Origin of the sequence: Microtetraspora sp. AC03309 (assembly GCF_020826795.1) — a bacterium.
Taxonomy (GTDB): domain Bacteria; phylum Actinomycetota; class Actinomycetes; order Streptosporangiales; family Streptosporangiaceae; genus Microtetraspora; species Microtetraspora glauca.
Genome location: NZ_JADDIL010000020.1, coordinates 1 through 55,668, shown reverse-complemented (window position 1 = coordinate 55,668; position 55,668 = coordinate 1). Strand labels below are relative to the sequence as shown.

The following is a 55,668-nucleotide window of genomic DNA, read 5'->3' as shown; positions in this document are numbered from 1 at the left end:
TTCGAACAGGGTCAGCAGCCGCTGGGTGTTGGTGTCGTCCAGGGCCGCCTCGACCTCGTCCATCACATAGAACGGCGACGGACGGGCCTTGAAGATCGCGACGAGGAACGCGACCGCGGTGAGCGACCGCTCTCCACCGGAGAGCAGCGACAGCCGCTTCACCTTCTTGCCGGGCGGCCTGGCTTCGACCTCGACGCCCGTGGTCAGCATGTCGCCGGGGTCCGTGAGCAGCAGGCGGCCCTCACCGCCGGGGAAGACCCGCCCGAAGATCTCTGAGAACTCTCGGGCCACGTCCTCGTACGCCGCGGCGAACACCTGCTCGACCCGGTCGTCGACCTCCTTGACGACGAGGAGGAGATCCCTGCGGGTCTTCTTGAGGTCTTCCAGCTGGGAGGTCAGGAACGCGTGCCGCTCCTCGAGCGCGGCGAACTCCTCCAGGGCGAGCGGGTTGACCTTGCCGAGCTGGGTCATCTGGCGTTCCGCCGTCCTGGCCCGCTTCTCCTGCTCCTCGCGTACGAAGGGGACCGGCGGCTCGCCGGGCACCGGAACCTCCGGGCCGTATTCGGCGATCAGGGCGTCCGGCTCGACGCCGTACTCGTCGAAGGCCCGCTGCTCCAGCTGTTCGAGCCGCAGCCGCTGCTCGGTGCGGGCCATCTCGCTGCCGTGTACCCGGTTGACCAGTTTGTCCAGCTCTCCGCCGAGTTCGCGGACGCGGAGCCGTACCGTCCTGAGCTCCGTCTCGATCTCGCCGCGCGCCCGCTCGGCCTCGTCCCGCTCGGCCGCGGCCTGTTCGAGCGACCCCACCAGCGCCGTGAGCGCGGCCTGGGCGCCGCGGGCGACCGCGGCGGCGGTCTGGGCCTGCCTGCGCCGCCGCTCGCGCTGCGCCGCCGCCCTCGCCCGATCCTCGCGCTCGCGCTGGGCGGCGCGCAGCAGCCCCTCGGCACGACCGGCGATGCCCCTGACGCGTTCCTCGGCGGTGCGGACGGCGAGCCGCGCCTCCATCTCCGTCTGTCTGCTCACGCCGCAGGCGGCGGCCAGCTCGTCCCGCGTGTCGGTGGTCGGCTCGGCCTCCAGCTCCTGGGCGTACTCCGCCTCGGCCAGCCGCTCCTCCATCTCGGCCGCGTCCGCCTGGGCCGCCTCCCTGGCCTCCTCCGCGTCCTGTACGGCCTTCGCCAACCGGGCGCCCTCATCCTGGGCCGCCTTGACGGCGGCCTCCAGCCGGGCGAACTGCTTGGCCGCGTCGGCGGCCTTCCGGTCGGCGTCCCGCTGCCTGGTCCTGACCCTGTCCAGTACGGCCTGGGCCGCGTTGAGCCCGTTCTGCGCGCTGTTGACGGTGTTCTGCGCGGCACTGACCCCGGTCTGGGCCTCGTTCACCCGCGCCTGGGCGGCCTCCAGCGCGAGCTGGGCCTCCCCTTCGGCGGCGACGGCCTCGTCGAGGACCTGAGCGTTCTCCTCGGCGGCGGCGCGGGCCGCCTCCAGGTCGGCGGCCGCCTCGTCGAGCGCGGCCCGCATCTGAAGGGCCGAACCGCCGGTGCCCGAGCCGCCCCGCGCCTCGTACGCGCCGAGCAGGTCGCCGGAACGGGTGACGGCCCGGACGCCCGGGTGGCCCTCCACCACCTTGCGCGCGGCGGCGAGGTCGTCGACGACGAGCACGCCGGACAGGACGCCGTCCACGGCGGCGCGCAGTTCGCCGGGAACGGTGACGAGGTCCGCCGCCCATGCGGCACCGTCGATCGGCACGGGCGGTGTCCCACCGTGCCGTGCCGGCGTCGGAGACGCGATCAGCAGCCCCGCCCTGCCGCCGTCGCCGTCCCGCAGGTGTTCGAGCGCCTCGACGGCGCTGTTGAGGGAGTCGACGGCGACCGCGTCGGCCGCCAGTACGGCGGCGACGGCGGATTCGGCTCCCGGCTGGACGGTCAGCAGGGTCGCGATCGGGCCGAGCACGCCGGGGATCCCCGCACCGAGCAGCCCGGCCGCGCCGTCGACGCCCTGGGCGAGGCTCATCTCCAGTGCTTCACGGCGGGCCTCAAGCGCGGCGACGGCGCGCTGGGACTCCTGGTCGGCGGCGCGAGCCGTACCGACCGCCGACGTGGCGGCCGTGAGCGCGGACCTGGGGGCCGCGACGGCCTCCTTGGCCTCGTCGACCGCTTCCTTGGCCTGGTCCACCACAGCCCTGGCCGACTCGATGGCGGCGCGAGCGAGATCCACGCCCTCCTGGGCGGTGTCGAGCTCGGCGACCAGCGCCGGGTCGGCCGCCGGCTCGTCGAGCTCGTGCGCGTCGCAGTCGGCCTGCGCCCGCTCCGCACGCTGCCGGGCCTCCTCCAGCGCCCGGGCGAGCCTGCCGATCTCGTCACCGGCGGCCCTGGCCCTGCTCCTGGCGGACTCGACCTGGCCGCGCAGCCTGGCGAGGCTCTCCCTCCGGTCCGCGGCGGCCCTGGCGGCGACGGCCAGCCTGCGCTCCTCCTGGCTCAGCGCCTCCTCGGCCTCGGCGCGGATCTCCACCGCGGCGGACAACCGCTCGCGTGCCTCGTCGAGCTCCTCCGAGAGGATGCGCTCCTTCTCGCGGACCTCGGCGGCCTCCCGTTCGAACTCCTCGGGGTCGCGGCCGCGCCGCTCGATCGACGCCGCGTCGGCGGCGTGCCGCTCCCGCTCGACGGCGAGGCTCTCGACTCCGCGCAACCGCTCGCGGATCGCCGAGAGCCGGTAAAACGTCTCCTGGGCGGCGGTGAGGCGCGGCTGGGCCTCCCCCGCCGCCGCCTCCAGCTCGGCCTCCCGCCGCTGGTCCCGCGCGAGGTCGCTCTCGACCTGGGCACGCCGCGTCTGGACGGCCGCCTCGTCCGCGGCCTCGCGTTCCAGGGTCTCGCGGAGGGTGACCACGTCGTCGGCGAGCAGCCGCAGGCGGGCGTCACGCAGGTCGGCCTGGATGACCGCGGCCTTGCGCGCGATCTCCGCCTGGCGGCCCAGCGGCTTGAGCTGGCGGCGCAGCTCGGTCGCGAGGTCCTGCACGCGGGTGAGGTTGGCCTGCATCGCGTCGAGCTTCCGCAGCGCCTTCTCCTTGCGCTTGCGGTGCTTGAGGACGCCCGCGGCCTCCTCGATGAACGCCCTGCGGTCCTCAGGGCCGGCGTGCAGCACCTGGTCGAGCTGGCCCTGCCCGACGATCACGTGCATCTCGCGGCCGATGCCGGAGTCGGAGAGGAGCTCCTGGATGTCGAGGAGGCGGCAGGTGTCGCCGTTGATGGCGTATTCGCTCTGACCCGACCTGAACATCAGGCGGCTGATCGTCACCTCGGTGTAGTCGATCGGCAGCGCGCCGTCGGTGTTGTCGATCGTGAGCGTGACCTCGGCCCGGCCGAGCGGCGGCCGGCTGGAGGTCCCGGCGAAGATGACGTCCTCCATCTTGCCGCCGCGCAGCGATTTCGCGCTGTGCTCGCCCATCACCCAGGCGAGCGCGTCGACGACGTTGGACTTGCCCGAGCCGTTGGGGCCGACCACGCAGGTGATGCCGGGCTCGAAGCGCAGGGTGGTCGCGGAGGCGAAGGACTTGAAGCCGCGCAGGGTCAAGGTCTTCAGGTACAACGACCGGCCCCCTCCCTGCCCAACTTTCCGGGAAGACTACCGGCACCCGCAGACGAGAGGCATCGGATATCACCCGAACGCGACACTAAGTCCCGTCATGGAATACCCGTGGGGACAACTTTATGCGGCGGCGAGATTATCGGACCGACACCGGGAAGACATAACGGCACAAATGCGTTTCAACCGGCCGCGATAAGAATTATGGTACGCAAATGACAAGGGACGCCTTTGGCAGGCGCCCCTGACGGTGTTTCCGCTCCCGGCCTCAGGTGAGGGCCGGTTCGCGATCCTGTAGCCGGACCAGTGCCTCATCCCGAGACTGCGCCGCCAGCGCATCGTTCTGTGCCTGGAGCCGGGTTAGTTCTGCCTCCAGGTCCCGGATGCGCTGCTGGAGACGGCGCATTTCGGAGACCATTCGAGGGTCAGGACCGCCGACGTGACCGAGTAGAGCCTTCGCCATAGTAAAGGGTCCTCCACGCTGAGTGACCAGACTGGTTCGCGCACTTCATGCCGCGGGAGGGGTGCGCGTGGTTCCTCTCAAGAGTCGCACCGGCATTGGAGGCGGTCAAGTTGAACGCTTCACACAGACGCACCGATGGGCACTCCCGGCATGCAAATATACCGCATTTGCGCCGCCTGAAGGAAGGGCTATCGCTCGACAAAACCCACCAAACCACCCTTAGCGTCACTCCAACGCTCCGTAACGCCATCCACTCGCCCGGGCGTGTCGCCGCCTCTCAGCAGGCCAAGAAGCGATTCACATGATTCCCGTGGACCTTCGGCCACGACCTCAACCCTGCCGTCGGACAGGTTCGTCGCCCAGCCGGCGAGCCCGAGCTCCAGCGCCCTGGCCCGGGTCCACCAGCGGAACCCCACACCCTGCACCCGTCCGCGCACCCACGCCGTCAACCGGATCATGACTCCCAGTATCCAAGAGCCCGCCCGGCCCTCGGAAATCGCGGCGGTGCGGATCGCGGTCAGGGGCGGGCGTCCCTGGGACGCGGCTGGCACCGGGGGCAGCTGTAGGAGGACCGGTTCATGAACGCCTCACGCCTGATCGGGGTGCCGCAGCGGCGGCAGGGCTCGTCCCGCCTGCCGTACACCGCCAGGGACCGGTCGAAGTAGCCGCTCTCGCCGTTGACGTTCACGTACAGACTGTCGAAGGAGGTCCCGCCCTCTCCGAGCGCCTCGGACATCACGTCGCGGGCGGCGGCGAGGAGTTCGGCGATCTTCTCGGTGGTCAGCGTCTCGGTGGGGCGGGCCCAGTGCAGCCGTGCCCGCCACAGCGCCTCGTCGGCGTAGATGTTGCCGACCCCGCTGATCAGCGACTGGTCGAGCAGAGCCCGCTTGATCCCGGTACGCCGACGGCGCACCCTGATCGCGAACTCCGTGTCGTCGAAGACGTCCTCGAACGGATCCGGCGCGATGTGCGCGACCGGTTCCGGCACCGGACGGTACGGCCCGGCATGCGACGGCCGTACGGGAACGGTCAGCGGCGCGACGAGGACATGACCGAACGTGCGCTGGTCGACGAAGCGCAGGTCGGGACCGCCGTCGGCGAAGCCGATCCGGACCCGGAGGTGCTTCTCCAGCGGAGCGTCCGGATCGACCACCAGGAGTTGGCCGCTCATGCCCAGATGGGCGAGCAACGCCTCTCCCGCCACGTGGTGGGAAGATTCCGGCCCGGAGGGGTGTTCGGCCGTCCGGTCGGCCGCCGGTTCCGCGGCCGCGTGCTCCCCCTCGTCGCCGAGTGGGAGCCAGAGATATTTGCCGCGTCGCTCGGCGGAGCGGATCTCGCGGCCCTTCAACTGGTCGGCGAGCTCTCCCGCGTTCCTGCGGACCGCGCGCGGGTGCAGCACGTCGGCCGACGCGATCGTCCGGCCGGACACCCATCGTTCGAGCCCGCGTCTGACGACCTCGACCTCAGGCAGCTCAGGCATCTCGCCCCCTCAGTCCGTCTCGGAGACTGGCTCAGCCCTGGCCGAGTCCCGCGCCCTCACGGGCCTCTCGGATGGCGCGAATCGCCGTCCACGCCGCTTCGGCGGCCTGCTGCTCCGCCTCTTTCTTGCTCCGGCCCGCGCCCGTGCCGTACTCCGTGCCGCCGACGCGGACGGTCGCCACGAAGGACTTCGCGTGATCGGGGCCGCTCTCCTCGACGTGGTACTCCGGGACGCCGAGCATCTCGGCGGCGGTCAGCTCCTGCAGCGAGGTCTTCCAGTCGAGACCGGCGCCCAACGACGCGGACCGCGTGATCAGCGGGTCGAAGAGCAGGTGCACGACCCGGAACGCCTCGTCCAGGCCCTTGTCCACGTAGACCGTGCCGATCAGCGCCTCAAGGGTGTCGGCGAGGATCGAGGACTTGTCGCGCCCGCCGGTGCCCTCCTCGCCCCGGCCGAGGCGGAGGTACTTTCCGAGGTTCAGGCCGCGGGCCACGTCCGCGAGCGCCCGCATGTTGACCACCGCGGCACGCAGCTTGGCGAGCTGGCCCTCGGGAAGGTCCGGGTGCCCCCGGAACAGCGTGTCGGTGACCACCAGCCCGAGCACCGAGTCGCCCAGGAACTCCAGGCGCTCGTTCGTGGGCAGGCCACCGTTCTCGTACGCGTAGGAGCGGTGCGTGAGGGCCCGTTCCAGGATGTCCGTGCTGAGCCGCACGTCGATCACTCGCGCCAGTTCGTCTCTGGCGATCTCCACTGCCACCGGCTTCATCGCTGCGCCCACCGCTCCTCCTCATCACCCATGCACGGCAGCACCACACAGTGACATGGCCGGTGAGAAGCCCGAAGACGTGGTGGGCGCCGGTTCCCCAGAGACTGGAGCCTCCCGGCGTCCACCACGGCCGCGGGCACGTCTTGCCTGTCGCTCATGCTCCGCCCGCCACCGTACGCGCTGAAAGCAAGGTAACGCCGACCGGGGCGTCTTGACGACCCGGCCGGCGTCCCTATCCGCTTATCGCGCGATCAGGCCGACGGCTCGATGACCTGACGGCGGTTGTAGGTGCCACAGCTCGGGCACGCCACGTGCGGGCGCTTCGGCGAGCGGCACTGGGGGCAGCTCACGAGCGCGACCGCGGCGGCCTTCCACTGGGACCTGCGGGCGCGGGTGTTGCTCCGCGACATCTTCCGCTTGGGGACGGCCACGTCAACCCTCCTGATCGTCTTTGTTGTCCACAACCAAACCCTGCAGCGACGCCCAGCGCACGTCGATGCGCTCGTGCCCGTGGTCCGAGCCGGCTTCCGCCAGCTTGACCCCGCATTCCGTGCAGAGACCGGGGCAGTCCTCACTGCACACCGGGCTCAGCGGCAGTGAGAGCACCACCGCGTCACGGAATATCGGCTCGAGATCGAGCAGTTCGCCGTCGAGGAGCAAATCGTCCTCTCCGGCGTCCTCCGCCGAGTAGAAGAAAAGCTCCTGGAAACCGACCTCGATCTCCGAGGTCAGCGGATCCAGGCAGCGCGAGCACTCTCCACTGAGAGGAGTCCGCGCCGTGCCCGTCACGAGCACGCCTTCCATCACCGCCTCGAGCCGGATGTCCAGCTCGACGTCGGCGTCCTTGGGAACGCCGATCATTCCGACCGCGAGGTCCGCCGGTGCCGGAAGAACCGGGCTGATCCTGCGCATCGACCCCGGTCGCCGTCCCAGATCGTGAGTGGAAATCACCCAAGGGGCTCGGGGGTCGAGGCTGCGCAGAGTCATCCTGCTCTCGTTAGGCATGACGAATCACCGCCGTCGTGCAAGGCCGAATAGAAAGGATACCAGCCGGTGGTCAGCCCCTGAGCCGCTCGACGAGCAGCCGCTGGACGAGGTCCGGGACCAGGCCGGATACGTCCCCACCATACCGTGCGATCTCCTTCAGCCTGCTCGAGGAGAGGAAGGAGTACTCCGGATTGGTGGACATGAACAGCGTCTCCACTCCGGACATGCGGTAGTTCAGCTGTGCCATCTGGAGCTCGTAGTCGAAGTCGCTGACCGCGCGGAGGCCCTTCACGATCGCCGGGATGTCGTTCTGCCGGCAGTAGTCGACCAGCAGCCCGTGGAACTTCTCCACCCGGACGTTGCCGTACTCCTTGGTCACCGCCTCGAGCATCTCTATCCGCTCGTCGACGGTGAACAACCCGGTCTTCTCCATGTTGATCAACACGGCGACGACGACCTCGTCGTACAACCGCGAGGTCCGGCCGATGATGTCCAGATGTCCGTTGGTCACGGGGTCGAAGGACCCCGGGCATACGACGCGACGCAAGGCGCACCCCCAGGTTTACGGGTTCCCGGCTGCGTGACCGTACCAAACGGCCGCTTCCCCGTATCGGCGGACCCTCTCCTCTTCGAAACCCGGCGGCCAGACCAGGTCTTTCCCCCTGGACTCCCGTTCGACCGCGACCAGCGCGCCGTCGACGAGCCACCCTTCCGAGCGGAGCGTCTCCAGGACCCTGGTGACCGTCTCGTCGGTGACCGTGTAGGGCGGATCGGCGAACACGAAGTCGTACGGCTCCGCGCAGCCCTGGGACAGGACCCGCTCGACCTTCTCCGGCCTGAGCACGGCTCCGGGCAGCCCCAGCGCGGCGATGTTCTCCCTGATCGTCCGAGCGGCCCTCGCGTCGGACTCGACGAGCAGCGCGTGGGCGGCGCCTCTGCTCAGCGCCTCCAGGCCGACCGCTCCCGAGCCGGCGTAGAGATCGAGGACCCGGGCCCCGTCAAGCGAGCCCAAAAGCGAGCCCACGGTCGAGAACAACCCCTCCCTGGCCCGGTCGCTCGTCGGCCTGGTGCCCCTGCCCGGTGGCACTGCCAGCCTGCGTCCCCCGGCGCTGCCTGCGATGACCCGCGTCATTCGTTCATTGTCCCGCTCCCGGCGAGGGGCCGGGAACACCGGTGCGCCCACCGCGATCGGATCCCGTGCGGTCAAGAGTGGGCAAGGGGGGGCGACGAATGGGTAAGACCGGTATCGCGGGGTCGCCGCGTTCCGCATGATGAGTTCTGCGGCCTTCGAGATGACCCAGGGGGAGGCCGGCCGGCGTGATCGTGAGCCCTTCCGCACGCCGGCGCCCTCGGCACCTGACCCGAGGGTGGGCCCAGCCGGGGACGGCATTCGGGGGGAGGCCGTCCCAAGGCTGGGCCCTGGGTCATTCTCATGCGCGAGGCTGCCGCAGCGGCAGTACCTCGCGGGTTTTGCGGCCTTTCTGAGATCTAGGTCGACCTTTCCGAGATCTTCTCCGCCGTCCTCCGAGATCTTCTCCACCGCCCGGTGCCCGGCCCGCGTGTCCGGGCGGTACACCCGGGTACGAGCTCAGCGGCCCCGCGCCCAGCCTTGTACGCCTGGGGACGCGCCGAGGACCGCCCGCAGCGGGCCCTGTATGCCCGGGACGAGCTCAGGAGCCCGCGAGTGGCCCTGTTGCGGCCTCGGCCCGACCCCAGGAGCCGCGCGACCGGCTCTGTAGAGCCGGAGACCAGCCCGGAGCCCGCGCCCACCACCCGGAACGTCGGAAAGCCGGCGTGAGGGCACTCAGGACCGCTCAGGCCTTCTCCAGGTAATCGGCGCGCTCGTCCACGATCAGGGCGTCGAGCTCGGCCCGCAGAGCGGGATGATCCGCCAGTTCGGGATCGGCCGTCAGCACCGTGATCGCCTCTTCCCTGGCGGCCTCGATGACGTCCTCGTCGCGGAGCAGCTGCAACATCTTCAGGGACGACTTGCGGCCCGACTGCGCGGCGCCGAGGACGTCGCCCTCCCGGCGCTGCTCCAGGTCCACCCGGGACAGCTCGAAGCCGTCCAGCGTCGCGGCCACCGCGTCCAGCCGCGTACGCGCCGGAGTGCCCATGGGCGCCTCGCTCACCAGCAGGCACAACCCGGGCAGGCCGCCGCGCCCGACCCTGCCGCGCAACTGGTGGAGCTGCGAGACGCCGAACCGGTCGGCGTCCATGATGATCATGACCGAGGCGTTCCTGACGTCGACGCCCACCTCGATGACCGTGGTCGCGACCAGGACGTCGATCTCCCCCTTGGTGAAGGCACGCATGATCGCGTCCTTCTCCTCCGGCGGGAGCTTGCCGTGCAGGACTCCCACCCGCATGCCGTGCAACGGGCCTTCGGCGAGCATCTCCGCCACGTCGAGGACCGCCAGCGGCGGCCTGCGCTCCTCCTCGCCCTTGTCGAGATCGCCCTCGTCGCCCTCTTGCTCACCGATGCGGGGGCATACGATGTACGCCTGGCGGCCGAGCCCGACCTCCTCGCGCACCCGTTCCCAGGTGCGGTCGAGGAAGTGCGGCTTCTCCGCGGCCGGCACGACGTGCGTGGTGATCGGCGCGCGGCCGGACGGCAGTTGGGACAGCGTGGAGACCTCCAGGTCGCCGAACACGGTCATCGCGACCGTCCTCGGGATGGGTGTGGCCGTCATGACCAGCACGTGCGGCCTGCCGCCGCCGCCCTTCTCGCGGAGCGCGTCGCGCTGCTCCACACCGAAGCGGTGCTGCTCGTCCACCACGAGCAGGCCGAGGTCGGCGAACTGGACGTGCTCCTGGATCAGGGCATGGGTGCCGACCACGATCCCCGCCGCGCCCGAGGCGGCGTCGAGCAGGGCTCTCCTCCGCGCGGCCGTGCCCATGGAGCCCGTCAGCAGGGCCACGGCCGTGCCGCCGAACATGCCGCCGGTCGCGAGGTCGCCGAGCATGCCCGTGATCGACCTGTGGTGCTGCTGGGCCAGGACCTCCGTCGGGGCGAGCAGCACCGCCTGACCGCCGGAGTCGACCACCTGGAGCATGGCGCGCAGCGCGACCACCGTCTTGCCCGCGCCCACCTCTCCCTGCAGCAGCCGGTGCATGGGATGCTCGCGGGCCAGGTCCGCCGCGATCTCCTCGCCGACCTGGCGCTGGCCCTCGGTCAACTCGAAGGGCAGCCTCTCCTCGAAACCGTGCAGCAGGCCGTCGGGCCGCCCCGGGCGCGGCCGGGCGGGCCACGCGGACGCCGCCAGCCTGCGCCGGACCAGCACGGACTGGAGCAGGAACGCCTCGTCGAACTTGAGCCGCCTGCGGGCCAGGGTGATGTCGGCGTGGCTCCTCGGCCGGTGGACGTGGCGGAGCGCCACCTCCAGTTCCGGGAGGTCGTGCCTTCGCCTGATGTCGGGCGGGAGCGGGTCGTCGAGCGTCAGCACGTCGAGCACGGTCCGTACGGCGCGGCGGATCGTCCACGTCGCCAGGCCCTGCGCCGAGGGGTAGATGGGCACCGGCGCGGCGGCGAACTCCGCCGCGTCCTCGGTCTCCTCGGTCTCGTATTCAGGATGGGTCAGGGACACCCGGCGCCGGCCGCTCGGCAGGGGGAAGACGTTGACCTTGCCCGAGAACATCGCCTCGGTGCCCGGGGCCAGCCGTTGCTCCGCCACGTATCCGCCCTTGCCGAAGAAGGCCAGGTGCAGCCGCTCCTCACCGTCGGTCACCTCGACGTCCAGCCAGGTGCCCTGCCGGTTCTTCATCGGCCGGCGTTGCAGCGCCGCCACCCTGGCCACGACGGTGACATGCTCGTCGTGCTCCAGGGACGAGATCGGGGTCAGCTCTCCTCGGTCCGCGTACCGCCGCGGGTAGTGCCGGAGCAACTCCCCCACCGTGGCGATGCCGAGCGCGCGCTCCAGCGGGCCGGCGGTCCTGCCGAGCGCCCGCTTGAGCGGCTCGTCGAACCTCGTCATGCGCCCCCCTCACGTGACGGGACCGGGCCCCGCCCGGCGACTGAACACGGCACGGCGACCGCACGCTCGCGGAACTCCGCACGGTGACCGGGAAGCGCGCGGTCATGGAGATAAGTTCTACCGCCGGTCACCGACAGAAATCACCTCGCGCGGCGGTCCTGCTCAGCGACTCTGACAGGACTCTGCCAGTCGCTCCGCCGATCCGCCTGCGATCGGCTGCCCGCTCCTACGGCTCATTCGACGCCGATGAGAAGCGGGTAGCCGCCCTGTCCCCCCTCGTAGACGACCACCTCGATGTCCGGGCGGACCCGCGCCAGATGGTCCCGTACGGCTCCCGCCGGAGTCCCGGAGGGGTCGGCGCCGGTCACCAGCGTCACCATCTCACTGCTCGACGACATCATGCGGTCGGCCACCTGGACCGCCACATCGGTGACGGCGCCGCCGATGAGGGCCACGTCGCCGTCGACGACGCCGAGCACGTCACCGGGACGGCACAGCCCCGCGCTGGTCACGGCCTCACGGTCGGCCACCCACACGTGCCCGTGCCGGGTGTGGCCCGCCGCGTCGGTCATGGCCACCACGTCGTCGTCGAAGCGGCGCAGCGGATCGTGCACGGCCAGAGCGGCGAGGCCCTGGACCGACGCCTTCGTCGGCAGCACGCTGACCGTGAGCCCCTCCTCACGGGCGATCTCGGCGGCGGCCGCGGCCACCGCCTGGGCGCCGGTGTCGTTCGGCAGCACCGCGACCTCGCTTCCGGCCTCCCTGATCGCCGCGAGCACGGCGGCGAGCGGCGGGTTCGCTCCGGGCTCACGCCGTACGACGACGGCGCCGGACCGGCGGAAGAGAGCGGCGAGACCGTCCCCCGCCGCGACGGCGACCACCCCGCGCGCCCGGGCCGGTTCGTGGATGCGGCCGCCGAGGTACGTCACGCGGACGCGGTGCGGGCGACCGGCCGCGAGGCCCGCCTCGATCACGGCGCCGGCGTCGTCCGCGTGGATGTGGACGTTCCACAGATCGTCACCTCCCACGATCACGAGCGAGTCGCCGAGCGCGTCGAGTTCGGTCCTGAGCCGGCCGATCGCCGACTCTGGCGCGTCCAGGAGGTACATCACCTCGTATCCGGGCGCGGACGCGTGAACGTCCTCCCGCGCCTCGTCGACGGGCACCCGGCCGGTAGGGGCCGGGATCTCGTGCCGCTCGCTGAACGCCTCCGCGACCACCTCGGCCAGGGTCTCCAGGATGATCACGAGCCCGGCGCCGCCCGCGTCGACCACGTGGTTCCTGGCCAGCACGTCGAGCTGGCCCGTGGTCCGCCGCAGCGCGCCGCGCGCCTCCTCCGCGGCGACCCGTGCCACCTCGCCGAGGTCGTCCGAAGCATGCCGTACGGCCTCCGCCGCGGCGGCCAGGACGGTGAGCACGGTCCCCTCGACCGGCCGGACCACGGCGGCCCTGGCCATCTCGGCGGCCCGCAGCAACGCCCGGCGCAGGTCGGCTCCCCGCCCCTCCGCCATCCCGAGCACCTCGGCCAGGCCGCGTATCGCCTGGCTGACGATCACCCCCGAGTTTCCGCGGGCACCGAGCAACGCGCCGTGGGCGAGCGTCTGCCACGTCCTGTCGCGGCCCGCGTCACCGGGCAGGCCGTCCACCGCCTCGGCCGCGGAGAGGACGGTGAGGTGCAGGTTGGTGCCGGTGTCCCCGTCAGGGACGGGAAAGACGTTGAGCGCGTCTATCTCCGCCCTCGCGCGGCCGAGAGCGTCCGCGCACCGGCGCGACCAGCGGCGTACGGCGGGCGGGTCGAGCACCTCAAGCATGAACGCCGCCCCTTCGATGACATGGCCCGCACACGTGGCGCCGTCCCGATGCGCTACCGTTGGTCGCTACGAGATTATCCCCGTTCGCCGGGATCCCGTTTGGCGTGCAACGGCCGACATCGGATATCCTCGTGTGGCCAGCCGGTTGCCCCGGCACGCTCGGATGAGCCGCTCTTGGCGGACCGGGCCGATTCGACTGATCTGAAGGAGCGATGACCGTGGCTTCCGTCTGCGACGTCTGCGCTAAGAAGCCGACTTTCGGCAACAACGTCTCCCACTCGCACCGCCGCACCCGCCGCCGCTGGAACCCGAACATCCAGACCGTGCGCGCGACGGTCAACGGGACGCCGAAGCGGATGAACGTGTGCACTTCCTGCATCAAGGCGGGCAAGGTCACCCGCTGACCCAGCTCTTCCGGAGCCCGTCACCGATCCGGTGACGGGCTTTCGTGTTGTCCGGGCCGGACGTTTCGTGTTGTCCGGGGCCGGACCCGGGCCCGCTTTGCGTGGCGGGCCCGGGTCCGGTCATCCGCCGGTCCGCCAGCGCCAGGCGTGGTCCACGGGGCCGATGCCCGCGCCCAGGGGGAAGCCGTGCGCGATCGCCCCCGTGACGTACTCCTTGGCCTGCCGTACGGCCTCCGGCAGGTCGTCGCCGAGGGCCAGGCGGGAGGCGATGGCCGAGGCGAGCGTGCATCCGGTTCCGTGCGTGTGGCGGTTGTCGTGGCGCTCGGCGGCGAAGCGATATCGCCGATCGCCGTCGGTCAGCAGATCCACCGGCTCGCCGGGGAGGTGACCGCCCTTGATCAGGGCCCAGGTGGGCCCGAGCGCGAGCACGGCCTCCGCCGCGCGTGGCAGGTCGTCCTCATCCTCGACCTTGACCGAGGTGAGCTGCTCGACCTCCCAGAGGTTCGGCGTGACCACCGTCGCCACCGGAAGCAGCAGCTCCTTCATGGTCTCGACGGCCTCGGGGGCGAGAAGCGAGTCCCCGTGCTTGGAGACCCCGACCGGATCGACCACGACGGGGGCCGCAACGCTCGCGAGTGCTCCGGCGACCGTCTCCACCAGCGTCGGAGAGGCCAGCATCCCCGTCTTGACCGCTTGGACCCCGATGTCTCCGAGCACGGAGTCGAGCTGGGCCCGGACCGCCTCCGCCGGCAGTTCCCAGTAGCCCTGGACGCCGAGCGAGTTCTGCGCGGTCACGGCGGCGATGACGCTCATGCCGTGCACTCCGAGGGCCAGCATCGTCTTGAGGTCGGCCTGGATTCCGGCGCCGCCGCCGGAATCGGAACCGGCGACGGTGAGCACGCGTGGAGGAGTGGAGGTCATGGCCCTATCAAACCAGGCGACGTCTCCAACCCGGCCGGGCGGTGAACCGGCCGGTCCGCCGGAGAGGCCGTCCCCCGGACGGTGAACCGGCCGGTCCTCCGGAGAAGCCCCCCGCTCTCGCGGACGCTCATGTCATCGGAAGTGATCCCAGCCGCCGGCGGTGCCGGACCGGCCGGTGACGTGGACCCCCTTGCCCTCGATGACCCGGCCCACCACCAGCCAGGGGGACGGAAGCCGTACATCACCGGGGAAGGCGGCGGCGAAGGCGTGGTCCTCGCCTCCCGTGAGGACCCACTCCAGCGGGTCGGCTCCAAGGTCGCGGGCGGCCTCGGCGAGTGCGGGGGCGACCGGGAGCGCGGCCGGATCCAGCTCGATCCCGGTGCCGCTCGCCTCCGCGATGTGGCCGAGATCCTGCAGGAGGCCGTCGCTCACGTCGAGCATCGCGGTGGCGCCGAGCCGGGCCGCGCCGGGACCGCAGGCGTACAACGGCCGCGGCCGGCGGTGGGCGTCCACCAGGTCTCCGCCGTCCGCCCGGCCGGCCTGGAGCAGCGCGAGTCCCGCCGCGGCGTGGCCGAGGCGGCCCGCGATGGCGACGACGTGGCCGGGGCGGGCCCCAGCCCTGGTCACCGGCTGTCTTCCGCCGAGGTCGCCGAGCGCGGTGACGCCGAGCACCACCGTGTCGGACCCGGAGATGTCACCTCCCGCCACGCTGGCGCCGACGAGCGCGCACTCGTCGCGGAAGCCGTCGGTCAGAGCGTCCAGCCAGTCCGTCGTGACGTCGGCGGGCAACCCGAGACCGACGAAGATCGCCGTCGGATCGGCCCCCATGGCGGCGATATCGGAAAGATTCTGAGCTGCGGCTTTACGGCCAATGTCATAGCCACTGGACCAATTACGACGGAAGTGCCTACCCTCGATTAGGAGATCCGTACTCACGACGACCCGGCCGTCCGGAGCGCTCAGGATGGCGGCGTCGTCTCCAGGTCCGAGCAGTACGGCCGCACCCTGCGGCAATCGCCCAGCGATACGTCCGATTACACCGAATTCGCCAAGATCTCCGATTGTGATGGCACACCCCTAGTGCATTCGAGGTACGGTACGCTCCGGCACTGATCTCTATCCGGAGGGCGTTATGGTGCAGGCCTACATCCTTATCCAGACCGAGGTCGGCAAGGCCGCCAATGTGGCCGGCCAGATAGCCGGGATCAGCGGTGTCACCCAGGCAGAGGATGTCACCGGCCCTTATGACGTCATCGTGCGGGCCGAGGCCCGCAACGTCGACGAGCTGGGCAAGCTGGTCGTCGCCCAGATTCAGGCGGTCGAGGGCATCACGCGTACTCTTACATGTCCGATCGTGCACATCTGACCTGGGAAGAGATGCGAAGACTGATCCCCGCGGCCGGAGCCCTGGCCGTACTGTCCCTCGCGGCATGCTCCGGCGCGGTGCGGGTGGACCCGCCCACGCCCGCCGGAGCCGCCGCGTCGGCGTGCCAGAAACTCGCCACCGCGCTGCCCTCACGGCTCGACGGCGCGGAGCGGGTGGAGAGCGAGCCCCGCTCGCCGTACGTGGCGGTGTGGGGGGCGGGTGAGATCGCCCTGCGCTGCGGAGTGGACCGGCCCGCCTCGATGGCCGCGACCGACCAGGTCTCCGACCTCGACGGCGTCGCGTGGTACGCCGACCCCAAACTCTCGACGCTGTTCACGGCGATCAACCGGGAGGCGTACGTCGAGGTGACCGTCTCCGGGAAGCATGTCCCCGGAGAGGTCCTGGTGGATCTGGCGGGCCCGATCAAGTCGTCCGTCCCGGAGTGACGGGACGGCTCAGCGCAGCCCGGCCGGGCGGTCGAGCGCGAGCTGGAGCAACCGGTCGACGAGCTCGGCGTACGACAGTCCGGTCGCGGCCCAGAGCTGCGGCGCGACCGAGAGCGACGTGAAGCCCGGCATCGTGTTGATCTCGTTGAGGACGAGCTCCCCCGAGGACGTGTAGAAGAAGTCCACCCGCGACAGGCCCTCGCAGGAGAGCGCCTCGAACGCCTGGACGGCCATCGCCCGCACCGCCTCGGCGGCCTCCGCCGGGATGTCGGCGGGGGCGTCGAGCGCCATCTGGTCGGGGTAGTACTTCGCCTCGAAGTCGAAGAACTCGCGCTCGCCCCGGACCAGCACCTCGCCGGGGACGCTCGCCTCCGGGGGCGCGTCTCCGAGGGACTCGAGCACGGCGCACTCGATCTCCCTGCCGACGATCGCGGCCTCGACCAGCACCTTGGGGTCGTGCTCGCGGGCCAGCTCGATCGCGGTCTCCAGCGACTCCGGGTCGTACGCCTTCGAGATGCCCTGGGACGAGCCGGCGCGGGCGGGCTTGACGAACACCGGCCAGCCGAGCTCCTCGACCTCCTTGAGCACCCTCCCGCGGTCGGTGCGCCAGTCGCGGTCGCGGACGACGACGAACGGCCCCACCGGGAGCCCCGCCGCCTTGAGCACGAGCTTCATGTACGCCTTGTCCATGCCGACCGCGCTCGCCAGAACGCCGGAGCCGACGTAGCGCACCCCGGCCATCTCCAGGAGTCCCTGGATGGTGCCGTCCTCGCCGAACGGCCCGTGCAGCATCGGGAAGACCACGTCCACCTCGCCGAGGGACCGCGGGATCTGCCCGGGGTCCAGCGCGACGAGCGATCCGGAGTCGGACGGCAGGGCGAGGGCCGTGCCGGACTCGGTCACGACCGGCAGCTCACCCTCCTCGATGGCGTAGCTCTGCCCATCGGACACCAGGACCCAGCGCCCGTCCTGTGCGATGCCGACCGGAATGACCTCGTACCGGGATCGGTCGATCACGCTGAGCACGCTGCCCGCGCCCATCAGCGACACCGCGTGCTCGGAATTGCGACCGCCGAAGACGACGGCGACTCGAATCGGCCGGGAAGGCACCTCGCGCTGCTCGTTCATGATGCTCGAATGTACCGCTTCCGGACGTGGAACCTGCTTGTCAGGCCCGCGTGTGGCTGCCGTCGCGTACGGCGTCGAGTGCCTGGGTCACGTCCACGATGAGATCCTCCGCGTCCTCCAGCCCGATCGAGAACCGTACGGCTCCCGCGTCCACACCGGAGAGCGCCTCGTCAGGACGGGCGGCCGAGGCGAGATGCACGGCCGTGGTGCGGGTCCCGCCGAGGGACCCGGCGAGCCGGGTGAGCCGCAGGGCGTCGGCGAGCGCGGCGCCCGCGTCGTACCCGCCATGAACGGTCACGGTGACGCAGCCGCCGAACCGGGTGCCCTCCGGGCCGGAGTCGAACAGGTGCCGGGCGAGCTGGTGGCCGGGATGGGCGGGCAGCCCGGGATAGTCCACCCAGCGCACCGCCGGATGCTTGGCCAGCGAGGCGGCGAACACCATCGCGGTCGAGCACATCCGGCGCACCCGCAGCGTCATCGTCTCCATGCCCCGGCGCAGCAGGAAGGCGTCGTCCGGGGACAACGACCCCCCGGTGTCGACCCGGATCTCGCGGATCAGGTTGATCAGGTCGGGCCGTCCGACGACCACGCCGCCGGCGCAGTCGTCGTGGCCGCCGACGTACCTGGTGGCCGAGTGGACGACCAGGTCGGCTCCGTGCTCCAGCGGCCGGCACACGACCGGTGTGGCGAGGGTCGAGTCGACCACGAGCAGCGCTCCGGCGTCCCTGGCGAGCCGGTAGAGGCCCCGGATGTCGGCCACCGCCATCGTCGGGTTGGCCAGCGTCTCGGCATAAATGATCTTCGTGGTGGATCGAATCACCCGGTGGACGCGGCGCAGGTCCGAATAGTCCACGAAATCGGTGGCGATCCCGAACCGGGACAGCACGTTCGTGAGCAGGGAGTGGGTGCCGCCGTGGACGGGCGCGGGCGCGAGGACGTGCGTCCCCGCGCGCAGGAAGGTCAGGAACACCGCGGTCGTCGCGGCCATGCCCGAGGGGAACGCCTGGCCGGCGACGTCCTCGGGCGCGGCGGCGCCCTCCATCGCGGCCATGGCCGCGGCGAACGCGGCGACCGTCGGGTTGTCGGCCCGATCCGAGGCGAGACCCGATGACCGGGCGGCCGCCGACTCGGCGTATCCGGGGGAACCGGGGAGGTTCCAGCCGGAGGTCCGCCACACGGGCTGGCCCGTCGGGGCCTCGCGCGGAAGCGGAGGCGCCGGCAGGTGGACCGCCCGGGAGTTCTCCCCGAGCCTCCTGCGCCCGCGCCTCATGGGCCTACACGCCGTAACGCTCCGGCTTCGGGGTTCGCGACATCAGCAGCATCGCGGCCTCGTCCGGGGCCATCCCGTCGTGCACCACACCGACCACGACTTCGGTGATCGGCATCTCCACGTCGTGTTTCCTTGCCAGCTCGAGAACCGACTCGCACGATTTGACTCCCTCGGCGGTCTGCTTCGTCACCGCGACGACCTCGGCCAGGGTCATCCCGCGTCCCAGATTCTCACCGAAGGTGCGGTTCCGGGACAACGGGGAACTACAGGTCGCCACCAGATCACCCATTCCGGCCAGACCCGCGAACGTGTGCTGATCGGCGCCGAGAGCCGCGCCGAGCCGGGCGATCTCCGCGAGGCCGCGGGTCATGAGCGTCGCCGCCACGTTGTCGCCCAATCCCATGCCGACGGCGACACCGACAGCGAGCGCGATGACGTTCTTCACCGCGCCGCCGAGCTCGACGCCCACGACGTCCGGATTGGTGTAGGTACGGAACCACGGCAGGTGGCAGGCGTCCTGGAGCCGCCGCGCGACCTCCTCGTCCGGGCAGGCCACCACGGCGGCCGCGGGCTGCCGCCGGGCCAGTTCGGGGACGAGGTTCGGGCCGGACACCACCGCCACCCGCTCCAGCGGAACGCCCGCGACCTCGCTGATGACCTCGCTCATCCGCTCGCAGGTGCCCCGCTCGACGCCCTTCATGAGACTGACCAGCACGGCGTCCCGCGGGATGTACGGCTTCCAGACGGCCAGGTTGTCGCGGAGCGTCTGGGCCGGCACCGCGAGGACCACGAAGTCGGCGCCCTCCATCGCCTCGGCCGGATCGGTCGTCGCGCGGAGGGTCTCGGGCAGCCGCAGTCCAGGGAGGTACTCGGGGTTCTCGTGCCTGTCGTTGATCGCGTCGACGACCGAGGCGCGTCTCCCCCACAGCGTCGTCCTGGTGCCCGCCTCCGCGAGGATCATCGCGAACGTGGTCCCCCACGAGCCAGTACCGAAAACGACAGCCCTGCTCACCGGTCGCTCACCACTCCTCGTCGTCCGACGGAACGGCCTCGTCTCTCGGCCGGCCGTTCCGCTCGCCGCGCCGGGCCCGCTCACCGCTCACCGGTAGCTCCCTGTTTCCCGCGCGTCGTCCCCTTCACCGTACGCGCTCATCCTGTGTGAGCCGTGTTTTTCGGGTCATACGGGGATTCGGGGGCGTTCTCATCACGGATCTCCGCGAGTTGGCCGGTGATGGCGGCCATGATGTCGGCGGTGGCCTCGCGCAACACGGTGCCCCGCATCGGCTGGCCCTCGAACCGGGACAGGTCGACCGGCGGCCCGGCCAGCACCTTGAACGTCTTGCGCGGGAACAGCCGCGGCTTCTTCTCGCCGTACGGCAGGAGCTCGTGGGCGCCCCAGTGTGCGATCGGGATCACCGGCGCGCCGGTCGTCAGCGCCAGCCGGGCGACGCCCGTCTTGCCCGCCATCGGCCACAGCTCGGGGTCACGGGTGATCGTGCCCTCGGGGTAGAAGATGACGCACCCGCCGTCCCTGAGCCGCTGCTCGGCGATCTTCAGCGACTGGGTGGCCTCGGTGCTGCCCCGGTGCACCGGGATGGCGAGCAGCTTGGCGACGACGTGGCCGAGTACCGGCACCTTGAAGATCCCGGACTTGGCGAGGATCACCGGCCAGCGCCCGTTGTTGTAGAGGTAGTGGGAGAGCAGGACCGGGTCCGACCACGACATGTGGTTGGCCGCGATGATGACACCGCCCATGCGCGGGATGCACTCGCCTCCGCGCCAGGCGCGCCTGATCAGCAGGATCGACAACGGCTTCACGATCAGGACGGCCAGGGACTCCCAGAACCGGGAGGGACGGCCACGGCGCTTCATCTCGACTCCTCGCGTGCCGGCCGGACGGGGAACCGCGAATCGCCGCGCCGGCTCGGCGCGCCCGTCTCGGCGGGTACCCGGGCGCGCGTCATCGCGCTTCGTTGTCCGCTCACTTGCTCCTCCACGTGCAGATCCGCCGCCCCCGGCGGCGTGGTGACCCCAAGTCTCCCGGTTGGCTCCCAGCACTGTCGAGGCGGGATGCTTAACGTTATGCAGCTCACGCGATGGACCCTCGTGGTGCCGGTCAAGACCATCATCAGGGCGAAGACCCGCCTCGCGGGTGCGGCGGGGCCGTACCGCGCCGAGCTGGCGGTCGCCATCGCGTGCGACACGGTGTCCGCGGCGCTGAGCTGCCCGCGGGTCGGCCGCGTGATCGTCGTCACCGCGGACCCGGTGCCCGCGGAGAGGCTGGCCGCCCTGGGCGCCCATGTGGTGACCGACCCCGACAGGGGTCTCAACACCGCGCTCCGCTTCGGGGCCGCCGAGGCGGTACGGCTCGCGCCCGACGGGGCCGTCGGGGCGCTCCAGGCGGATCTGCCCGCGTTGCGCCCGGCGGAGCTGGACCTGGTCCTCGCCGCCGCCGCGGAGTTCGACCAGGCGTTCGTCCCCGACGCGGCGGACGTCGGCACCACCTTCTACGGCGTACGGCCCGGCGTGTCCTTCGAACCGCGTTTCGGCGGCGAGTCGAAGGCCAGGCACCTGTCGGGCGGCGCGAAGGAACTGACCCTGGACGGCATCGCGTCGGTCCGCAGGGACGTCGACACGGTCGAGGACCTCCGGGACGCGCTCGCCCTGGGCCTTCCCCCCACCACCCTGAGCGTGGTCGCGCGAATCCGGCCCCCGATCGCCCCCGGCCTCGTGGGGTGAAGCGGGCGGTCCGCCGTACGGCCCGGCCGGGAAACGGGCGTGGCCACATGATCGGTCAGAGCGATCATGTGGCCACGCGGTCGAGCGGTGCGGTCGTGGGGCGCGCATCTCAGGTCAGGTGCTCGCGGGCACGACCTCCTTGAGCGCGTCTCCCTCGGGAGCGTCCTCCTCGCGGGCGTACTTCGGCAGGAGGAAGGCGACGAGGAAGGTCAGCAGCAGCATGCCCGCCACGACCCACAGCGTGATCTTCATGGCGTGCTCGAAGGTCGTGCCGGTGGGAACCGGGCCGAGCAGGTCGAAGAAGATCGTGCCGAGCAGGGCCACACCGAACGCGTTGCCGAGCTGCTGCACGGCCGTGAGCGTGCCGGAGGCCGATCCGGTCTCGTGCTGCTCGACACCGGCCAGCACGATGTCGAAGAACGGTCCCATGAGCAGGCCCATGCCGATGCCGGTGACGATCAGGGCGGGCGCGAGCTGCCACGGCGTGACCCCGATCCCGGCCATGTCGATCGTCAGATAGACACCGAGCGCGCCCAGGGCCATGATGAGCGCTCCGCCGTGCAGGACCTTGCGGCCGAACCGCTTGACCGCCTGCATGATGCCCATGCCGAGGATCATGCCGACCGACCAGGGCACCCCGGCGAGACCGGCCTTGATCGGCGAGTAGCCCAGGCCGATCTGCGTGTAGAGGTTGAAGACCAGCATGAACCCGGCCATGCCGGAGAAGAAGACGATGCCGGTCAGCAGGCCGCCGGTGAAGGCGCGCTTGCGGAACAGGCTCGGCACGATCAGCGGGTCGCCTCCTGTGCGGCTCTTGCGCGCCTCGAACCATCCGAAGAGCGCGAAGGTGACGACGGACGCGCCGATCATGATGAACGACCAGACCGGCCAGTCGTTCTCGCGTCCCTGGACCAGCGGGAAGACGATCAGGACCGCCGCCAGCGACGCGATGACGACACCGGGGAGGTCCAGCTTCAGCGCGTGCGGCGAGCGCGACTCGGGCAGGAAGCGCAGCGCGCCGAGAATCGCGGCCAGGCCGAACGGCAGGTTGATGATGAAGATCATGCGCCAGCCGGTGCCGAAGAAGTCCGCGTCGACCAGCCAGCCGGCCAGGATCGGGCCGCCGACCGATGCCAGACCCATGACCGGGCCGAACAACATGAAGGCCGACTGCATCTCCTTGGGCGGGAACATCTCCTTGATCATCCCCAGGCCCTGCGGCAGCATGACGGCTCCGAACAGGCCCTGAACCACGCGGGCCGCGATCAGGGTCTCCGGCGACTGGGCGACGGCGCACAGCAGCGAGCCCACGACGAAGCCGGCCGCTCCGATGACGAACATCCTCTTGCGGCCGAAGATGTCGCCCAGACGGCCGCCGGTGAGCAGGCCGGTCGTCATGGCCAGCGTGTACGCGGCGCCGAGCCACTGCAGGGTGCTCGCGCTGCCGCCGATATCGGTCCGGATGGTCGGACCGGCGATGTTGGTGACCATCGCGTCGAGGAGGTCCATGACCTCCGCGGCGAGGATCACGAAGAGCGCGGCCCAGCGCCACCGGTACGGCGTGGACTCGCCCGCGGGCGGCGTGGACGTCGCCACCTCGGCATGAGTGGACATCGATCCTCCAACGAGGGGGTAAGAACAGTGTTCACCTTAACTGATCACTGTTCTATCATTGAATGGTGTTCACTAGGAACGTGCGGTGTTCTCAAGATATATCGCCTTTGGCCGGTGCACAAGATATATCTCGTTGACGATCGTCGTTCGTTCCGCCGAGCGGCGTTCACTAGCATGTGCGCGGGAGGTCCCGATGATTCAGCCGGACATGCCGACGCCGCCGTGGGAGCGAACGCGGAGGCGAGCCGCTCCCTCTCGCATCCCCCTCACGCGGGGGCGCATCGTCGACGCGGCCTTCGTCGTGCTCGACCGCGAGGGGTTCGACCGGCTGAGCATGCGACGGGTCGCCGCCGAGCTCGGCGTCGCGGTCTCGGCCCTCTACGCGCACGTGGACAACAAGGACGAACTGTTCGAGCTCATGTACGAGCGGTTCTTCGACGGCTTCGACCTGCCGGAACCCGATCCCGAACGCTGGCAGGAGCAGGTCAAGGACTTCGCGCGCGAGAGCCGCGCCCGGCTGCTGGCGCACCGCGACATGGCCCGGATCTCCATGGGGCAGATGCCGTTCGGTCCCGAACTGCTGCCGTACGTGGAGAAGATGCTCGCGCTGCTGCGCGTGGGCGGGCTGCCCGACCACGTCGCGGCGATCGCGGGCGACCTGCTTTCGACGTACGTCGACGGCTTCGTCGCCGAGGAGGGCGTCTGGAAGGAGCGATCCCAGGGCGAGGGCGTCAAGTCGTGGGACGAGATGCGCGACGAGATGAAGGAATACTTCGCGTCGCTCCCGCCCGACCGGTTCCCCAACATGGTCGCCATCGCCGACCTCATGGTGGACGAGTCCAACGACTACCGCTTCGAGCTCGGCCTCGACATCATCGTGCGCGGCCTCGCGTCGTACGTCGAGCCGCGTCCCGGCGAGAGCTGACTCAGTGCCACCACCTCCCGGAGGCGGCCGAGTACGCTGATCAGGTGCAGGCCACGGTGAAGACCTTCGACGACGCGACCCGCTCCGGGTCGGTGTTCCTGGACGACGGCGCGGAGCTCGCCTTCGACGCCGACGCCTTCGACGCGGGCCCGCTGCGGCTGCTGCGCACCGGCCAGCGGGTGAACATCGTGGTCGACGGCGGCCGCATCACCTACGTGACCCTCTCGACGTTCCCGCTGCCGTAGAGCGGCGCTTGTCGCCTCGCCCCGCTCATGGCCTCGCTCCGCTCGGCGGGGCGCCGACCTGGGGATGCGCTGCCGGGAGCGGCGAAATGTGCGCACTGAACAGGTGGCCCGTGTAGGCCGTCTCCGTGTACGTGCGTGTCCGGACGGCCAGGCATAGCCGCCTGCGCGGTCGGGTTCCACGGATGTCCACGGATGTCCACGGATGGACCGGCAGGTGTCTGTCCGCCCCTCCCGATCTCGTCATCACCATGCCAGGCACGACCGCGACCTGGACGATCATGAGATGAGGAGGACCAGGTGGGCACGATCAGCGTCTTCGAGAGCGTCTGTGTGGACGGCGTCATGCAGGGGCCCGGCCGGACGGACGAGGACACCAGGGGCGGATTCCATCACAGCGGTTGGGGCATCGGGTACACCGACGAGGTGATCGGGAAGTTCGTCGGGTCGGGGATGGGCAGAGCCACAGCGATGCTCTTCGGGCGTCGGACGTACGACGACCTACTGGGCCACTGGACAACGGTGACCGACCCCAACCCGTTCACCGAGGTGCTGGTGAACTCCCGTAAGTACGTCGCCTCACGCGAGGCGGGCAGCGAACTCGCCTACCCCAACTCCACGCTGCTGGTGGGGGAAGCGGCCGACACCGTCGCACGGCTGAAGGACGAGGTCGACGGCGTGATCAGGGTGATCGGCAGTGGTGAGCTGGTGCGCTCACTCCATGCGGCGGGCCTGATCGAGGAGTACGTCCTGCTGATCCACCCGATCGTGCTCGGTTCGGGCACGCGGCTGTTCGGCGAGGGAGAACGCACCGACCTGACGCTCCAGGAGGCGATCATCGCCACGACCGGTGTGGTGATCGCACGCTATCGGGTCAAGTGACGAGGGAGGATCGGGACATGCGGTACATGCTGATGTTCCACTACGGCGAGGTGAGCGAGGAGTCGATCGGGGCCGAGGCGATGGCCGCAGGGCTGCGAGCCATGGCCAGTTACGCCGCGACGCTGGAGCAGGCCGGGATTCTGGTGAGCGGCCAGGTGTTGCAGCCGTCGGCCAGCTCGACCACACTCACACTGGTCGACGGGGAGCCGCGCATCCAGGACGGGCCGTTCGCCGACACCAAGGAGCAGCTCGGGGGCGTGATCGTCATCGACGTGCCGGATCTGGACGCCGCCCTGGAGTGGGCCCGGCAGGCGCCGCCGCTGGCGTGGGGCACCGTCGAGGTCCGGCCCGGTGCCGTGCACATCGAGGCCGGCACATGGGTTCCATCATCGTGACCGGCGAGGCGGCCGCGCACGTCGCCGAGCGCACCGCTCGGGCGTCCCACGGTCGGCTGGTCGCCCTGCTGGCCGCTCCGACCGGCGACCTCGAACTCGCCGAAGACACCCTGGCGCAGGCCTTCGAGCAGGCTCTGACCACGTGGCCGCGCGACGGCGTACCGGACAACCCCGAGGGCTGGCTGTTCACGGTCGCCCGCAACCGTCAGCGAGATCTGTGGAAGTCCGCCGCCCACCGCCGCAACCAGCCGCTGGAGGCGGCCACCGACATCGCTGCCGACGCCGTCTCGCCGCTGAACCATCTCGATCCAGACCAGATCCCCGACCCCCGGCTGGCCCTGCTGTTCGTCTGCGCGCACCCGGCCATCGCCGCCAACGTCCGTACCCCGCTGATGCTCCAGGCCGTGCTCGGGTTCGACTCCGCCCAGATCGCGCGGGCCTTCGCCCTACCCGCCGGGGCGATGTCGCAACGCCTGGTGCGGGCCAAGCGCCGGATCCGGGACGCCAAGATCCCCTTCGTCGTTCCCGGGCGGCAGGCCATGCCCCAGCGGCTGCCACCGGTGCTCGAGGCGGTGTACGGATGCTACGCACTGACCTTTCCGGAGCGGGGCGACGAAGCGTCACTCGCGGGCGAGGCCCGGTACCTGGCCGTCACCACCGCGACGCTGCTCGGCGACGAGCCCGAGGCGTGGGCGCTCGCGGCGCTGCTCACCCTTGCCTCGGCACGCGCCACGACTCCCGGCGATCGCTATCTACCGCTGCAGGACCAGGCCCCAGACGATTGGGACCACCGCCTCATCGCCGAGGGCGAAGCCTATCTCCGGCGCGCCGAACGGCCCGGCCAGGCGCCCGGGCGCTTCCAGCTCGAGGCGGCGATCCAGGCGGTCCACTGCGATCGGGCCCGCAGCGGTGCCACCGACTGGAACGCACTGTGCATCCTCTACACGGCTCTGGTCGCGATCGCGCCGAGTCTGGGCAGCCGGGTCGCCCACGCCGCCGTCGTCGGCCGAACCCAGTCACCACAGACGGGGCTGTCGCTGCTGGAGGCATTGCCCGTCGAGCGGGAGCGGTTCCAGCCCTATCACGCGGCACGCGGCGATCTACTCGTCCAGCTCGACCGACACCAGGACGCGGTCGCGGCCTACGCCCAAGCGGCCACGCTCAGCGCGGATCCCGCTCTCCGGGCCTTTCTCGAGCGGCGGGCCAAGGAAGTACCGCGATGACCGACGTCCCCTGCCGATCACGAACCCGGCAGGCGGGTCTGGACCTCGACCGGCCTTGAGGCGACTCGTGCCCCTCTGTGCTTGAGCGCCGCGCCTCCGGCACGACGGGCCGGGAAAAGCAGGACGGCGCCCGGATGATCCGGACGCCGTCCTCGGTCGAGACCGCCGCTACTTCTTGGAAGACTTCTTGCCGCCGGCGTTGACGAGCTCCTTGAAGTCGTTTCCGGGGCGGAACTTGGGCCCCCAGCTCTCCTCAACCTTGATCGGTGCACCGGTCGAAGGGTTCCGAGCCGTGCGGGCAGGCTTGTGGACCATCTCAAAGGCGCCGAACCCGGTGATAGAGACCTTGTCCCCACTCGCGACGGCATGCTGGATGGCGTCGAGAATCGCATTGACCGCCTCGGTGGCCGTCTTCTTGTCACCGACGCGGTCCGTGATCGCGTCGACGAGTTCCTTCTTGTTCATTGGTTCCTCCCCCTTACGCGCTTGAAATTAGGGGACGCGTGCATGGGACTCAATCACCAGGCGCTGTGTTTCGCCCACTCCGTGTGTCGGATGTGCCGTCCAGATAGGCGATGAAGGCATCAAGCCGGGCGGTTGCATGCTCTATGTCCTGCTTTGCCACGTTACAGATAGCAAGCAGTCTGTGCGTAAGGCGGGTCCGCTCTTCGAGAGACACGTCCAGCGCCCTGACGCGGCGGTGCGCATCGCGCAACCCCCGCGCCAGGCGATCGTCTTCTAGCTGAAACTCGTTCAGACAGTGGTCGGCAGCCATGGCTGCCGTCCATTCTCGTACACCGCGATGTCGTCGGCGTGACGCAGGGTCAGCCCGATGTCGTCCAGGCCCTCCATCAGCCGCCAGCGCGTGTAGTCGTCGATCTCGAACGACCAGGCGTCGGATCCCATCCTGACCTCGCGCTCGGCCAGGTCGACCGTGATCTCGACGGCCGGGTCCGCCTCGGCCGCCGCCTGCAGCCCCTCGACGACGTCGGCGGGGAGGATGACCGGGAGCAGGCCCATCTTCGTGGAGTTGTTGCGGAAGATGTCGCCGAAACGGGCCGCGATCACGACGCGGAAGCCGTACTGCTGCAGGGCCCATACGGCGTGCTCGCGCGAGGAGCCGGTGCCGAAGTCCGGACCCGAGAGCAGGATCGAGGCGCCCTCGTAGGCCGGGTTGTTCAGGATGAAGGACGGGTCCTCACGCCATGCGGAGAACAACCCGTTCTCGAAGCCGGTACGGCTGACCTGCTTGAGCCAGACGGCCGGGATGATCTGGTCGGTGTCGACGTTGCTGCGGCGCAGGGGGACGGCCCTGCCGGTGTGCGTGGTGAAGGCATCCATCGGTGTTCTTCCTTGAACAGGGCCTAGGCCAGGTCTGCGGGAGCGGTCAGCTTGCCGGTGACGGCGGTCGCGGCGGCGACCTGCGGGGACACCAGGTGGGTGCGGCCCCCCTTGCCCTGACGGCCCTCGAAGTTGCGGTTGGAGGTGGAGGCGCTGCGCTCGCCCGGCTTCAGCGTGTCGGGGTTCATGCCGAGGCACATGGAACAGCCCGCCTCGCGCCACTCGGCCCCGGCGTCCTTGAACACCTGGTCCAGGCCCTCCTCCTCGGCGGCCTTCTTGACCAGCATCGAGCCGGGCACGATCAGCGTGCGGGTGACGACCTTGCGGCCGCGCAGGATGCCGGCGGCGGCGCGCAGGTCCTCCAGCCGGCCGTTGGTGCAGGACCCGACGAAGACGGTGTCCACCTGGATCTCGTTCAGCGGGGTTCCGGCGCTCAGGCCCATGTACTCCAGGGCGCGCTCGGCGGCCGACCGGTCGATCGGGTCGGTGAACTGCTCCGGCGCGGGTACGGCGGAGCCAAGCGGAGCGCCCTGGCCCGGGTTCGTGCCCCAGGTGACGAACGGCGTCAGCGTCGCGGCGTCGATCTCCACGACCCGGTCGAACTCGGCGTCGTCGTCGGTGCGCAGGCTCTTCCAGTACTCGACGGCCTCGTCCCAGGCGGTGCCGGACGGCGCGTGGGGACGGCCCTTGAGGTAGGCGAACGTGGTCTCGTCCGGCGCGATCATGCCGGCGCGGGCGCCCGCCTCGATCGACATGTTGCACACGGTCATCCGGCCCTCCATGGAGAGGTTGCGGATGGCCTCGCCGCGGTACTCCACGATGTACCCCTGGCCGCCGCCGGTGCCGATCTTGGCGATGATGGCGAGGATCAGGTCCTTGGCGGTGACCCCGACCGGCAGGTCGCCCTTGACCTCGATGGCCATGGTCTTGGGCCGGTAGGCGGGCAGCGTCTGGGTGGCCAGCACGTGCTCCACCTCGGAGGTGCCGATGCCGAACGCGATGCCGCCGAAGGCGCCGTGCGTGGACGTGTGCGAGTCACCGCAGACGATCGTCATGCCGGGCTGCGTCAGGCCGAACTGCGGGCCGATGATGTGCACCACGCCCTGACCGGCGTCGCCCATGGGGTGCAGCCGGACGCCGAACTCGGCGGCGTTCTTGCGCAGCGTCTCGACCTGGGTGCGCGACACCGGGTCGGAGATGGGGCCGAGTACGGTCGGGACGTTGTGGTCCTCGGTCGCGATGGTGAGGTCGGGCCGCCGGACCGGCCGGCCGGCGAGACGCAGGCCGTCGAACGCCTGCGGGCTGGTCACCTCGTGGACGAGGTGGAGATCGATGTACAGCAGGTCCGGCTCGCCGTCGGCGCGACGCACGACGTGCTGCTCCCAGACTTTCTCGGCCAGTGTGCGACCCATGGTTGTGACGCCTCCTTGCGTTTCGACCTCCCGACGTCTCTCATCATGAGACGGAAATATCGGGATATGGACAACTCTAGCTGCTAATCCGGACCATTGTGTTTGCGTCTCGGATCGCGAGACGGCAGTATCGGGGTATGGACAACTCTAGCGGAGTCGGAGTGCTCGACAAGGCCGTTCTCGTACTCAACGCCCTGGAAGCGGGGCCTGCTTCCCTGGCCCAGCTCGTCCAGGCGACCGGCCTCGCCCGGCCGACGGCCCACCGGTTGGCCGTCGCGCTTGAGCACCACCGCATCGTCTCCCGCGACACCCAGGGTCGCTTCGTCCTGGGCCCCCGGCTGTCGGAGTTGTCCACGGCCGCCGGCGAGGACCGGCTGCTCGCCGTCGCCGGCCCGGTCCTGACCCACCTCCGTGATCTCACCGGGGAGAGCGCGCAGCTCTACCGGCGCCAGGGTGACGAGCGGGTCTGCGTCGCGGCCGCGGAGCGCGCGAGCGGCCTGCGCGACACCGTTCCCGTCGGCTCCGCGCTGCCTATGATCGCCGGATCGGCCGCGCAGATCCTGCTCGCCTGGGAGGAGCCCGACCGGCTCCACCGCGGCCTGCGCGGCGCGAAGTTCACCGCCGCCACGCTCGCGAGCGTACGCAGGAGGGGATGGGCGCACAGCGTCGGCGAACGCGAGCAGGGAGTGGCGAGCGTCTCCGCGCCCATCCGGGGCGCGGGCGGCAAGGTAATCGCGGCGGTGTCCGTCTCCGGGCCGATCGAGCGGCTCACCCGCACGCCGGGCCGCATGCACGCCGCCCCCGTCGTGGCCGCCGCCGAACGGATCACCGAGGCGATGCGGCGCGCTAACTGATTAGAGAGCATGCCCGGTTAGCCCTAGGCTGGCGGGGTGACAGACCGCATTGAGGCAGCCGCCGCTGAACTGCGTCCACTGCTCCAGGAGTTCATCCTCTGGGCTCCCGCCAACGCTCCCGGCAGCGATCCCGACCTGGTGGGCCCGGCCGTTCTGTGGCATCGCCTGGATGCCCGTGACGACGCGGGGTTGTGGAAGGCGGGCGACCTGCGCACCATCCTGCTGGAACGCATCCCGCAGGTCGTCGAGGATCCCGACGAGGCCGCCGACGGCATGGTCCCCGCCCTGCGGTCCTATCTGACGTTCCTGTCCGAGACGGGTCGGCTGGTGCAGGGCTCCGCCTCGCTCGACACCCTCCTCGCCGAGCTCGACGAGATCGAGGACGACTTCGTCGAGACGATGGAGGACGCCATCGCCGAGCGCGACTGGGACGAGGAGGAGGACGAGTTCGAGGACGACGAGGACGAGAGCCTCGGCGACTTCGAGCCCTTCGCCGACGAGATCGCCGACCTCCCCACGATCCGGTTGCGTCCGGACTCCGAGCTCGCGGCGGCGGCTCGCGCGGTCCCGCTCATCACGCAGGCCCGCGATCTCGCGGGGTGGGTGGGCTCCGGCCGCAAGGTCGGCGCGGAGACCCTTCTCACCGAGGAGGAGGTCAAGGAGGCGGTGCGCACCGTCGGCCTGAGCGACGCGCAGTCCCTCTGGAACCTCTGGAACCTCGCCATCGACCTGGAGTTCATCGCCCCGGACGGGGACGACACGGTCAGCGTCGACGCCGACACCGCCGCCTGGCCGTTCGAGGACGACGAGGACGTCCTCGACGCCTGGATGCTCGGTCTCCACTCGGTCGACTACGGCGACCCCGAGTTGGACGACGACGATCTGACGCTGGCGCTGTCCGGGCTGACCCGGGCGCTCCTGGTCCGGGTCCTGATCAACGGCGGCTCGCGCTCGATCACCGAGCTGCGCGAGGAGCTGGCCGAGGCGGCGACCGAGTACGACGACCTCGGCCCTGACGCGTGGGCCGCCGCCGGCGACCCGCTCGCGCCTGTGATCGCGTGGCTGACCGGCTACGGCATGGTCACCGTGGAAGGCGACGAGGTACGCCTCACGCCCCTCGGCACCGAAGGCGTGGTCCACCTCGTGGACGACGCGGACATCGACATCGACGCCCGGCCCGCCATCGACGCGATGACCGCGATCGACCTGCTGTCGCTGAGCGCCGACCTGCCCGAGGAGGAGGCGGACGCCGAGTTCGCCGCGTGGCTCGGCCTGCGCGACCCCGCCCGGGCGGCCACCGAACTGCTCGCCGCCGCCGCGGAGGACGAGGCCGACGCCCTGGTCCGGGTCCAGGCGGCCAGCCTGGTCGGGGCCCTCGGCGAGGTGGCCGTACCCGCCTGGACCGAGGCGCTCGAGGAGCCCTCCCTCCGGCCGTACGCGGCGACGCACCTGACCCAGCTCGACGTCGAGGACGCGCCGGAGCCCACTCAGGCCGACACGCACTGGCTCATTCTCGACATGTGGACGATCTCGGCCGGGCTCGGCCGGGCGGAGTTCGTCAGCAGCCTGCACGACATCGGCCCCGCCCAGCAGATCATCGGCCTGCTCGACGTGATCTGGAAGGTTCCTCACCCGCACCTGGAGGAGCTGCTCGAGGCGGTCGGCGACGCCCATCCGGACAAGCAGGTGGGTAAGGCGGCCAAACGGGCGCTCTTCAAGGCCCGATCGCGCCGCTGAGAACGTCCGGCGGACGCGGCACGCTCGTCACCGGAACTCACAGGGGACACGCCCGACCGGGCGTGTCCCCTGTTCCGTTGTTCCGTGCGGAAGGGCGCGATCGTCGCCTGGAGCTACCGGCGCATCGAGAAGACGGCACAGGTCGTGGTGCCGTGCGCGTACAACTTGTCGTCGTCCGCCCCGACGAGGCGCGCCTCGGCCGTCGCGACCGTCCTGCCCACGTGTACGGCTTTCGCCTCGCATCGCAGGGCGCCGGTGTGCGCGAAGGCCGGACGCACCATGTGCACGTTCAACTGGGTCGTGGTGTATCCCACACCGGCGGGCAACATGGTCATGACCGCACACCCGAGCGCCGAGTCGAGCAGGGTCGCGAAATAGCCCCCGTGCACGGAACCCATCGGGTTGTACTGGTGCTCGCCCGTCTCCCCCTCGAAGATCGCGACTCCCGGCTCGACCTTCAGCATCGTGAAGCCCAAGGTGCCGGCGATCGGCGGAGCGGCGATCACACCGTTGAGCATGGCCTGGAGGAATTCGAGCCCGCTCAGCTCCGCGACCTCCCCCGGCAGAGTGGCGGGAGCCCAGCTGTGCGTGCGCGAGCGCAGTGTCGACATCATGAGTATGATTTTGGAACTCAGATGGCGTCCGGCGCAAGTCGCGGACGCCGGTCGAACCCGACCACACTCGCCACCGGCTCGGCGAAGCTCCGCCCGGGCCCCGGCAGCCCCTTCCCAAGGAGTGGAAGCCGTCGGGGCCGGCGCGAACGTCGGCGGTCACGCGAGCCGGAGTGGCCGTTCCGCTCATGACGTCACCGTTCCGCCGCCCACCGGCCCTCTCCGGCCGCGGTCGACGGATCGGACGTCCGGCTCGGCCGGGCGACGCGAAGATCCACATGCCCGCGCTAGATAGTGACACTCTCCAATCGCTGGATAGCGACGCTCCCCCATCAATGCCCGTACGGCGATCCGCGTGAGGGATTCATCACATGAAAAAACCCTCGGAACCGATGTTCCGAGGGTGAGAAAAAGTAGTCCCGAGCGGATTCGAACCGCCGTTACCGCCTTGAGAGGGCGGCGTCCTAGGCCACTAGACGACGGGACCTCGCAGTGTGTGTGGTAGTCCCGAGCGGATTCGAACCGCCGCTACCGCCTTGAGAGGGCGGCGTCCTGGGCCACTAGACGACGGGACCATACACACTGTGATCGGAACCGGGGGGAACCCGAATCCGTAGCATCTCCCCGAGAGGGATGCAGCTGGGGTACCAGGACTCGAACCTAGACTAACTGAACCAGAATCAGTCGTGCTGCCAATTACACCATACCCCATCGTCTCGCTCGCCCCTTGGGGCTCGCTCGCGACTCCGAAAGAATAGCCCAGCTTGGAGCCCACTACCAAAACGATTGCGGCGTGGCTCCTCAACAAAGGTCAGGCGCCTCCTTGTGCGAGTCTGAGAAGAGCCATCAGCACACAGCAGCAGTGAGGAGCAGCCCCCGATGACCCAGGCGGCGGCCAACCCGTTTCTGAGCCCCAGTTCCCTGCCGTACCGACTGCCTCCGTTCCACGAGATCACGGAGGAGCACTACGCGCCGGCGTTCGAGCAGGGGATGGCCGAGCATCTCGCCGAGATCGCAGTGATCGCGGACGATCCCGAGCCGCCGACCTTCGAGAACACCATCGAGGCTCTGGAGCGTTCCGGCGGGCTGCTCGACCGGGTGTCGACGGTCTTCTTCAACCAGGCCTCCTCCGACACCACACCGGGCGTCCAGGAGATCCAGAAGGACGTCACGCCCAAGCTGTCCAAGCACAGCGACGCGATCCATCTGAACGCCCGGCTGTTCGCCCGCATCCGGGCCGTCCAGGCCGCGGACGAGGCCGAGCAGTGGCTCCTCGACCGCTATCTCACCGACTTCACGCGGGCGGGAGCCGTACTCGGTGAAGAGGACCAGGCACGGCTCAGGGAGCTCAACGAGGAACTGTCCACGCTGGCGACCACGTTCCAGCAGAACCTGCTCGCCGACACCAACGCGCGGGCGATCACCGTCGACGACGTCGCCGAGCTCGAGGGCCTGTCGCCGGACGCCGTCCAGGGCCTCCACGAGACGGCCAGGGAGCGCGGCCTGGACGCGGGATACCTCATCACCCTCGTCCTGCCCACCGGCCAGCCCGCGCTCGCCGAGCTCACCCACCGGGCGCTGCGCGAGCGGATCCACAAGGCGTCCACCGGACGCGGAGCCGACAACGCCGAACTGATCACCCGCATCGCGCGGCTGCGCGAGGAGCGGGCCAGGCTGCTCGGGTACACGAACCACGCCGAGTACGTCCTGGCGGACCAGACGGCCGGGACCACCCAGGCGGTCGCCGAGATGCTCGACCGGCTCGTCCCGCCCGCCGTGGCCAACGCCCGCAAGGAGCAGAGCGACCTCGAGGAGATCGCCGGACACGCGATCCAGCCGTGGGACTGGTCCTTCTACGCCGAGAAGGTATGCAAGGCGCGGTACGACATCGACAGCGCCCAGATGCGCCCCTATTTCGAACTGAACAGCGTCCTGTCGCGCGGCGTGTTCTACGCGGCGCAGCGGTTGTACGGGATCACCTTCCGCGAGCGGGAGGACCTGCAGGGATATCACCCCGATGTCCGCGTCTTCGAGGTGTTCAACGAGGACGGTTCGCCCCTGGGCCTGTTCCTCGGCGACTTCTTCGCCCGTGCTTCCAAGCGCGGCGGAGCGTGGATGAACCACCTGGTCAAGCAGTCGGCCCTCGAAGGCACCCGGCCCGTCGTGGTGAACAACCTCAACATCGTCAAGGGTGAGCCGACCCTGCTGACCTTCGACGAGGTCAACACGATGTTCCACGAGTTCGGGCACGCCCTGCACGGCCTGTTCTCCGACGTCCGCTTCCCCCGGTTCTCCGGTACGGCGGTGCCGAGGGACTTCGTCGAGTACCCCTCGCAGGTCAACGAGATGTGGGCGACCGACCCGGAGATCCTCGCCAACTACGCCAAGCACTACGAGACCGGCGAGCCCATGCCGCGGGAGCTCGTGGACCGGATGCTGGAGTCGCAGAAGTTCAACCAGGGCTTCGCGACGGTCGAGTACCTGGCCGCGACCCTGCTGGACTGGGCCTGGCACACCGCCTACACCGGCGGCGACGCCGAGGCGTTCGAGGCCGAGGCCCTGCGGAACGCGGGCGTGGACCTGCCCGCGGTGCCGCCGCGCTACCGCAGCACCTACTTCGCGCACATCTGGTCGAGCGGCTACAGCGCGGGTTACTACTCCTACATCTGGAGCGAGGTCCTCGACGCGGACACGGTCGAGTGGTTCAAGGAGAACGGCGGCCTGCGCAGGGAGAACGGCGACCGGTTCCGGCAGCGGCTGCTGTCCAAGGGTGGGAGCGTGGACGCGCTGACGGCGTTCCGCGACTTCCGGGGGCGCGATCCGCGGATCGAGCCGCTCCTCACCCGGCGCGGTCTCCTCTGACACCGTCCTGATCACGCGGGGGCTCGCGGACCTGCCACGTCGCGAGCGGAAGGGGCAGCGGACCGCTCGTCGCCACGCTGGCGGGTTTCGCGGTCCAACTGCCCCTCGCCTCGCTGCCGAGCTCCTCCTCGCTGGGCGTCACCGGCGTGTGGCCGGCGACGGCCGCCGGGGCGACCCTCTCGCTGGCCCTCACGATGTCGCTGACGGCATGGTCGGCCACATGGCCGACCGGGTTCAGGAGAGCTTCGCGAGAGCCGCACGCAGCCTTTCGAGGGACCGCTCGCGGCCGAGGACCTCGATCGACTCGAACAGCGGGAGACCGACCGTGCGACCGGTGATCGCGACCCGGATCGGCGCCTGGGCCTTGCCCAGCTTGAGCCCGTGCGCGGCCCCGACCTCCTCAAGTGCGGTCTTGAGCGACTCGGGGTCCCAGCTGACGTCCTGCAGACGCTCGGCATACCCGGCGAGGATCTCGGCCGCGCCCGGCTTCATCGCCTTGTCCCACGACGCCTGGTCGTGAACCGGGACGTCCAGGAAGAGGAAGTCCACATTCGCCGTGATCTCGGACAGCACCGCCACGCGGGTCTGCGCGAGCCCGGCGAGCCTGGCGAACGTGCCCCGGTCCCAGCTCGGGTCGAGCCAGGGCTCGCACCGCTCGATGAAGACGTCGAGGGGCAGCGCCCGGATGTACTCGCCGTTGAAGGCGCGCAGCTTCTTCTCGTCGAAGAACGCCGGGGACGGGTTGACGTCCTCGAGCCGGAACAGCGGCATCATCTCCGACCAGGGCATGATCTCCCGGTCGTCGCCGGGTCCCCAGCCGAGCAGCATGAGGTAGTTGACCATCGCCTCGGCGAGATAGCCCTCGTCCCGGTAGGACTCCAGGGCCACCTTGTCGCGCCGCTTGGACAGCTTCTGCCGCTTCTCGTTGACGATGACCGGGACGTGCGCCCAGATCGGCGGCGTGACCCCCAGCGCCTCCCACAGCAGCTGCTGCTTGGGGGTGTTCGACAGGTGCTCCTCCGCGCGTACGACATGGGAGATCCGCATCTCGACGTCGTCGATCACGTTGGCGAGGATGAACAGCGGCGACCCGTCGCCGCGCACGACGACGAAGTCCTCCATGGCGGCGTTCGGGAACTCGACCCGCCCGCGGACCAGGTCGTCCACCACGGTCACGCCCTCGTCGGGGGTGCGGAACCTGACCGCGCCCTCCGTCAGACCGCGATCCCGGCAGAAGCCGTCGTAGCCCTGGTGCTCGGAGCCCGTCCTGGCCTTCACGTCGTCACGCGTACAGGTGCAGTGGTAGGCCTTGCCGTCCTTGAGCAGCGTCGCCGCCGCCTCGCGGTGCTGGGCCTCGTAGGCGGACTGGAAGTAGGGGCCCTCGAAGAACGGCGAGTCGCCGTGGATGCCGATCCAGGCGAGCGCCGAGATGATGCCCTCGGTCCACTCCGGCCGGTTGCGCGCGGCGTCGGTGTCCTCGATGCGGAGCACGAAGGTGCCCCCGGACTGCTCGGCGAGCGCCCAGTTGTAGAGCGCGGAACGGGCGCCGCCGACATGGAACATGCCGGTCGGCGAGGGCGCGAAGCGGACACGCAGGTCAGTCACGAGAGATCACCCGGTTGGTGAGAGTTCCGATTCCTTCGATGCCGACGCTGACCTCGTCACCGACGGACATGGGCCCGACACCGGCGGGTGTGCCGGTCAGGATGATGTCGCCGGGCAGGAGCGTCATGACCGAGCTCACATACGCGATGAGCGTCGGGATGTCATGCAGCAGGAGCGACGTGCGCGCGCTCTGCTTGAGCTCGCCGTTCACGCTGGTCGTGAGGGCGAGGTCGTCCGGGTCCAGGTCGGTCTCGATCCACGGGCCCAGCGGGCAGAACGTGTCGAAGCCCTTGGCCCTGGTCCACTGGCCGTCCTGCTTCTGCAGGTCGCGGGCGGTGACGTCGTTGGCGCACGTGTAGCCGAAGATCACCTCACGCGCGCGCTCGACCGGCACGTCCCGGCAGAGCCGCCCGATGACCACGGCCAGCTCGCCCTCGTAGTCGACCTGCTGCGACAGCTTGCCGGGGTAGGCGATGGCCTCCCCGGGACCGATCACCGAGGTGCTCGGCTTGAGGAAGATGAGCGGTTCCCCGGGGGCCTCGCCGCCCATCTCGCGTGCGTGCTCGGCGTAGTTCTTACCGATCGCCACGACCTTGCTGGGCAGCATCGGCGCGACGATCCTGACCTCCGCGAGCGGATATCTCTCGCCGGTGAGCTCGACCCCGCCGAAGGGATGACCGTCGATCCTGGCGACGACCTGTTCGCCCTCTTCCACCACACCGAACGCGACACCGTCGCCTTTGGAGAACCTCGCGATACGCACGGTCACAAGGCTAGTGCCCTGACCGGCAAGGTCGGCCCGGCGGGAGCGGTGGCGGGGGACGGGCGCGTCCGCCCCTCTCCATGCCCGCCGTACAACCGCGGCGGGCGAACCGCCGTGGCGCGTCCGGGGGGCGACCTGGGCGACTCGTAGTGTGGCCATGTCGGAATTCACTCACCAGAGGAGCCCGCAGTGTCGGTCGTGAAGATCAACGTATTGACGGTGAGCGCGGAGATGCGCGACGAGTTGGAGAAGCGCTTCGCCAACCGCGCCGGGATGGTGGAGACGGCCGACGGATTCGAATGGTTCGAACTGCTGCGGCCGGTCGAGGGCACGGACCGCTACATGGTCTACACCCGGTGGCGTAGCGAGGAGGACTTCCAGCGCTGGCAGGAGAGCCGCGCCTTCCAGGCGGGCCATGCCCAGGCGGCCGCGGAGGCCGGCCAGCAGGGTCACGGACACGGGCAGGCCCCGCAGCAGGGTCACGGCCACGGTCAGGGACCGGCCGCCTCCGGCGCCGAGCTGTGGTCCTTCGAAGTCGTGCAGAGCGCCACCCCGAAGCACAGCTGACCTGGTCGTTCGCCGTACGTCAGATGGCGGTCGGGTGACGGGGCTCGTAGAGGCCGATCTCGGCTCCGCCCGGGAGGCGGAAGCTGGTGACCAGGCCGTAGCCCTCGTCCCCGACCTCCCGGGTGAACGTCACCCCCTTCGCGGTCAGCTCGCCGACCGTCTCCGTGATCCGGTCGCACATCAGATAGAGATCGAACATCGGCCGCTCGCCCGTGGGATGCACCCCCAGCTCGGCGGGTGGCAACCGGAAGATGAGCCAGCCGCTGCCCCCGTCGACGTTCGCGAGGCCGAGCACGTCACGGAGGAAGGCCCGGTCGGCGTCCGGATCACGGCTGTACATGAGCCAGTGCGCGCCTTTGATCATCGCTGCCTCCTTTCCGCGAGTCATTCCCGGGAGAAGGTCAAGCATCCAGCGGGTTAGCGGCAATTCGCCCCGCTATCCCATCCCTGACCGTTTCCGCCGCCGCACTGAGCGGCTTGCGCCGCGCCTGCTCCTCGAACAGGCAACGGAACTCCGGGCCGAACCCGAGGCGGGGATACCGGCCGAGAACACGCGTCCGCAGCTCCGGAGCGAACTCCTCCGGCCGCCGCCCCGAGACGTCCCAGCTCGTGGACACCTGCAACAGGTGGGACTCCGGGTCGACCGAGGGTGAGACGTCATCACGCATGTGCTGCACGATGATCTCGGCCGCCCGCCGCGCCCGCTCCTCCGGCCAACCCGAGGCTCGGGCGAACACCCAGGCGAGGTTTCCCCCCGCCTCCTCGAACGGCGTCGTGTGGCTGTCGAAGGCCGCCGTCAACCCGATGTCGTGCAACAACGCGGAGACGCAGAGCAGCTCGTCGTCGTACGGGATGCCGTGCGCTTCGCCGTACGAGACGGCCCAGAGGTAGGCGCGGACGGAGTGGTTGAGCAACGCGGGCGAGCAGAACCTCGCGGCGACGTCGAGCGCGGTACGGGCGGCGGGGGTTTCGGGCATCGTCCTCATGACGTGGATTCCACCACCGGTCCCGCGTGAGACCGAGACCGACCTGGCCGACGCGTTCCGCATGGGCGTATCGCGGACACGGCGCCCGTCCGGTCCATGCATCGAATGAGCGAGGTCCGTCAGTGTGCGAGGTGCTCGCTTCACCTGCGCGTTGTTGTCGGTGCCGCCTGAAACGATGACGCCTGGTCTGTTCGCTCGAGGTTCGCGACGGTGGTGCCGCGCGGGCCTGACGGAGGTGCGAGGGGTGTTCGTTTCGATGCCCGGGGCGGCCAAGGCGTTGTTGTGGGTGCGGATACTGAACCAGATGGGCGCGTACGCGCTCGCCTTCCTGGCGGTGTTCGCCGGTCCCGGCCTCGCGTCGGCCGCTTTGGCGCTCTTCGGCGTCACGGCCCTGCTCTCACGCTGGGCCGGGGCTTTCGTCCTCGATCGGCTGCCGCCTCGGATCGTGGTGGCGCTGGGGCTCGGCGCGACAGGTCTGTCGTTGGTCGCCCTGTCGGCTGCGCGGACTCCCCCTCAGGTGTTGATCGCCGTCGCTCTGGTGGGCCTGGCGTTCGAGATCTACGAACCGGCGGCCCAGGAGCTGGTGGCCCAGGTCACCGAGGATGATCAGCGCCAGGAGCTGTACGGGCTGTTGGGCAGCTCGCTGGTGGCCGCGGGAGCGATCGGCGGACTGATCGCCGCGGCCCTGCTCCCGCTGGGGGTGCGATGGCTGTTGGTCGTCGACGCTGCCACCTGCCTGGCGGCCGCCGCGGTGGCTCTGTTCTTCCTTCCCCGCGGGGACGGGGAGCGACCGGTTTCCAGACAGGACAGGAAGCGCTGGAGACCGTCGACTCTGCTGCTGCGGTTCACGTTGGCGAGCACCGCCTTCGCCGTCGGTTACCTGGCGGTGGTGATGTTCATGCCCCTGGTGCTCTTGCAGCGCGGCGCACCCGCCTGGCTCCCAGGTGCCGCTCTCACCGGAGCGGCCGCCCTCGCTCCCTTGACCTTGTGGGCGACGCGGCGACTGCTCACCCCACGCCCTCACGGCCTGGTTCTGGCGGGCGGGGCCGTCCTGCTCGGACTGATCGCCCTGACTATGGCCCGCGTGGAGAATCTCCCGTTGACCATCGGGGCTTATCTGGCATGGACAGCCGTGAACGGGGTCCTGCTGGGCCGCTGGCAAGCTCTGGTCGCCGATGCGGCTCCCGAAGTCGAGCGTCCTCGCTGGTTCGCCTTCCAGGGGTCGTCGTGGGGGATCGCTCAGCCCGCCGTCCCGGGCATGGTCACCTTGGTGGGCGGTGTCGCCGACGCTGTCGGACCAGCGGCGTTCCTCACCGCCGGCGCGGCGTTCTTGGCGGTGCCCTTCATGCTGAAGGCGCGTCTGGCCGCTTAGGTCGTCTCCCGGTCGCGCAGTGACCGGGCGAGGCCACGACGGCGGGCTCGCTCGACCGGCCGAGGAGCGGCGGTCGGGTTCCCTCCACCCGGGGAGGGACGTCAAATCCTGCTAACGATGTCACCTGCGGCTTGACCGAATCATTACTATTCGGCCAGCATGATCAATCCCCCTCACCTGTGGTCGGAAGGAACTGGCGTGCGCCCCCGCACTCACGCTCTTGGCCTCATCGCCGCGCTGGCCCTCGCCAGTGGCGGGCCGGCCGTACCCGCAGCGGCCGCTCAGGCGCCCACACGCACGCCGGAATGCCAGGGAGACTGGCTCCCGGCGACACCGACCTCCGACGACGTCATGAACGGTGAACTGTCGTTCCTCGACCGTCCTGCCGTCAAGGTGGGGGCCAAGGTCAACTGGTCGCTCGACCCGTACAAGAGCCGGTCCTGGCAGATGGTCTTCCAGTCGTTGCGCTGGATGGGACGCCTGGTGGCCGACTACGAGGCCACCGGCAAGCAGGCGTATCTCAACCGCGCGATCGAGATCGCCAAGGACTGGGTCGAGAAGAACCCCTACGGCGGGCGGACCACCAACAAGTACGCCTGGATGGACCACCCGACCGCGCTGCGCGCCCCGGCGCTGGTCTGCCTGAGCAGGTACGTCTCCGACGCCTGGCTGAAGGACAGCCTGGCCGTGCACGCGAAGGTGCTGGCCGACCCGCGCTTCTACAAGATCGGGCACAACCACGGGCTCGACCAGGACATCGGCCTGCTGCGGATCGGCTGCCGCTACAACCAGAAGCGCTGGAAGGACCTCGCCCTGAGCCGCATGGTGAAGTCGATGAAGCTCGACATCGACTCCGAGGGCTCACTCAGGGAGCAGGCCCCGCGGTACGCCATCTACGTGCACGACCGGCTCAGGGTCGCGACGGACACCATCAAGGACTGCGACCTCAAGGTGCCCGACGACCTCGCCAGGCGATGGGACGGCCTGCCCAAGCACATCACCGCGGCCACGCAGCCCAACGGCTACATGGTGCCGCTCGGGGACGGGCCGCCGAACATCCAGCCGGCGGGGTTCACCCACTCCTCCGAGACGGTGCAGGTCTTCAAGGCCGGTTACGTCTTCGGCCGTACGGCGTGGGGCGACCCGCAGTCGGCGTACTACTCGATCAGGTTCGGGCCGGGGATGAAGTACCACGGCCACGAGGACCACCTGGGCGTGACCTACTACGCGCAGGGCCGCAACGTGCTCACCGAAGCGGGGTTCCACTCCTACGAGAACACCCCGTACCGGCGCTGGACGATGACGCCGGAGGCGCACAACGTCCCGGTGGTCGTGGGGAAGAGGTTCCGCGGCCGCACGCCGTCGTCGCTCGCCCGCCGCTCCGTGGGCAAGGACCGGCAGTCGTTCACCCTCACCGACAAGGCGTACGGCGTCAGCCGTACCAGAGCGGTGCTCGTGAACCATGACCAGGACGTCATGGCGGTGCTCGACACGGCCGGCGGCAAGGTCCGCAACCTGTGGCACATCGACCCGTCCTTGAAGGTCGTCTCGAACGCCGGGGGCAGCGTCGTCGTCGGCGACGGCTCGTGGCGGGCGACGCTGGTGCAGCTCTCCATGCCCTCGTGCAAGCCGATCGGCGGCCAGAAGGTGGTCCGCGGCCAGACCAACCCCTACCAGGGGTGGATCTCCCCGGCCTACATGCAGAAGGCTCCCGCTCCGGTGATGGTCTCCCCCGCGGCCTCGTCACTGCTGACGATCATCGTGCCCGGTACGGCCAAGCCCGACGTGACCTGCTCAGGCCGTACCGTGATCGTCCACACCTCCGACGGCCCGGCCACCTTCAAGATCTCCGGCTCCGACCTCGTCTGACCCCGCCGTCTCACGACGACGGGGTCAGCGAAGGGATCGACGGCGCCCGGCCCGCCGTGCCGACGGCGCGGCGATCAGGCGCTGTATCCGGCGCGGAGGAGGCCGTACGTGACGGCCTGCTCCAGGGCCTGCCAGGACGCCTCGACGATGTTCTCGGCGACGCCGACGGTGGACCAGTCGGCGGTGGCGTCGCTGGAGGTGATGAGCACCCGGGTGATGGCGTCGGTGCCGTGGGTGCCCTCCAGGATGCGGACCTTGAAGTCGATGAGCTCGACGCCGGCCAACTCGGGGTAGAGCTTCTCCAGCGCGAGCCGTACCGCCTTGTCGAGAGCGTTGACGGGACCGTTGCCCTCGCCGGTGGCGACGATGCGCTCGCCCTTGGCGTGCAGCTTGACCGTGGCCTCGCTCGCGACCTCGCCGGACGGGCGCCGCTCGACGATGACCCGCCAGGACTCGACGGAGAAGTGGCGCCTGCGCTCACCCGCGACGGTGTCACGCAGGAGCAGCTCGAAGGACGCGTCGGCGGCCTCGAACGTGTGACCGCGGGACTCCAGTTCCTTGACGCGCTCGACGAGCTGGCGGGACTGATCCGAGGACAGGTCGTACCCGAGCTCCTTGCCCTTGAGCTCGACGGATGCCCGGCCGGCCATGTCGGAGACGAGCATGCGCATGTCGTTGCCGACCTGGGCCGGGTCGATGTGCTGGTAGAGGTTCGGGTCGATCTTGATGGCCGAGGCGTGCAGCCCCGCCTTGTGCGCGAACGCGGACGTGCCGACGTACGGCTGGTGCGAGTTCGGCGTGACGTTGGTGACCTCGGTGATCGCGTGCGCGATGCGGGTCATCTCCCGGAGAGACTGCGCGGGTACGAGGTCGAACCCCTTCTTGAGCTGGAGGTTCGCCACGACCGTGAACAGGTTGGCGTTGCCGGAGCGCTCGCCGTACCCGTTGGCGCAGCCCTGCACATGGGTGGCACCGGCCTTGACGGCGGCGAGGGTGTTGGCGACGGCGCAGCCGGTGTCGTCGTGGCAGTGGATGCCGACCCGTGCTCCGGTGGACGCGGCGGCGTGGACCACGTCGGCCAGCTCGTCGGGAAGCATGCCGCCGTTGGTGTCGCACAGCGCGATGACCGACGCCCCGGCTTCGGCGGCGGTCCGGAGGACTTCCAGGGCGTAGGCCGGGTTGGACGCGTAGCCGTCGAAGAAGTGCTCGGCGTCGAGGAAGACGCGCTGGCCCTCCGCACGCAGGTGAGAGACCGTGTCGCGGATCATCGCGAGGTTCTCCTGGAGAGTCGTGCGGAGAGCCAGCTCCACGTGCCTGTCGTGACTCTTGGCGACAAGGGTCACGACGGGCGCGCCGGATTCGCGCAGTGCGGCCACCAGCGGGTCGTCGGCGGCCTTCACTCCGGCTCGGCGGGTCGCGCCGAACGCGGCGAGTTGCGCGTGCTTCAGGTCGAGCTCTGTTTGAGCCCGCCGGAAGAATTCGGTGTCCTTGGGGTTGGCGCCCGGCCAGCCGCCCTCGATGAAGCCGACGCCGAGGCCGTCCAGCTGACGGGCGATGGCCAGCTTGTCGGCGACCGTGAGGTTCAGGCCTTCCTGCTGGGCTCCGTCACGCAGCGTGGTGTCGTACACGTGGAAGCGGTCATCGGCCATTTCTTGCTATCTCCTTCGCGGGGTGTTCCTCGCCGCGCGCGGTCTTCCGCTCTATCGCTGTGCCGGAAAACACAAAAGACCCCTCACGGACGTGAGAGGTCTGCGCGCTGGCGTTGTCCTGATGTCAGCCAGCGCGCCTGCCGATAATGAGCAGACCGTAGAACATGGTGTCTTGAGTCTGCCACACGCCGTGACATGCCCGGTACATCTGTCTCACGATACGAGACGCCAATCTTGTGTCGCGACCCGTAGCCCTTGCTGAACTGGGAAAGCAGTCCCGCTGACGAACGCTCGAGCGTCGCGGCGAGTCCAGAATTAAGGTGATGACCATGAAAGCCGCGAACTTCATCGACGCTTCCGTCGCCGCGTACACCGTCGCGCACACCACCCGGCCTGACGACGTACTGCTCGGCCTCGCCGAGGAGACGGCGAGGGCGACGGGCGGTGACGCCATCATGCAGATCTCCCCGGAACAGGGGACCCTGCTCACGATGCTCGTCCAGATCAGCGGCGCCCGCCGGGCCGTGGAGGTCGGCACGTTCACGGGTTACTCGTCGATCTGCATCGCCCGGGGGCTACCGGAGGACGGCGAGCTGATCGCCTGCGATCTGAGCGACGAGTGGACCTCGGTCGCCCGTCGCTACTGGGAGAAGGCAGGCGTCTCGGACAGGATCGAGCTGCGCCTCGGTCCGGCGGCCGAGACGCTCCGGGCGATGCCCAGGAAGGAGTTCGTCGACTTCGCGTTCATCGACGCGGACAAGGTGGGATACCCCGTCTACTACGAGGAGATCATGGCGCGACTCGTCCCCGGCGGGCTGATCTGCGTGGACAACACGCTCCAGAGTGGCGCGATCATCGATCTCGACGCCGGTGGCTCCGTACCGGCGATGCGCCGGTTCAACGACCTCGTCGCGAGTGACGAGCGGGTGACCACCATTCTCCTCCCGGTCGCCGACGGCCTCACCCTCATCCGCAAGCGCTGACTTGCGGGAACTCCAGGTACACGGACACCTTTGCGATTACAGTACGTGTCGCGTCAATCACGTTGCGCCGCCCACCTGGAGGGGATGATGTACCCATGGCCAGGGTTCTCGTCGAGCCCACGACATCATCGGAGACGAACAGAGCGGATCTCTATCGCCGCTATCACGAGACATGCGCGATGCATCCCGACCGCAGAGTCGAGATCATCGACGGCCGGATCGTGGCGAAGGAGGTGCCGGCAGGAGAGCACAACGACGTCATCTCTCGCCTGATCCTTCAGATCGCGAGCATCGTCGCCAGCCGTGACCGGGGTCTGTGGACCAATATCAAACTGTTCCTCGGCCCGCAGGTCGATCGTTACATCCCGGACCTGACGATCGTGCCGAAGAAGCGGCACATGTGGGGCGATGACGAGGTCTACGGGCACAGCACGCTGCTCATCGTGGAAGTGGTGTCCAAGAGCAGCGTCCAGGACGACCACGTCATCAAGCCGCGGACCTGTGCTTTGGCGGGGGTGCCGCTCTATCTGGTGATCGACACCTTCAAGGGCGTCGCCAGGCTGATGAGCGAGCCGGGCGACAAGGGGTATCAGCACCAACTCGAGGTGACGCTGGGCAAGCCACTGCCGCTGCCGGAGCCGTGGGACATGGCCGTCGACACCGCCACGCTGATCGAGACGTGAGCCGTACGGACCGCTGCCGCGCGTGGGAGCGGTGATCGGCAGGAGCCCGGCGAAGGCGAGGCCGCCGGGCTCCTGCCGTGTCGACTAGCAGATCTTGTGGATCCAGCTGTAGGAGTCGGGACGGTTGCCGAACTGGATGCCCATGAGCTCCTCGCGGATCTTCTGGGTGACCGTGCCGGGGGTGCCGTCACCGATCGTCCACGAGCGATCCGCGCCCTTGACGGTGCCCACCGGGGTGACCACGGCCGCGGTGCCGCAGGCGAAGACCTCGGTCAGCTCGCCCGACTCGCAGCCGGCCTGCCACTCCTCGATCGAGATCCGGCCCTCCTCGGCCTTCAGGCCCAGGTCGGCGGCGAAGGCGAGGATCGAGTCACGGGTGACACCGGGCAGGAGCGTCCCGGTCAGCGCGGGGGTGAGCAGCCGGTCGCCGAAGACGAAGAAGAGGTTCATCCCGCCCATCTCCTCGACGTAGCGGTGCTCGTTCGCGTCCAGCCAGACGACCTGGTCACAGCCCTGCTCGACGGCCTGGCGCTGGGCGACGAAGGCCGCCGCGTAGTTGCCGCCGCACTTGGCGAAGCCGGTGCCTCCGGGGGCGGCCCGGGTGTACTCCGTGGACAGCCACACCGAGACCGGCTTGACGCCGCCCGAGAAGTACGACGCCGCGGGAGAGGCGATCACCATGTAGCGGTACGTCTTCGAGGGGTAGTTCACGCCGAGTCCGACCTGGGTGGCGATGATGAAGGGCCGCAGGTAGAGGCTGTGCCCCTCGGTCGTCGGCACCCACTCCTTGTCGGTCTGGACGAGCAGTTCCAGCGACTCGACGAACGCCTCCTCGGGCAGCTCGGGCATCGCCATCCGCAGCGCGGACTTGTTGAACCTGGCCGCGTTGGCGTACGGCCGGAACGACACGATCGAGCCGTTCGCCTGGCGATACGCCTTGAGCCCCTCGAACAGTTCCTGCGCGTAGTGGAACACCGCCGTCGCCGGGTCCAGGACCAGCGGCCCGTACGGCTCCAGCCTCGCGTCGTGCCAGCCGCGGCCTTCGGTGTAGTCGATGGAGATCATGTGATCGGTGAAGATCTGCCCGAAGCCGGGGTTGGCCAGTACCTGCTCACGCTCGGCCGCGGTGCGGGCCTGCTGGTTGAGCTGCACGTCGAAGCTGAGCTGGCTGGTCATTACGGCGATCCTTCTCTCTACGTCGTCACATTCATTGTGCGACCTATGGGGAAACCTAAGGCATCAAAGAGGGTATGAAAAAGCGCATGGCGGCCCGGCTCGGGCCGCCATGCGCATGGACGAGGTGAGCGGCCCGGCTCAGCCGGCTACTCGGGCGGCGATGTCGTCGCCGATCTCACGGGTCGTTCTGGCGGTCCAGGCGCCCTGGCGCTCGACGAGGTCGTCGGCGACCGCCTGCTCGACCTTCCGCGCGTCCTCGGCGAGGCCGATGTGGTCGAGGAGCATGGCGATGGACAGGATCGTGGCGGTCGGGTCGGCCTTGCCCATGCCCGCGATGTCGGGGGCGCTGCCGTGGACCGGCTCGAACATGGAGGGCGCGGTCCGGTCGGGGTTGATGTTGCCGCTGGCGGCGAGGCCGATGCCGCCGGCCACCGCCGCGCCGATGTCGGTGATGATGTCGCCGAAGAGGTTGTCGGTGACGATCACGTCGAACCGCTCGGGCTGGGTGATGAAGAACATCGACGCCGCGTCGATGTGGCAGTAGTCGGTCTCGACCTGCGGGAAGTCGAGGCTGACCCGGGCGACCGTGCGGGCCCAGAGGTCACCGGCGTAGGTGAGCACGTTGGTCTTGTGAACCAGGGTGAGCTTCCTGCGCGGCCGCTGGGCGGCCTTCTCGAAGGCGTAGCGGACGACCCGCTCGACGCCGAAGGCCGTGTTGAGCGACTCCTGGGTGGCGATCTCGTGCGGTGTGCCGCGGCGCAGCGTGCCGCCGGCTCCGGCGTACAGCCCCTCGGTGCCCTCACGGACGACGACCATGTCGATGTCCTCGGGGCGGGACTTGCCCAGCGGGGTCTCCACGCCGGGGAAGAGCTTGACCGGACGCAGGTTCACGTAGTGGTCGAGCTCGAAGCGGAGCCGAAGCAGCAGGTCGCGCTCGAGGATGCCCGGAGGGACGCTGGGGTCGCCGACGGCGCCCAGCACGATGGCGTCATAGCCGCGCAACTCGTCCAGCACCGCGTCGGGAAGGACCTCCCCGGTCGCGTGATAGCGCTTCGCGCCCAGGTCGTACTCAGTGGTCTCGACCTTGACGCCGACCGCGTTGAGGACCTTGAGTCCCTCGGTGACGACCTCGATGCCGATCCCGTCACCCGGGATCACCGCCAGACGGATGTTGCTCGAATCCATGCATGTACCCTACCTGTCCGTCTCGTAGATCGAACGCAAGGTCTCACTATCCGGGCGGAGTCACCGCGACGGCGCGCTCGAAGACCAGGTCTCGGGCCGTCGCCAGACCGAACGCGAGCGCGCCGAGCAGCACGGCGTCCGCGCCGAGCGTGGACGCCTCGATCCGGGGCGGGCGCAGCGCGACCAGTGCGGGAAGCCGCTCGGTCACGGGGCCGATGAGCAGGTCGGCGGCCTGCGTGCCGATGCCTCCGCCCAGCACGACCAGCTCAGGATCGAGTACGGCGACGATCCCGGCGAGCGCGTGCGCCACGTGGTCGGCCTCGGCGGAGACGACCTTGAGCGCGGTCTCGTCTCCCGCCCTGGCCGCGTCGAAGACGTCCTTCGCGGTGGCGGCGATCATACCCAACCGGGCGGCCGCGGCGATCACGCCGTCCGCCGACGCGACCGACTCGAACATGCCGCGCCCCGGATCGGCCCGCGGGTCGCCCTCGCCGACCGGCATGTAGGAGATCTCACCGGCCGCTCCGCGTGAGCCGCGATAGAGCTTGCCGTCGATGACCACGCCCATGCCGATGCCCGTGCCGAGGGAGACGTAGACGAAATGGGGGACGCCCTCGCCCAGGCCGTACGCGCCCTCCCCCACCGCGGCGAGGTCCACGTCGTTCTCCAGGATGTACGGAGATCCGGTGACGTCGGCGAGCCGTTCTACCGCGCCGGGCAGCTCCCAGCCGGGCAGGTTGGGGGCCACGCGCAGCGCGCCCGTCTCCTTGTCGTGGATGCCCGGAGTCCCGAAGACCGTCAGCGTGATGTCGCCGGGGGCGAGACCGGCCTCGGTGGTGAGCGCGGCCGCCATCTCGGTGAGCTGGGCCAGCACCTCGTCGTAGCTCTCCGCCCGGGACGGCTCGTCCCTGCGCGCGACGATCTCCCCCACCAGGTCGGCCAGCGCGAACCGTACGTAGGCCCGGCCGATGTCGACGGCCAGCACCCAGCCGGCCTGCGGGCGGATCTCGTAGAGCAGGGCGGCTCGGCCCGCGTTGCCCGTACGCAGCCCGACCGGGCGGACCAGCCGCGCACGCTCCAGATCCGCCAGGGCGACGGAGATCGTGGGTTTGGACAGGCCGGTGGCCTGCGCCAGCTCCGGCCGGGAGACCTTGCCCAGCCGGAAGATCTCCGCGAACACCGCACGCTCGTTCATCACCCGGAGCAGGCTGGTCGTGTTGGCGGTCCCGCCGCCCATGCTCACCACGTTCCCCAGGGTGGCATACACGCTTCGGAAGGCAGGCCAGTTGATCAATGGTGGATCGCCCTGCACCATCCGCTCCTCCATGACGTGATCTCGCCTCAACCCCTGGTCATGAAGCTGATAGTAAATTACCTTTCTTATCAACCCTCGGGGTCGTGAGAAAGGAATCGTGTGCCGATGCGACGAGGAATGCTGGCCATCTCCGTCGCGGCGCTTCTGTTCGGCGCCGCCTGCGGAAACAGCTCCGACACGGAGGCGAAGCCGTCCGAGGCCACGGCGGGCGGGGCAGGTGGGGCCGGCGGCGGCAAGACCGTCGCCCTGTTCCTTCCCGAGTCGAAGACGACGCGGTACGAGGCGTTCGACCGCCCGTTGTTCGAGGCCAAGGTCGCGGAGCTCTGCCCGGACTGCCACGTCCTGTACTCCAACGCCGACCAGGACGCGGCCAAGCAGCAGCAACAGGTCGAGGCCGCCCTCACCCAGGGGGCCGACGTGCTCGTGCTCGACGCCGTGGACGCCGCCGCCGTCGCGCCGCTGGTCAACAAGGCCAAGCAGAAGAAGGTCCCGGTGATCGCCTACGACCGGCTGATCTCCGGCATCGATTACGAGTACTACGTCTCGTTCGACAACGTCCGTGTCGGCGAGATGCAGGGCCAGGCGCTGCTGGACGCGCTCAACGCCAAGGGCACGGCGGGCAAGGGAGAGATCGTGATGATCCACGGCTCGCCCACCGACCCCAGCTCGGCCGACTACAAGAAGGGCGCGCACAACATCCTCGACGGCAAGGTCACGATCGGCCGGGAGTTCGACACGCCCGACTGGAGCCCGGACAAGGCCCAGCAGGAGATGGAGCAGGCCATCACCGCGATCGGCCGCGACAACATCGTGGGCGTGCTGTCCGCCAACGACGGCATGGCGAGCGGCGCCATCGCCGCCATGAAGCGGGCCGGCTACACGACCATGCCGCCGATCACCGGGCAGGACTCCGAACTGGCGGCCGTGCAACGGATCCTCAGCGGCGAGCAGTACATGACGATCTACCTCGACATCCGGGCCGAGGCGGAGAGATCGGCGGAGCTCGCCGTCGCGCTGGCCAAGGGCGAGAAGCCGGCCGCTCCCGACAAGGCGAACAACGGCACGGCGGACATCCCGGCGTACCTGCTCGACCCCATCCCGGTCACCGTCGACAAGATCGCGGACACGATCATCAAGGACGGCTTCTACAAGGCGGCCGACGTCTGCACACCCGAACTCACGGACGCGTGTGCCAAGGCGGGCATCAAGTAGATGATCTCGGCGACGGACATATCCAAGCGGTACGGCGCGGTCCAGGCCCTCCAGGGAGTGAGCCTGGACCTCCGCCCCGGCGAGGTGGTGGCACTGGTCGGCGACAACGGGGCGGGGAAGTCGACCCTGGTCAAGGTCATCGCGGGCGCCGTCAGCCCCGACTCGGGAGGACTCGTCATCGACGACCGGCCCGTGCACGTCGGCACCCCTCACGACGCCCAGCGACTGGGCATCTCGACCGTCTACCAGGACCTCGCCCTGTGCGAGAACCTCGACGTGGTGGCCAACCTCTTCCTCGGGTCAGAACGGCGGCGGTTGTCGATCCTCAGCCACATCCGGATGGAGCGATCCGCGCGCGACCTGCTCACCTCGCTCGACGTGCGCATCCGCGACATCCGGGTGCCGGTCGCGATGCTCTCCGGCGGCCAGCGCCAGTCCGTGGCCATCGCCCGCGCGCTGATCGGCGAGCCCCGGCTCGTCATCCTCGACGAGCCGACCGCCGCCCTGGGCGTCGAGCAGACCGCCCAGGTCCTCGACCTCATCAGGCGGCTGCGCGAGCGTGGCCTGGCGGTGCTGCTCATCTCCCACAACCTCGCCGACGTGCGCGCGGTCAGCGACCGCGTCGTGGTCCTGCGCCTGGGCCGCAACGCCGGCGAGTTCCGTACGGCCGACGCCTCTCAGGAGTCGATCGTGGCCGCGATCACCGGAGCCGCCGCATGACGAACGCCGCCACCACGGTGCGCAAGCCGTACACGCCGAAGGAGGCCGTCGAGCGGTTGCGGCACGGGGACCTCGGCGCGTGGCCGGTCGTCGGCGGGCTGATCGCGATCGCGGTCGTCTTCGGGTCGCTCAACGAGCACTTCCTGTCCCCGGAGAACCTCACCAACCTGGCCCTCCAGATGGCGGCGACCGGGACGATCTCGCTCGGCATCATCATGGTGCTGCTGCTCGGCGAGATCGATCTGTCCGCGGGATCCGTCAGCGGCCTGTGCGCCGTGGTCATGGCCATCCTGTCCGAACGGATGCACTGGAACCCGCTCCTGGCGATCCTCACCGCCCTGGTGGCGGGTGCCCTCGTCGGACTGCTGCACGGGCTGATGTTCACCCGGATCCGGATGCCGTCGTTCGTGGTGACGCTGGCGGGCCTGATCGGCTGGCAGGGCCTGCTGCTCTACCTGCTGGGCTCGGGCGGCATCATCAACCTGCCCTTCGACGGATTCGTCGCGAAACTGAGCGACACCTGGTTGCCGTCCTGGCTGGCCTGGACGGTGACCGCGGCACTGGTGACCGTCTACGCGGCGTCGGGGCTGATCGGCCGGCGGCTGAGGATCGCCGCCGACCTGCCGGTGACCGCCACGTGGTGGCCGGTCGCCAAGGTCGGGGGCCTCGCGATCGTGCTGGCGGGATCCGTACTCGTGATGTCGGCGGACCGCGGCGTACCGCTGCTGCTGGTGATCTTCGGCGGGCTGGTGGTGGTTCTCGACCTGATCCTGCGGCACACCGCGTTCGGCCGGTGGATGTACGCCGTGGGAGGCAACGTCGAGGCGGCCCGCCGGGCGGGCATCGGCGTGACGCGGATCCGCGTGCTGGCGTTCGTGTTGTCGTCCGTGCTGGCGGCCTTCGGCGGCATCCTGTCGGCCAGTCGCCTTTCCGCCGTCAACCAGGGGTCGGGCGGCAGTGACATCCTGCTCATGGCGATCGCCGCCGCGGTCATCGGCGGCACGTCGCTGTTCGGCGGCCGCGGGCGGACGTACGCGGCGCTGCTCGGCATCCTGGTCATCCAGTCGATCACCAACGGCATGTACCTGCTGAGCGTGGACTCCTCGGTGCGGTACATGGTGACCGCCGCGGTCCTCGCCCTCGCCGTCGCCATCGACTCCCTGGCCCGGCGCGGCAGCACCACGTGAGCACGGACCACATCACATGGGCACGGGCCACACAGCCACGGTGCACATGGGCGCAGTTCGCGCGGCCACGTGGTCCCGCGAGCACGGGGCCACGTGACCTTTCGGGTGTCAGCGCTCCGGCGACCCGCCGTTGTCACGGCGGTCGAGCGCGGTCTGCAGCGCGTCGGCCGCCTCGTCGTGGACATCCTCGGCGTTGTTCCAGGGATACATGTCGTACATGATCGATCTCATTCGTGCGTACGGAACGGAATGAAACGGGACGGAATCCGATCGCGGATCCGGAGACAGGGCCGCACCGAAGGCGCGGATCGCGCACCCATGGGCGCAGAAGGGAACTCATGACCGGCATGACGCCGCACACCGCGGCGGGTCTACCGGTCTGCCCTTGATCAGGCCCCGCCGCGGCAGATGATGAGTACGAACACCTGGCGCGCCATCTGCGTCAGATTACCCCAGAATCTCGTAGGACGACCTAGTATCTCAATATTCGAGACAACAGCCGTGGTTCTCCGCAGCATGCGAGGCAACGTCGCCTCAAGGGCGCCCCGAGCCCGCGCGAGCGCATCGAGCGGCAATCAAACACAACAGGCCCGCTCCACTGGTGTGGAGCGGGCCTGCTTCAACGCGTGATCGTGCGGTCGGATCAGTCCTCGAGGTCGACCGTGCGGCCGCTGTCGGCGCCGATCTCGTTCATGATCTGCTCGACGACGTCGGCCGGGATGGCCGAGTCGACGGTCAGCGCGGTCAGGGCCTTGCCGCCCTTCTCGCCCCGGGCGACCTGCATGGAGGCGATGTTGACGCCGTGCTCGCCGAGCACCCGGCCCACGATGCCGACGATGCCGGGACGGTCGGCGTAGGTGAAGAAGGCCAGGTGGTCGGTGGGCTCGATCTCCATGGCGAAGCCGTTGACCTCGACGATCTTCGTGATCTGCCGGGGGCCGGACAGCGTACCGGAGACCGAGACGGTGCGGCCGTCGGCGAGCACGCCGCGCACGGTGATGACGTTGCGCCAGTCGGGGCTCTCGCCGCTGGTGACCAGTTCGACCACGGTGCCGCGGTCCTTCGCGAGCAGCGGGGCGTTGACGTAGGTCACCGTGTCCTCGACGACATCGGCGAAGACGCCCTTGAGCGCGGCCAGTTCGAGCACGCGCACGTCCTGTCCCGCGATCTCGCCGCGCACTTCGACGTCGAGCTTGGTGGCGACCTCGCCGGCGAGCGCGGTGAAGATGCGGCCGAGCTTCTCGGTGAGCGGCAGGCCCGGCTTGACGTCCTCGGCGACGGCGCCGCCCTGGACGTTGACGGCGTCGGGCACGAACTCGCCGGCCAGGGCCAGCTTGACGCTGCGCGCGACCTGGGTGCCGGCCTTCTCCTGCGCCTCGTGCGTGGACGCGCCGAGGTGCGGGGTGACGACGACCTGGTCGAACTCGAACAGCGGGCTGTCCGTGCACGGCTCCTTGGCGAAGACGTCGATGCCGGCGCCCGCGACGCGGCCCTCCTTGAGCGCGGAGTACAACGCGTTCTCGTCGATGATGCCGCCGCGCGCGACGTTGATCAGCCGGACCGACGGCTTGACCATGTGGAGCTCGCGGTCGCCGATGAGACCGACGGTCTCCTTCGACTTGGGCAGGTGCACGGTGATGAAGTCGGACTGCTGGAGCACCTCCTCCAGCGACGCCAGCTTGACGCCCATCTGGGCGGCGCGGGCCGGCTGGAGGTAGGGGTCGTAGGCGATCAGCTCGACGCCGAACGGCTGCAGGCGCTGGGCGACCAGCTGACCGATCTTGCCGAGGCCGAGGATGCCGACGACCTTCTCGTCGAGTTCGACACCGGTGTACTTGGAGCGCTTCCACTCGCCGCCCTTGAGGGCGCTGTGGCCCTGGGCGACGTTGCGGGCGCTGGCCAGGATCAGCGCGACCGTGTGCTCGGCGGCGCTGGTGATGTTGGACGTCGGAGCGTTGACGACCATGACACCGGCCTTGGTGGCCGCCTCGACGTCGACGTTGTCCAGGCCGACCCCGGCGCGGGCCACCACGCGCAACTTCGGCGCGTGCGCGATGGCCTCGGCGTCCACCTGGGTGGCGCTGCGGACGATCAGCGCGTCCACGTCGGCGAGCGCGGGCAGCAGCTGGGATCGGTCGGCACCGTCGGTGTGACGGACCTCGAAGTCCGCGCCGAGCACGGCCAGACCGGCATCGGACAGCTCCTCTGCGACAAGGACGACGGGCTTGTTCACTGGCGATCCTTAGGAAAGTGCGGCTGCACGGACACGCGTGAGTCTATCCGGGCCTTGTGAAAGCTCTCACGAGCGACCGGTATGCGAGACGTACGGGCCCTTGGAGATCATCGCGAATCGTGAGATTCACTCACATGTTCGCTAACTGATGGCTTTACCCAAGATGGACCGGTCCCATCCAGAGAGGCTCTATCTTGGTATTGATCGCACACATTCTTCACGATTAGCCTGATAAGCCATGGTTCGCTACCTATCGTTCAGCCTATGAGCATCGGGAACCCCTCTCTCGGCGACGTGCTCGCGCAGCACGGTAGCCCGCAACGTCTGCTCGCGGCTCTCGCCGAATGGGGAATCCTGGTGGCCGTCCGGCCTGACCGTTCCGTCGTGCTCGGCACGACGCAGAGCGGCGAGCGCGTGCTGCTCGGTTACACCGCCCCGGCGACCTACGCCCGCCACCGGGGCAGCCACTCCCTGTCGGCCTGCGACGCCGAGACCATTCTCGACATCCAGCGCGTCACCGGCGTCCGGGAGATCGTGATCGACGCGGCCGGCCCCGCGGCCGCCGCCGTACCGATCGAGGATCTCCAGCGGTATCTCACGTCGGCACGGAGCGGCGCCTCCGCCGCCCTGTCGGCGCCGAGGTCCGCACCGGCGCCCACGGCGTACGCCACGGGAGCGATGGCCACCGTCGCGCGAGCGCAGGTGACGCAGGCGCCCCCCGCACCGGTGCGTACTCC

52 protein-coding genes, 3 tRNA genes and 1 pseudogene (1 of these 56 only partly in view) are annotated in these 55,668 nt (G+C 69.7%); 21 read left to right on the top strand and 35 right to left on the bottom strand.

Going from position 1 to position 55,668, the window contains the following annotated elements; translation table 11 throughout:
- The 11 genes from IMZ11_RS14260 to IMZ11_RS14210 form a co-directional block, all read right to left on the bottom strand.
- Positions 1-3,576, bottom strand: partial view of an AAA family ATPase gene (locus tag IMZ11_RS14260; protein ID WP_228641543.1) — the 5' portion only. It extends 144 nt beyond the left edge of the window; 3,576 of the gene's 3,720 nt are visible here — the first part of the coding sequence; it begins with the start codon at positions 3,574-3,576; the stop codon falls past the left edge of the window.
- A 265-nt stretch (positions 3,577-3,841) separates the two neighbouring features.
- Positions 3,842-4,036 carry a hypothetical protein gene (locus tag IMZ11_RS14255; RefSeq protein WP_061255024.1) on the bottom strand — a complete coding sequence of 65 codons (195 nt, stop codon included), beginning with the start codon at positions 4,034-4,036 and terminating at the stop codon, positions 3,842-3,844.
- Positions 4,037-4,224: 188 nt separating this feature from the next.
- Positions 4,225-4,494, bottom strand: coding sequence for an acylphosphatase (locus tag IMZ11_RS14250; protein WP_228641541.1), 270 nt, complete (start codon positions 4,492-4,494; stop codon positions 4,225-4,227).
- A 59-nt stretch (positions 4,495-4,553) separates the two neighbouring features.
- Positions 4,554-5,516, bottom strand: coding sequence for a bifunctional DNA-formamidopyrimidine glycosylase/DNA-(apurinic or apyrimidinic site) lyase (gene mutM / locus IMZ11_RS14245; protein ID WP_228641539.1), 963 nt, complete (start codon positions 5,514-5,516; stop codon positions 4,554-4,556).
- 31 nt (positions 5,517-5,547) lie between these two features.
- Positions 5,548-6,282, bottom strand: coding sequence for a ribonuclease III (gene rnc / locus IMZ11_RS14240; RefSeq protein ID WP_255706449.1), 735 nt, complete (start codon positions 6,280-6,282; stop codon positions 5,548-5,550).
- A 251-nt stretch (positions 6,283-6,533) separates the two neighbouring features.
- Positions 6,534-6,713, bottom strand: coding sequence for a 50S ribosomal protein L32 (rpmF, locus tag IMZ11_RS14235; protein ID WP_061255026.1), 180 nt, complete (start codon positions 6,711-6,713; stop codon positions 6,534-6,536).
- Between the two features lies 1 nt (position 6,714).
- The gene (locus IMZ11_RS14230) at positions 6,715-7,269 is read right to left on the bottom strand and encodes a DUF177 domain-containing protein (protein ID WP_228641535.1); all 555 of its coding nucleotides are present in this window, start codon (positions 7,267-7,269) and stop codon (positions 6,715-6,717) included.
- A gap of 70 nt (positions 7,270-7,339) precedes the next feature.
- Complete coding sequence (coaD, locus tag IMZ11_RS14225; RefSeq protein WP_061255028.1) at positions 7,340-7,816, bottom strand: pantetheine-phosphate adenylyltransferase; 477 nt, start codon at positions 7,814-7,816, stop codon at positions 7,340-7,342.
- A gap of 15 nt (positions 7,817-7,831) precedes the next feature.
- The gene (gene rsmD / locus IMZ11_RS14220) at positions 7,832-8,401 is read right to left on the bottom strand and encodes a 16S rRNA (guanine(966)-N(2))-methyltransferase RsmD (RefSeq protein WP_061255029.1); all 570 of its coding nucleotides are present in this window, start codon (positions 8,399-8,401) and stop codon (positions 7,832-7,834) included.
- Between the two features lie 682 nt (positions 8,402-9,083).
- Positions 9,084-11,243, bottom strand: coding sequence for an ATP-dependent DNA helicase RecG (gene recG, locus IMZ11_RS14215; RefSeq protein ID WP_228641533.1), 2,160 nt, complete (start codon positions 11,241-11,243; stop codon positions 9,084-9,086).
- A 233-nt stretch (positions 11,244-11,476) separates the two neighbouring features.
- The gene (locus IMZ11_RS14210; protein ID WP_228641531.1) at positions 11,477-13,054 is read right to left on the bottom strand and encodes a DAK2 domain-containing protein; all 1,578 of its coding nucleotides are present in this window, start codon (positions 13,052-13,054) and stop codon (positions 11,477-11,479) included.
- A gap of 218 nt (positions 13,055-13,272) precedes the next feature.
- Here IMZ11_RS14210 and rpmB point away from each other — a divergent pair, with 218 nt between their 5' ends.
- Positions 13,273-13,458, top strand: a complete 186-nt coding sequence (gene rpmB / locus IMZ11_RS14205; RefSeq protein WP_061255238.1) for a 50S ribosomal protein L28 — start codon at positions 13,273-13,275, stop codon at positions 13,456-13,458.
- Positions 13,459-13,578: 120 nt separating this feature from the next.
- Here the strand turns inward: rpmB and thiD are convergent, their stop codons facing one another.
- Together thiD and IMZ11_RS14195 are read right to left on the bottom strand one after the other, a co-directional pair.
- Positions 13,579-14,379, bottom strand: a complete 801-nt coding sequence (thiD, locus tag IMZ11_RS14200) for a bifunctional hydroxymethylpyrimidine kinase/phosphomethylpyrimidine kinase (protein ID WP_228641529.1) — start codon at positions 14,377-14,379, stop codon at positions 13,579-13,581.
- A 132-nt stretch (positions 14,380-14,511) separates the two neighbouring features.
- Positions 14,512-15,447 (bottom strand): thiamine-phosphate kinase, encoded by a 936-nt coding sequence (locus IMZ11_RS14195; protein WP_228641645.1) that lies wholly within the window; start codon positions 15,445-15,447, stop codon positions 14,512-14,514.
- 64 nt (positions 15,448-15,511) lie between these two features.
- On the opposite strand from IMZ11_RS14195, the gene IMZ11_RS14190 reads away from it, so the two are divergent.
- Both IMZ11_RS14190 and IMZ11_RS14185 read left to right on the top strand, forming a co-directional pair.
- Positions 15,512-15,745: an Lrp/AsnC family transcriptional regulator gene (locus tag IMZ11_RS14190; protein WP_061255034.1), complete on the top strand. Its 234-nt coding sequence runs from the start codon at positions 15,512-15,514 to the stop codon at positions 15,743-15,745.
- Positions 15,746-15,756: 11 nt separating this feature from the next.
- Positions 15,757-16,191 (top strand): DUF3515 domain-containing protein, encoded by a 435-nt coding sequence (locus IMZ11_RS14185; RefSeq protein WP_228641526.1) that lies wholly within the window; start codon positions 15,757-15,759, stop codon positions 16,189-16,191.
- 9 nt (positions 16,192-16,200) lie between these two features.
- Here IMZ11_RS14185 and IMZ11_RS14180 read toward each other — a convergent pair whose 3' ends face one another.
- From IMZ11_RS14180 to IMZ11_RS14165, 4 genes are all read right to left on the bottom strand, one after another.
- On the bottom strand, positions 16,201-17,319 hold the full coding sequence (locus tag IMZ11_RS14180; RefSeq protein WP_228641525.1) for a D-alanine--D-alanine ligase family protein: 1,119 nt from the start codon (positions 17,317-17,319) through the stop codon (positions 16,201-16,203).
- A 40-nt stretch (positions 17,320-17,359) separates the two neighbouring features.
- Positions 17,360-18,589 carry a PLP-dependent aspartate aminotransferase family protein gene (locus IMZ11_RS14175; RefSeq protein ID WP_228641523.1) on the bottom strand — a complete coding sequence of 410 codons (1,230 nt, stop codon included), beginning with the start codon at positions 18,587-18,589 and terminating at the stop codon, positions 17,360-17,362.
- Positions 18,590-18,593: 4 nt separating this feature from the next.
- Entirely contained in the window at positions 18,594-19,601 is a 1,008-nt protein-coding gene (locus IMZ11_RS14170; RefSeq protein ID WP_228641521.1) for an NAD(P)H-dependent glycerol-3-phosphate dehydrogenase, read from the bottom strand.
- A gap of 137 nt (positions 19,602-19,738) precedes the next feature.
- A complete protein-coding gene (locus IMZ11_RS14165) occupies positions 19,739-20,461 on the bottom strand; it encodes a 1-acyl-sn-glycerol-3-phosphate acyltransferase (protein ID WP_228641518.1) in 723 nt (240 codons plus the stop codon).
- Positions 20,462-20,671: 210 nt separating this feature from the next.
- Between IMZ11_RS14165 and cofC the strand changes: the two genes are divergently transcribed.
- Positions 20,672-21,328, top strand: a complete 657-nt coding sequence (gene cofC / locus IMZ11_RS14160) for a 2-phospho-L-lactate guanylyltransferase (RefSeq protein ID WP_228641516.1) — start codon at positions 20,672-20,674, stop codon at positions 21,326-21,328.
- 114 nt (positions 21,329-21,442) lie between these two features.
- Here the strand turns inward: cofC and IMZ11_RS14155 are convergent, their stop codons facing one another.
- Positions 21,443-22,942, bottom strand: a complete 1,500-nt coding sequence (locus IMZ11_RS14155; RefSeq protein WP_228641514.1) for an MFS transporter — start codon at positions 22,940-22,942, stop codon at positions 21,443-21,445.
- 193 nt (positions 22,943-23,135) lie between these two features.
- Here IMZ11_RS14155 and IMZ11_RS14150 point away from each other — a divergent pair, with 193 nt between their 5' ends.
- The 5 genes from IMZ11_RS14150 (at position 23,136) to IMZ11_RS14130 (ending at position 26,609) form a co-directional block, all read left to right on the top strand.
- Positions 23,136-23,867, top strand: a complete 732-nt coding sequence (locus tag IMZ11_RS14150) for a TetR/AcrR family transcriptional regulator (protein ID WP_228641512.1) — start codon at positions 23,136-23,138, stop codon at positions 23,865-23,867.
- A gap of 44 nt (positions 23,868-23,911) precedes the next feature.
- On the top strand, positions 23,912-24,112 hold the full coding sequence (locus tag IMZ11_RS14145) for a hypothetical protein (RefSeq protein ID WP_061255043.1): 201 nt from the start codon (positions 23,912-23,914) through the stop codon (positions 24,110-24,112).
- A gap of 297 nt (positions 24,113-24,409) precedes the next feature.
- Complete coding sequence (locus IMZ11_RS14140; protein ID WP_228641510.1) at positions 24,410-24,991, top strand: dihydrofolate reductase family protein; 582 nt, start codon at positions 24,410-24,412, stop codon at positions 24,989-24,991.
- Positions 24,992-25,008: 17 nt separating this feature from the next.
- Entirely contained in the window at positions 25,009-25,386 is a 378-nt protein-coding gene (locus tag IMZ11_RS14135) for a YciI family protein (protein ID WP_228641508.1), read from the top strand.
- Positions 25,368-26,609 carry an RNA polymerase sigma factor gene (locus tag IMZ11_RS14130; RefSeq protein ID WP_228641506.1) on the top strand — a complete coding sequence of 414 codons (1,242 nt, stop codon included), beginning with the start codon at positions 25,368-25,370 and terminating at the stop codon, positions 26,607-26,609. Before IMZ11_RS14135 ends, IMZ11_RS14130 begins: the two co-directional genes overlap by 19 nt.
- Positions 26,610-26,777: 168 nt before the next feature.
- On the opposite strand, the gene IMZ11_RS14125 is transcribed toward IMZ11_RS14130, so the two are convergent.
- The 3 genes from IMZ11_RS14125 to leuC all read right to left on the bottom strand — a co-directional run bounded on the left by IMZ11_RS14125 (position 26,778) and on the right by leuC (position 29,362).
- Positions 26,778-27,074, bottom strand: a complete 297-nt coding sequence (locus IMZ11_RS14125; RefSeq protein ID WP_061255047.1) for an HU family DNA-binding protein — start codon at positions 27,072-27,074, stop codon at positions 26,778-26,780.
- Positions 27,075-27,362: 288 nt separating this feature from the next.
- Positions 27,363-27,950, bottom strand: coding sequence for a 3-isopropylmalate dehydratase small subunit (gene leuD, locus IMZ11_RS14120; protein WP_228641504.1), 588 nt, complete (start codon positions 27,948-27,950; stop codon positions 27,363-27,365).
- Between the two features lie 23 nt (positions 27,951-27,973).
- Positions 27,974-29,362: a 3-isopropylmalate dehydratase large subunit gene (gene leuC / locus IMZ11_RS14115; protein WP_228641502.1), complete on the bottom strand. Its 1,389-nt coding sequence runs from the start codon at positions 29,360-29,362 to the stop codon at positions 27,974-27,976.
- Between the two features lie 137 nt (positions 29,363-29,499).
- Here leuC and IMZ11_RS14110 point away from each other — a divergent pair, with 137 nt between their 5' ends.
- Positions 29,500-30,216: an IclR family transcriptional regulator gene (locus IMZ11_RS14110; RefSeq protein WP_061255050.1), complete on the top strand. Its 717-nt coding sequence runs from the start codon at positions 29,500-29,502 to the stop codon at positions 30,214-30,216.
- A 36-nt stretch (positions 30,217-30,252) separates the two neighbouring features.
- Positions 30,253-31,953 (top strand): hypothetical protein, encoded by a 1,701-nt coding sequence (locus IMZ11_RS14105; protein WP_228641500.1) that lies wholly within the window; start codon positions 30,253-30,255, stop codon positions 31,951-31,953.
- Between the two features lie 113 nt (positions 31,954-32,066).
- On the opposite strand, the gene IMZ11_RS14100 is transcribed toward IMZ11_RS14105, so the two are convergent.
- The 4 genes from IMZ11_RS14100 to IMZ11_RS14085 form a co-directional block, all read right to left on the bottom strand.
- Positions 32,067-32,567, bottom strand: coding sequence for a PaaI family thioesterase (locus tag IMZ11_RS14100; RefSeq protein WP_228641498.1), 501 nt, complete (start codon positions 32,565-32,567; stop codon positions 32,067-32,069).
- Positions 32,568-32,978: 411 nt separating this feature from the next.
- A tRNA-Glu gene (locus IMZ11_RS14095) sits at positions 32,979-33,051 on the bottom strand.
- 12 nt (positions 33,052-33,063) lie between these two features.
- A tRNA-Glu gene (locus tag IMZ11_RS14090) sits at positions 33,064-33,139 on the bottom strand.
- Between the two features lie 64 nt (positions 33,140-33,203).
- Positions 33,204-33,275 (bottom strand) — tRNA-Gln (locus IMZ11_RS14085).
- A gap of 168 nt (positions 33,276-33,443) precedes the next feature.
- Between IMZ11_RS14085 and IMZ11_RS14080 the strand changes: the two genes are divergently transcribed.
- Positions 33,444-35,426, top strand: coding sequence for a M3 family metallopeptidase (locus IMZ11_RS14080; protein WP_228641496.1), 1,983 nt, complete (start codon positions 33,444-33,446; stop codon positions 35,424-35,426).
- Here the strand turns inward: IMZ11_RS14080 and IMZ11_RS14075 are convergent.
- The 3 genes from IMZ11_RS14075 to IMZ11_RS14065 are packed head-to-tail and all read right to left on the bottom strand — an operon-like array spanning position 35,404 to position 37,794.
- Positions 35,404-35,646: a hypothetical protein gene (locus tag IMZ11_RS14075; protein WP_228641494.1), complete on the bottom strand. Its 243-nt coding sequence runs from the start codon at positions 35,644-35,646 to the stop codon at positions 35,404-35,406. The genes IMZ11_RS14080 and IMZ11_RS14075 overlap by 23 nt on opposite strands.
- A gap of 14 nt (positions 35,647-35,660) precedes the next feature.
- Complete coding sequence (gltX, locus tag IMZ11_RS14070) at positions 35,661-37,031, bottom strand: glutamate--tRNA ligase (protein WP_228641492.1); 1,371 nt, start codon at positions 37,029-37,031, stop codon at positions 35,661-35,663.
- Positions 37,024-37,794, bottom strand: a complete 771-nt coding sequence (locus IMZ11_RS14065; RefSeq protein WP_228641490.1) for a fumarylacetoacetate hydrolase family protein — start codon at positions 37,792-37,794, stop codon at positions 37,024-37,026. The genes gltX and IMZ11_RS14065 overlap by 8 nt, the downstream gene beginning before the upstream one ends.
- Before the next feature lie 189 nt (positions 37,795-37,983).
- Between IMZ11_RS14065 and IMZ11_RS14060 the strand changes: the two genes are divergently transcribed.
- Positions 37,984-38,361: an antibiotic biosynthesis monooxygenase gene (locus tag IMZ11_RS14060; RefSeq protein ID WP_061255055.1), complete on the top strand. Its 378-nt coding sequence runs from the start codon at positions 37,984-37,986 to the stop codon at positions 38,359-38,361.
- Between the two features lie 19 nt (positions 38,362-38,380).
- Here the strand turns inward: IMZ11_RS14060 and IMZ11_RS14055 are convergent, their stop codons facing one another.
- Both IMZ11_RS14055 and IMZ11_RS14050 read right to left on the bottom strand, forming a co-directional pair.
- Positions 38,381-38,725: a VOC family protein gene (locus tag IMZ11_RS14055; protein ID WP_228641488.1), complete on the bottom strand. Its 345-nt coding sequence runs from the start codon at positions 38,723-38,725 to the stop codon at positions 38,381-38,383.
- 37 nt (positions 38,726-38,762) lie between these two features.
- A complete protein-coding gene (locus IMZ11_RS14050) occupies positions 38,763-39,347 on the bottom strand; it encodes an HD domain-containing protein (protein ID WP_228641486.1) in 585 nt (194 codons plus the stop codon).
- Positions 39,348-39,591: 244 nt separating this feature from the next.
- Between IMZ11_RS14050 and IMZ11_RS14045 the strand changes: the two genes are divergently transcribed.
- Both IMZ11_RS14045 and IMZ11_RS14040 read left to right on the top strand, forming a co-directional pair.
- Positions 39,592-40,719 (top strand): MFS transporter, encoded by a 1,128-nt coding sequence (locus IMZ11_RS14045; protein WP_228641483.1) that lies wholly within the window; start codon positions 39,592-39,594, stop codon positions 40,717-40,719.
- Between the two features lie 198 nt (positions 40,720-40,917).
- Positions 40,918-42,588, top strand: a complete 1,671-nt coding sequence (locus IMZ11_RS14040) for a heparinase II/III family protein (RefSeq protein ID WP_228641481.1) — start codon at positions 40,918-40,920, stop codon at positions 42,586-42,588.
- A gap of 74 nt (positions 42,589-42,662) precedes the next feature.
- On the opposite strand, the gene cimA is transcribed toward IMZ11_RS14040, so the two are convergent.
- Positions 42,663-44,237, bottom strand: a complete 1,575-nt coding sequence (gene cimA, locus IMZ11_RS14035) for a citramalate synthase (RefSeq protein ID WP_061255057.1) — start codon at positions 44,235-44,237, stop codon at positions 42,663-42,665.
- Between the two features lie 329 nt (positions 44,238-44,566).
- On the opposite strand from cimA, the gene IMZ11_RS14030 reads away from it, so the two are divergent.
- Positions 44,567-45,220, top strand: coding sequence for an O-methyltransferase (locus IMZ11_RS14030; RefSeq protein ID WP_374462272.1), 654 nt, complete (start codon positions 44,567-44,569; stop codon positions 45,218-45,220).
- Positions 45,221-45,315: 95 nt separating this feature from the next.
- Positions 45,316-45,903, top strand: a complete 588-nt coding sequence (locus IMZ11_RS14025) for a Uma2 family endonuclease (RefSeq protein WP_228641477.1) — start codon at positions 45,316-45,318, stop codon at positions 45,901-45,903.
- Between the two features lie 84 nt (positions 45,904-45,987).
- On the opposite strand, the gene IMZ11_RS14020 is transcribed toward IMZ11_RS14025, so the two are convergent.
- From IMZ11_RS14020 to IMZ11_RS14010, 3 genes are all read right to left on the bottom strand, one after another.
- Entirely contained in the window at positions 45,988-47,079 is a 1,092-nt protein-coding gene (locus IMZ11_RS14020; protein ID WP_228641475.1) for a branched-chain amino acid aminotransferase, read from the bottom strand.
- Positions 47,080-47,217: 138 nt separating this feature from the next.
- Positions 47,218-48,264, bottom strand: a complete 1,047-nt coding sequence (locus IMZ11_RS14015; RefSeq protein WP_061255060.1) for a 3-isopropylmalate dehydrogenase — start codon at positions 48,262-48,264, stop codon at positions 47,218-47,220.
- A 46-nt stretch (positions 48,265-48,310) separates the two neighbouring features.
- Complete coding sequence (locus tag IMZ11_RS14010) at positions 48,311-49,249, bottom strand: ROK family protein (protein WP_374462271.1); 939 nt, start codon at positions 49,247-49,249, stop codon at positions 48,311-48,313.
- Between the two features lie 435 nt (positions 49,250-49,684).
- Between IMZ11_RS14010 and IMZ11_RS14005 the strand changes: the two genes are divergently transcribed.
- The 3 genes from IMZ11_RS14005 to IMZ11_RS13995 are packed head-to-tail and all read left to right on the top strand — an operon-like array spanning position 49,685 to position 52,698.
- Positions 49,685-50,791 (top strand): sugar ABC transporter substrate-binding protein, encoded by a 1,107-nt coding sequence (locus IMZ11_RS14005; protein ID WP_228641471.1) that lies wholly within the window; start codon positions 49,685-49,687, stop codon positions 50,789-50,791.
- Positions 50,792-51,511, top strand: a complete 720-nt coding sequence (locus IMZ11_RS14000; protein ID WP_061255063.1) for an ATP-binding cassette domain-containing protein — start codon at positions 50,792-50,794, stop codon at positions 51,509-51,511.
- Positions 51,508-52,698, top strand: a complete 1,191-nt coding sequence (locus tag IMZ11_RS13995; protein WP_228641469.1) for a sugar ABC transporter permease — start codon at positions 51,508-51,510, stop codon at positions 52,696-52,698. The genes IMZ11_RS14000 and IMZ11_RS13995 overlap by 4 nt, the downstream gene beginning before the upstream one ends.
- Before the next feature lie 643 nt (positions 52,699-53,341).
- Here the strand turns inward: IMZ11_RS13995 and serA are convergent.
- Positions 53,342-54,931, bottom strand: coding sequence for a phosphoglycerate dehydrogenase (serA, locus tag IMZ11_RS13990; protein ID WP_228641467.1), 1,590 nt, complete (start codon positions 54,929-54,931; stop codon positions 53,342-53,344).
- 264 nt (positions 54,932-55,195) lie between these two features.
- Between serA and IMZ11_RS13985 the strand changes: the two are divergent.
- Positions 55,196-55,668 (top strand): annotated as a pseudogene (locus IMZ11_RS13985) (hypothetical protein); the annotation flags it as partial.

What these genes read in the sequence shown, in the direction of transcription:
- IMZ11_RS14255 (WP_061255024.1), bottom strand. Translation starts at nt 4,036, where the DNA reads ATGGCGAAGGCTCTACTCGGTCACGTCGGCGGTCCTGACCCTCGAATG.
- IMZ11_RS14250 (WP_228641541.1), bottom strand. Translation starts at nt 4,494, where the DNA reads ATGATCCGGTTGACGGCGTGGGTGCGCGGACGGGTGCAGGGTGTGGGG.
- mutM (WP_228641539.1), bottom strand. Translation starts at nt 5,516, where the DNA reads ATGCCTGAGCTGCCTGAGGTCGAGGTCGTCAGACGCGGGCTCGAACGA.
- rnc (WP_255706449.1), bottom strand. Translation starts at nt 6,282, where the DNA reads ATGAAGCCGGTGGCAGTGGAGATCGCCAGAGACGAACTGGCGCGAGTG.
- IMZ11_RS14230 (WP_228641535.1), bottom strand. Translation starts at nt 7,269, where the DNA reads ATGACTCTGCGCAGCCTCGACCCCCGAGCCCCTTGGGTGATTTCCACT.
- rsmD (WP_061255029.1), bottom strand. Translation starts at nt 8,401, where the DNA reads ATGACGCGGGTCATCGCAGGCAGCGCCGGGGGACGCAGGCTGGCAGTG.
- recG (WP_228641533.1), bottom strand. Translation starts at nt 11,243, where the DNA reads ATGACGAGGTTCGACGAGCCGCTCAAGCGGGCGCTCGGCAGGACCGCC.
- IMZ11_RS14210 (WP_228641531.1), bottom strand. Translation starts at nt 13,054, where the DNA reads ATGCTTGAGGTGCTCGACCCGCCCGCCGTACGCCGCTGGTCGCGCCGG.
- thiD (WP_228641529.1), bottom strand. Translation starts at nt 14,379, where the DNA reads ATGACCTCCACTCCTCCACGCGTGCTCACCGTCGCCGGTTCCGATTCC.
- IMZ11_RS14190 (WP_061255034.1), top strand. Translation starts at nt 15,512, where the DNA reads ATGGTGCAGGCCTACATCCTTATCCAGACCGAGGTCGGCAAGGCCGCC.
- IMZ11_RS14185 (WP_228641526.1), top strand. Translation starts at nt 15,757, where the DNA reads ATGCGAAGACTGATCCCCGCGGCCGGAGCCCTGGCCGTACTGTCCCTC.
- IMZ11_RS14180 (WP_228641525.1), bottom strand. Translation starts at nt 17,319, where the DNA reads ATGAACGAGCAGCGCGAGGTGCCTTCCCGGCCGATTCGAGTCGCCGTC.
- IMZ11_RS14175 (WP_228641523.1), bottom strand. Translation starts at nt 18,589, where the DNA reads ATGAGGCGCGGGCGCAGGAGGCTCGGGGAGAACTCCCGGGCGGTCCAC.
- IMZ11_RS14165 (WP_228641518.1), bottom strand. Translation starts at nt 20,461, where the DNA reads ATGAAGCGCCGTGGCCGTCCCTCCCGGTTCTGGGAGTCCCTGGCCGTC.
- cofC (WP_228641516.1), top strand. Translation starts at nt 20,672, where the DNA reads ATGCAGCTCACGCGATGGACCCTCGTGGTGCCGGTCAAGACCATCATC.
- IMZ11_RS14155 (WP_228641514.1), bottom strand. Translation starts at nt 22,942, where the DNA reads ATGTCCACTCATGCCGAGGTGGCGACGTCCACGCCGCCCGCGGGCGAG.
- IMZ11_RS14150 (WP_228641512.1), top strand. Translation starts at nt 23,136, where the DNA reads ATGATTCAGCCGGACATGCCGACGCCGCCGTGGGAGCGAACGCGGAGG.
- IMZ11_RS14135 (WP_228641508.1), top strand. Translation starts at nt 25,009, where the DNA reads ATGCGGTACATGCTGATGTTCCACTACGGCGAGGTGAGCGAGGAGTCG.
- IMZ11_RS14130 (WP_228641506.1), top strand. Translation starts at nt 25,368, where the DNA reads ATGGGTTCCATCATCGTGACCGGCGAGGCGGCCGCGCACGTCGCCGAG.
- IMZ11_RS14125 (WP_061255047.1), bottom strand. Translation starts at nt 27,074, where the DNA reads ATGAACAAGAAGGAACTCGTCGACGCGATCACGGACCGCGTCGGTGAC.
- leuD (WP_228641504.1), bottom strand. Translation starts at nt 27,950, where the DNA reads ATGGATGCCTTCACCACGCACACCGGCAGGGCCGTCCCCCTGCGCCGC.
- leuC (WP_228641502.1), bottom strand. Translation starts at nt 29,362, where the DNA reads ATGGGTCGCACACTGGCCGAGAAAGTCTGGGAGCAGCACGTCGTGCGT.
- IMZ11_RS14110 (WP_061255050.1), top strand. Translation starts at nt 29,500, where the DNA reads ATGGACAACTCTAGCGGAGTCGGAGTGCTCGACAAGGCCGTTCTCGTA.
- IMZ11_RS14100 (WP_228641498.1), bottom strand. Translation starts at nt 32,567, where the DNA reads ATGATGTCGACACTGCGCTCGCGCACGCACAGCTGGGCTCCCGCCACT.
- IMZ11_RS14080 (WP_228641496.1), top strand. Translation starts at nt 33,444, where the DNA reads ATGACCCAGGCGGCGGCCAACCCGTTTCTGAGCCCCAGTTCCCTGCCG.
- IMZ11_RS14055 (WP_228641488.1), bottom strand. Translation starts at nt 38,725, where the DNA reads ATGATCAAAGGCGCGCACTGGCTCATGTACAGCCGTGATCCGGACGCC.
- IMZ11_RS14050 (WP_228641486.1), bottom strand. Translation starts at nt 39,347, where the DNA reads ATGAGGACGATGCCCGAAACCCCCGCCGCCCGTACCGCGCTCGACGTC.
- cimA (WP_061255057.1), bottom strand. Translation starts at nt 44,237, where the DNA reads ATGGCCGATGACCGCTTCCACGTGTACGACACCACGCTGCGTGACGGA.
- IMZ11_RS14030 (WP_374462272.1), top strand. Translation starts at nt 44,567, where the DNA reads ATGAAAGCCGCGAACTTCATCGACGCTTCCGTCGCCGCGTACACCGTC.
- IMZ11_RS14025 (WP_228641477.1), top strand. Translation starts at nt 45,316, where the DNA reads ATGGCCAGGGTTCTCGTCGAGCCCACGACATCATCGGAGACGAACAGA.
- IMZ11_RS14020 (WP_228641475.1), bottom strand. Translation starts at nt 47,079, where the DNA reads ATGACCAGCCAGCTCAGCTTCGACGTGCAGCTCAACCAGCAGGCCCGC.
- IMZ11_RS14015 (WP_061255060.1), bottom strand. Translation starts at nt 48,264, where the DNA reads ATGGATTCGAGCAACATCCGTCTGGCGGTGATCCCGGGTGACGGGATC.
- IMZ11_RS14005 (WP_228641471.1), top strand. Translation starts at nt 49,685, where the DNA reads ATGCGACGAGGAATGCTGGCCATCTCCGTCGCGGCGCTTCTGTTCGGC.
- IMZ11_RS14000 (WP_061255063.1), top strand. Translation starts at nt 50,792, where the DNA reads ATGATCTCGGCGACGGACATATCCAAGCGGTACGGCGCGGTCCAGGCC.
- IMZ11_RS13995 (WP_228641469.1), top strand. Translation starts at nt 51,508, where the DNA reads ATGACGAACGCCGCCACCACGGTGCGCAAGCCGTACACGCCGAAGGAG.